General features: G+C 66.2%; 67 protein-coding genes, 1 tRNA gene and 1 riboswitch (2 of these 69 running past the window's edge). Of the genes, 35 read left to right on the forward strand and 33 right to left on the reverse strand.

Annotated features, from left to right (window positions below; genetic code table 11):
- The 18 genes from V6U71_RS21550 to V6U71_RS21635 form a co-directional block, all read right to left on the reverse strand.
- Positions 1-415: the 5' portion of a hypothetical protein gene (locus V6U71_RS21550; protein ID WP_411340321.1), read on the reverse strand. Its footprint begins 62 nt before the window's first position; only the first 415 of its 477 coding nucleotides appear in the window; the start codon lies at positions 413-415; its stop codon lies beyond the left edge, outside the window.
- A 119-nt stretch (positions 416-534) separates the two neighbouring features.
- Positions 535-840, reverse strand: a complete 306-nt coding sequence (locus tag V6U71_RS21555) for an HNH endonuclease (RefSeq protein ID WP_411340322.1) — start codon at positions 838-840, stop codon at positions 535-537.
- Between the two features lie 271 nt (positions 841-1,111).
- Positions 1,112-1,666 (reverse strand): hypothetical protein, encoded by a 555-nt coding sequence (locus V6U71_RS21560; protein WP_411340324.1) that lies wholly within the window; start codon positions 1,664-1,666, stop codon positions 1,112-1,114.
- Between the two features lie 347 nt (positions 1,667-2,013).
- Positions 2,014-5,355 (reverse strand): phage/plasmid primase, P4 family, encoded by a 3,342-nt coding sequence (locus V6U71_RS21565; RefSeq protein WP_411340325.1) that lies wholly within the window; start codon positions 5,353-5,355, stop codon positions 2,014-2,016.
- Positions 5,355-5,555, reverse strand: coding sequence for a hypothetical protein (locus V6U71_RS21570; protein WP_411340326.1), 201 nt, complete (start codon positions 5,553-5,555; stop codon positions 5,355-5,357). Before V6U71_RS21570 ends, V6U71_RS21565 begins: the two co-directional genes overlap by 1 nt.
- Positions 5,555-6,283: a hypothetical protein gene (locus V6U71_RS21575; RefSeq protein WP_411340328.1), complete on the reverse strand. Its 729-nt coding sequence runs from the start codon at positions 6,281-6,283 to the stop codon at positions 5,555-5,557. The genes V6U71_RS21570 and V6U71_RS21575 overlap by 1 nt, the downstream gene beginning before the upstream one ends.
- Positions 6,280-6,465, reverse strand: coding sequence for an HNH endonuclease (locus V6U71_RS21580; RefSeq protein ID WP_411340329.1), 186 nt, complete (start codon positions 6,463-6,465; stop codon positions 6,280-6,282). Before V6U71_RS21580 ends, V6U71_RS21575 begins: the two co-directional genes overlap by 4 nt.
- A gap of 95 nt (positions 6,466-6,560) precedes the next feature.
- Positions 6,561-6,770 (reverse strand): hypothetical protein, encoded by a 210-nt coding sequence (locus V6U71_RS21585; RefSeq protein WP_411340330.1) that lies wholly within the window; start codon positions 6,768-6,770, stop codon positions 6,561-6,563.
- Positions 6,770-7,507, reverse strand: coding sequence for a hypothetical protein (locus tag V6U71_RS21590; RefSeq protein WP_411340331.1), 738 nt, complete (start codon positions 7,505-7,507; stop codon positions 6,770-6,772). Before V6U71_RS21590 ends, V6U71_RS21585 begins: the two co-directional genes overlap by 1 nt.
- Positions 7,504-7,794, reverse strand: coding sequence for a hypothetical protein (locus V6U71_RS21595; RefSeq protein ID WP_411340332.1), 291 nt, complete (start codon positions 7,792-7,794; stop codon positions 7,504-7,506). Before V6U71_RS21595 ends, V6U71_RS21590 begins: the two co-directional genes overlap by 4 nt.
- Entirely contained in the window at positions 7,791-8,570 is a 780-nt protein-coding gene (locus tag V6U71_RS21600; RefSeq protein WP_411340333.1) for a hypothetical protein, read from the reverse strand. Before V6U71_RS21600 ends, V6U71_RS21595 begins: the two co-directional genes overlap by 4 nt.
- Positions 8,567-9,478: a DUF6551 family protein gene (locus V6U71_RS21605; RefSeq protein WP_411340334.1), complete on the reverse strand. Its 912-nt coding sequence runs from the start codon at positions 9,476-9,478 to the stop codon at positions 8,567-8,569. The genes V6U71_RS21600 and V6U71_RS21605 overlap by 4 nt, the downstream gene beginning before the upstream one ends.
- Positions 9,479-9,506: 28 nt before the next feature.
- The gene (locus V6U71_RS21610) at positions 9,507-10,001 is read right to left on the reverse strand and encodes a hypothetical protein (protein WP_411340335.1); all 495 of its coding nucleotides are present in this window, start codon (positions 9,999-10,001) and stop codon (positions 9,507-9,509) included.
- A complete protein-coding gene (locus V6U71_RS21615; RefSeq protein ID WP_411340336.1) occupies positions 9,998-10,573 on the reverse strand; it encodes a hypothetical protein in 576 nt (191 codons plus the stop codon). The genes V6U71_RS21610 and V6U71_RS21615 overlap by 4 nt, the downstream gene beginning before the upstream one ends.
- Entirely contained in the window at positions 10,570-11,052 is a 483-nt protein-coding gene (locus tag V6U71_RS21620; protein ID WP_411340337.1) for a hypothetical protein, read from the reverse strand. Before V6U71_RS21620 ends, V6U71_RS21615 begins: the two co-directional genes overlap by 4 nt.
- Positions 11,049-11,522: a hypothetical protein gene (locus V6U71_RS21625; RefSeq protein ID WP_411340338.1), complete on the reverse strand. Its 474-nt coding sequence runs from the start codon at positions 11,520-11,522 to the stop codon at positions 11,049-11,051. Before V6U71_RS21625 ends, V6U71_RS21620 begins: the two co-directional genes overlap by 4 nt.
- Entirely contained in the window at positions 11,519-12,136 is a 618-nt protein-coding gene (locus V6U71_RS21630; protein WP_411340339.1) for a hypothetical protein, read from the reverse strand. Before V6U71_RS21630 ends, V6U71_RS21625 begins: the two co-directional genes overlap by 4 nt.
- Complete coding sequence (locus V6U71_RS21635; protein WP_411340340.1) at positions 12,133-12,414, reverse strand: helix-turn-helix domain-containing protein; 282 nt, start codon at positions 12,412-12,414, stop codon at positions 12,133-12,135. The genes V6U71_RS21630 and V6U71_RS21635 overlap by 4 nt, the downstream gene beginning before the upstream one ends.
- A gap of 103 nt (positions 12,415-12,517) precedes the next feature.
- On the opposite strand from V6U71_RS21635, the gene V6U71_RS21640 reads away from it, so the two are divergent.
- The 14 genes from V6U71_RS21640 (at position 12,518) to V6U71_RS21705 (ending at position 22,431) form a co-directional block, all read left to right on the forward strand.
- A complete protein-coding gene (locus V6U71_RS21640) occupies positions 12,518-13,150 on the forward strand; it encodes a helix-turn-helix domain-containing protein (RefSeq protein WP_411340341.1) in 633 nt (210 codons plus the stop codon).
- Between the two features lie 93 nt (positions 13,151-13,243).
- Entirely contained in the window at positions 13,244-13,411 is a 168-nt protein-coding gene (locus V6U71_RS21645; protein ID WP_411340342.1) for a hypothetical protein, read from the forward strand.
- Between the two features lie 193 nt (positions 13,412-13,604).
- Positions 13,605-13,769, forward strand: coding sequence for a hypothetical protein (locus tag V6U71_RS21650; protein WP_411340343.1), 165 nt, complete (start codon positions 13,605-13,607; stop codon positions 13,767-13,769).
- Positions 13,766-14,173, forward strand: coding sequence for a hypothetical protein (locus V6U71_RS21655; protein ID WP_411340344.1), 408 nt, complete (start codon positions 13,766-13,768; stop codon positions 14,171-14,173). Before V6U71_RS21650 ends, V6U71_RS21655 begins: the two co-directional genes overlap by 4 nt.
- On the forward strand, positions 14,170-16,056 hold the full coding sequence (locus V6U71_RS21660; RefSeq protein WP_411340345.1) for a PRTRC system ParB family protein: 1,887 nt from the start codon (positions 14,170-14,172) through the stop codon (positions 16,054-16,056). Before V6U71_RS21655 ends, V6U71_RS21660 begins: the two co-directional genes overlap by 4 nt.
- The gene (locus tag V6U71_RS21665; RefSeq protein WP_411340346.1) at positions 16,053-16,619 is read left to right on the forward strand and encodes a hypothetical protein; all 567 of its coding nucleotides are present in this window, start codon (positions 16,053-16,055) and stop codon (positions 16,617-16,619) included. The genes V6U71_RS21660 and V6U71_RS21665 overlap by 4 nt, the downstream gene beginning before the upstream one ends.
- Positions 16,613-17,035 carry a PRTRC system protein E gene (locus V6U71_RS21670; protein WP_411340347.1) on the forward strand — a complete coding sequence of 141 codons (423 nt, stop codon included), beginning with the start codon at positions 16,613-16,615 and terminating at the stop codon, positions 17,033-17,035. The genes V6U71_RS21665 and V6U71_RS21670 overlap by 7 nt, the downstream gene beginning before the upstream one ends.
- Positions 17,036-17,077: 42 nt before the next feature.
- Positions 17,078-17,284 carry a PRTRC system protein C gene (locus V6U71_RS21675; RefSeq protein ID WP_411340348.1) on the forward strand — a complete coding sequence of 69 codons (207 nt, stop codon included), beginning with the start codon at positions 17,078-17,080 and terminating at the stop codon, positions 17,282-17,284.
- Positions 17,285-17,286: 2 nt separating this feature from the next.
- Positions 17,287-17,499, forward strand: a complete 213-nt coding sequence (locus tag V6U71_RS21680) for a hypothetical protein (RefSeq protein ID WP_411340349.1) — start codon at positions 17,287-17,289, stop codon at positions 17,497-17,499.
- Positions 17,500-17,698: 199 nt separating this feature from the next.
- Positions 17,699-18,481, forward strand: a complete 783-nt coding sequence (locus V6U71_RS21685; RefSeq protein ID WP_411340350.1) for a hypothetical protein — start codon at positions 17,699-17,701, stop codon at positions 18,479-18,481.
- Positions 18,478-19,287: a PRTRC system protein B gene (locus V6U71_RS21690; RefSeq protein WP_411340351.1), complete on the forward strand. Its 810-nt coding sequence runs from the start codon at positions 18,478-18,480 to the stop codon at positions 19,285-19,287. The genes V6U71_RS21685 and V6U71_RS21690 overlap by 4 nt, the downstream gene beginning before the upstream one ends.
- On the forward strand, positions 19,284-19,943 hold the full coding sequence (locus tag V6U71_RS21695; RefSeq protein WP_411340352.1) for a PRTRC system protein A: 660 nt from the start codon (positions 19,284-19,286) through the stop codon (positions 19,941-19,943). The genes V6U71_RS21690 and V6U71_RS21695 overlap by 4 nt, the downstream gene beginning before the upstream one ends.
- The gene (locus V6U71_RS21700; protein ID WP_411340353.1) at positions 19,933-20,697 is read left to right on the forward strand and encodes a PRTRC system ThiF family protein; all 765 of its coding nucleotides are present in this window, start codon (positions 19,933-19,935) and stop codon (positions 20,695-20,697) included. Before V6U71_RS21695 ends, V6U71_RS21700 begins: the two co-directional genes overlap by 11 nt.
- A gap of 96 nt (positions 20,698-20,793) precedes the next feature.
- Positions 20,794-22,431, forward strand: coding sequence for a recombinase family protein (locus V6U71_RS21705; RefSeq protein WP_411340354.1), 1,638 nt, complete (start codon positions 20,794-20,796; stop codon positions 22,429-22,431).
- Here V6U71_RS21705 and V6U71_RS21710 read toward each other — a convergent pair.
- A tRNA-Gly gene (locus V6U71_RS21710) sits at positions 22,400-22,470 on the reverse strand. The two genes, V6U71_RS21705 and V6U71_RS21710, sit on opposite strands and share 32 nt — an antisense overlap.
- Positions 22,471-22,607: 137 nt before the next feature.
- Here V6U71_RS21710 and V6U71_RS21715 point away from each other — a divergent pair.
- The 3 genes from V6U71_RS21715 to V6U71_RS21725 all read left to right on the forward strand — a co-directional run bounded on the left by V6U71_RS21715 (position 22,608) and on the right by V6U71_RS21725 (position 24,701).
- Positions 22,608-23,408 (forward strand): hypothetical protein, encoded by an 801-nt coding sequence (locus tag V6U71_RS21715; RefSeq protein ID WP_411340355.1) that lies wholly within the window; start codon positions 22,608-22,610, stop codon positions 23,406-23,408.
- A 46-nt stretch (positions 23,409-23,454) separates the two neighbouring features.
- Positions 23,455-23,868 carry a hypothetical protein gene (locus tag V6U71_RS21720; protein WP_411340356.1) on the forward strand — a complete coding sequence of 138 codons (414 nt, stop codon included), beginning with the start codon at positions 23,455-23,457 and terminating at the stop codon, positions 23,866-23,868.
- 77 nt (positions 23,869-23,945) lie between these two features.
- Positions 23,946-24,701 (forward strand): hypothetical protein, encoded by a 756-nt coding sequence (locus V6U71_RS21725; protein WP_411340357.1) that lies wholly within the window; start codon positions 23,946-23,948, stop codon positions 24,699-24,701.
- Positions 24,702-24,743: 42 nt separating this feature from the next.
- Here V6U71_RS21725 and V6U71_RS21730 read toward each other — a convergent pair whose 3' ends face one another.
- Positions 24,744-25,052: a hypothetical protein gene (locus tag V6U71_RS21730; RefSeq protein ID WP_411340358.1), complete on the reverse strand. Its 309-nt coding sequence runs from the start codon at positions 25,050-25,052 to the stop codon at positions 24,744-24,746.
- 96 nt (positions 25,053-25,148) lie between these two features.
- On the opposite strand from V6U71_RS21730, the gene V6U71_RS21735 reads away from it, so the two are divergent.
- Complete coding sequence (locus tag V6U71_RS21735; protein WP_411340359.1) at positions 25,149-25,799, forward strand: DUF2726 domain-containing protein; 651 nt, start codon at positions 25,149-25,151, stop codon at positions 25,797-25,799.
- 163 nt (positions 25,800-25,962) lie between these two features.
- On the opposite strand, the gene V6U71_RS21740 is transcribed toward V6U71_RS21735, so the two are convergent.
- Entirely contained in the window at positions 25,963-26,463 is a 501-nt protein-coding gene (locus tag V6U71_RS21740; protein ID WP_411340360.1) for a 2'-5' RNA ligase family protein, read from the reverse strand.
- A 178-nt stretch (positions 26,464-26,641) separates the two neighbouring features.
- Between V6U71_RS21740 and V6U71_RS21745 the strand changes: the two genes are divergently transcribed.
- The gene (locus V6U71_RS21745) at positions 26,642-28,405 is read left to right on the forward strand and encodes an ATP-dependent nuclease (protein WP_411340361.1); all 1,764 of its coding nucleotides are present in this window, start codon (positions 26,642-26,644) and stop codon (positions 28,403-28,405) included.
- A 28-nt stretch (positions 28,406-28,433) separates the two neighbouring features.
- Here the strand turns inward: V6U71_RS21745 and thiC are convergent, their stop codons facing one another.
- Positions 28,434-30,326: a phosphomethylpyrimidine synthase ThiC gene (gene thiC, locus V6U71_RS21750; RefSeq protein ID WP_411340362.1), complete on the reverse strand. Its 1,893-nt coding sequence runs from the start codon at positions 30,324-30,326 to the stop codon at positions 28,434-28,436.
- 44 nt (positions 30,327-30,370) lie between these two features.
- Positions 30,371-30,482: riboswitch (TPP riboswitch) on the reverse strand.
- A 176-nt stretch (positions 30,483-30,658) separates the two neighbouring features.
- Between thiC and V6U71_RS21755 the strand changes: the two genes are divergently transcribed.
- From V6U71_RS21755 to V6U71_RS21765, 3 genes are all read left to right on the forward strand, one after another.
- Positions 30,659-33,700: a hypothetical protein gene (locus V6U71_RS21755; protein ID WP_411340363.1), complete on the forward strand. Its 3,042-nt coding sequence runs from the start codon at positions 30,659-30,661 to the stop codon at positions 33,698-33,700.
- A 162-nt stretch (positions 33,701-33,862) separates the two neighbouring features.
- The gene (locus V6U71_RS21760; RefSeq protein WP_411340364.1) at positions 33,863-34,150 is read left to right on the forward strand and encodes a hypothetical protein; all 288 of its coding nucleotides are present in this window, start codon (positions 33,863-33,865) and stop codon (positions 34,148-34,150) included.
- Positions 34,147-34,593 (forward strand): DUF6265 family protein, encoded by a 447-nt coding sequence (locus tag V6U71_RS21765; RefSeq protein ID WP_411340365.1) that lies wholly within the window; start codon positions 34,147-34,149, stop codon positions 34,591-34,593. Before V6U71_RS21760 ends, V6U71_RS21765 begins: the two co-directional genes overlap by 4 nt.
- Here the strand turns inward: V6U71_RS21765 and V6U71_RS21770 are convergent.
- Genes V6U71_RS21770 through V6U71_RS21785 form a run of 4 tightly spaced genes read right to left on the reverse strand, consistent with a single transcriptional unit; the run spans position 34,590 to position 36,497 of the window.
- A complete protein-coding gene (locus V6U71_RS21770; protein WP_411340366.1) occupies positions 34,590-35,045 on the reverse strand; it encodes a DMT family transporter in 456 nt (151 codons plus the stop codon). The two genes, V6U71_RS21765 and V6U71_RS21770, sit on opposite strands and share 4 nt — an antisense overlap.
- Positions 35,042-35,260 carry a tautomerase family protein gene (locus V6U71_RS21775; RefSeq protein ID WP_411340367.1) on the reverse strand — a complete coding sequence of 73 codons (219 nt, stop codon included), beginning with the start codon at positions 35,258-35,260 and terminating at the stop codon, positions 35,042-35,044. Before V6U71_RS21775 ends, V6U71_RS21770 begins: the two co-directional genes overlap by 4 nt.
- Complete coding sequence (locus V6U71_RS21780; protein WP_411340368.1) at positions 35,260-35,868, reverse strand: glutathione S-transferase family protein; 609 nt, start codon at positions 35,866-35,868, stop codon at positions 35,260-35,262. The genes V6U71_RS21775 and V6U71_RS21780 overlap by 1 nt, the downstream gene beginning before the upstream one ends.
- Before the next feature lie 2 nt (positions 35,869-35,870).
- Positions 35,871-36,497: a pyridoxamine 5'-phosphate oxidase family protein gene (locus V6U71_RS21785; RefSeq protein ID WP_411340369.1), complete on the reverse strand. Its 627-nt coding sequence runs from the start codon at positions 36,495-36,497 to the stop codon at positions 35,871-35,873.
- A gap of 98 nt (positions 36,498-36,595) precedes the next feature.
- Here V6U71_RS21785 and V6U71_RS21790 point away from each other — a divergent pair, with 98 nt between their 5' ends.
- The 6 genes from V6U71_RS21790 (at position 36,596) to V6U71_RS21815 (ending at position 40,383) form a co-directional block, all read left to right on the forward strand.
- The gene (locus tag V6U71_RS21790; RefSeq protein ID WP_411340370.1) at positions 36,596-37,486 is read left to right on the forward strand and encodes a LysR substrate-binding domain-containing protein; all 891 of its coding nucleotides are present in this window, start codon (positions 36,596-36,598) and stop codon (positions 37,484-37,486) included.
- Between the two features lie 216 nt (positions 37,487-37,702).
- Entirely contained in the window at positions 37,703-37,900 is a 198-nt protein-coding gene (locus V6U71_RS21795) for a hypothetical protein (RefSeq protein ID WP_411340371.1), read from the forward strand.
- A 41-nt stretch (positions 37,901-37,941) separates the two neighbouring features.
- Positions 37,942-38,730 (forward strand): Crp/Fnr family transcriptional regulator, encoded by a 789-nt coding sequence (locus V6U71_RS21800; RefSeq protein ID WP_411340372.1) that lies wholly within the window; start codon positions 37,942-37,944, stop codon positions 38,728-38,730.
- A 33-nt stretch (positions 38,731-38,763) separates the two neighbouring features.
- Entirely contained in the window at positions 38,764-38,988 is a 225-nt protein-coding gene (locus V6U71_RS21805) for a DUF6894 family protein (protein ID WP_411340373.1), read from the forward strand.
- Between the two features lie 118 nt (positions 38,989-39,106).
- Complete coding sequence (gntA, locus tag V6U71_RS21810) at positions 39,107-39,781, forward strand: guanitoxin biosynthesis heme-dependent pre-guanitoxin N-hydroxylase GntA (RefSeq protein WP_411340374.1); 675 nt, start codon at positions 39,107-39,109, stop codon at positions 39,779-39,781.
- Entirely contained in the window at positions 39,778-40,383 is a 606-nt protein-coding gene (locus V6U71_RS21815; protein ID WP_411340375.1) for a DUF1989 domain-containing protein, read from the forward strand. The genes gntA and V6U71_RS21815 overlap by 4 nt, the downstream gene beginning before the upstream one ends.
- 230 nt (positions 40,384-40,613) lie before the next feature.
- Here the strand turns inward: V6U71_RS21815 and V6U71_RS21820 are convergent, their stop codons facing one another.
- Both V6U71_RS21820 and V6U71_RS21825 read right to left on the reverse strand, forming a co-directional pair.
- Entirely contained in the window at positions 40,614-41,495 is an 882-nt protein-coding gene (locus V6U71_RS21820) for an NAD(P)H-hydrate dehydratase (RefSeq protein WP_411340376.1), read from the reverse strand.
- Complete coding sequence (locus V6U71_RS21825) at positions 41,488-42,249, reverse strand: histidine phosphatase family protein (protein WP_411340377.1); 762 nt, start codon at positions 42,247-42,249, stop codon at positions 41,488-41,490. Before V6U71_RS21825 ends, V6U71_RS21820 begins: the two co-directional genes overlap by 8 nt.
- A gap of 165 nt (positions 42,250-42,414) precedes the next feature.
- Here V6U71_RS21825 and V6U71_RS21830 point away from each other — a divergent pair, with 165 nt between their 5' ends.
- Both V6U71_RS21830 and V6U71_RS21835 read left to right on the forward strand, forming a co-directional pair.
- Positions 42,415-43,188, forward strand: a complete 774-nt coding sequence (locus tag V6U71_RS21830) for a Crp/Fnr family transcriptional regulator (RefSeq protein WP_411340378.1) — start codon at positions 42,415-42,417, stop codon at positions 43,186-43,188.
- A 126-nt stretch (positions 43,189-43,314) separates the two neighbouring features.
- On the forward strand, positions 43,315-45,903 hold the full coding sequence (locus tag V6U71_RS21835; protein WP_411340379.1) for a TonB-dependent receptor domain-containing protein: 2,589 nt from the start codon (positions 43,315-43,317) through the stop codon (positions 45,901-45,903).
- A gap of 183 nt (positions 45,904-46,086) precedes the next feature.
- On the opposite strand, the gene V6U71_RS21840 is transcribed toward V6U71_RS21835, so the two are convergent.
- The 3 genes from V6U71_RS21840 to V6U71_RS21850 all read right to left on the reverse strand — a co-directional run bounded on the left by V6U71_RS21840 (position 46,087) and on the right by V6U71_RS21850 (position 48,488).
- Complete coding sequence (locus V6U71_RS21840) at positions 46,087-46,803, reverse strand: RlmE family RNA methyltransferase (protein WP_411340380.1); 717 nt, start codon at positions 46,801-46,803, stop codon at positions 46,087-46,089.
- A complete protein-coding gene (locus V6U71_RS21845; RefSeq protein WP_411340381.1) occupies positions 46,800-47,891 on the reverse strand; it encodes a Ppx/GppA family phosphatase in 1,092 nt (363 codons plus the stop codon). Before V6U71_RS21845 ends, V6U71_RS21840 begins: the two co-directional genes overlap by 4 nt.
- Before the next feature lie 189 nt (positions 47,892-48,080).
- The gene (locus V6U71_RS21850; RefSeq protein WP_411340382.1) at positions 48,081-48,488 is read right to left on the reverse strand and encodes a glycine zipper 2TM domain-containing protein; all 408 of its coding nucleotides are present in this window, start codon (positions 48,486-48,488) and stop codon (positions 48,081-48,083) included.
- A gap of 165 nt (positions 48,489-48,653) precedes the next feature.
- On the opposite strand from V6U71_RS21850, the gene V6U71_RS21855 reads away from it, so the two are divergent.
- Positions 48,654-49,655, forward strand: coding sequence for an esterase-like activity of phytase family protein (locus V6U71_RS21855; RefSeq protein ID WP_411340383.1), 1,002 nt, complete (start codon positions 48,654-48,656; stop codon positions 49,653-49,655).
- Positions 49,656-49,692: 37 nt separating this feature from the next.
- Here the strand turns inward: V6U71_RS21855 and rpmB are convergent, their stop codons facing one another.
- On the reverse strand, positions 49,693-49,986 hold the full coding sequence (gene rpmB, locus V6U71_RS21860) for a 50S ribosomal protein L28 (protein WP_054589960.1): 294 nt from the start codon (positions 49,984-49,986) through the stop codon (positions 49,693-49,695).
- Between the two features lie 140 nt (positions 49,987-50,126).
- Here rpmB and tadA point away from each other — a divergent pair, with 140 nt between their 5' ends.
- Positions 50,127-50,582 (forward strand): tRNA adenosine(34) deaminase TadA, encoded by a 456-nt coding sequence (gene tadA, locus V6U71_RS21865; protein ID WP_411340384.1) that lies wholly within the window; start codon positions 50,127-50,129, stop codon positions 50,580-50,582.
- Here tadA and V6U71_RS21870 read toward each other — a convergent pair.
- Positions 50,579-51,280, reverse strand: a complete 702-nt coding sequence (locus V6U71_RS21870) for an NAD-dependent deacylase (RefSeq protein ID WP_411340385.1) — start codon at positions 51,278-51,280, stop codon at positions 50,579-50,581. The genes tadA and V6U71_RS21870 overlap by 4 nt on opposite strands.
- Positions 51,281-51,468: 188 nt before the next feature.
- Between V6U71_RS21870 and dapB the strand changes: the two genes are divergently transcribed.
- From dapB to nth, 3 genes are all read left to right on the forward strand, one after another.
- Positions 51,469-52,194, forward strand: coding sequence for a 4-hydroxy-tetrahydrodipicolinate reductase (gene dapB, locus V6U71_RS21875; RefSeq protein ID WP_411340386.1), 726 nt, complete (start codon positions 51,469-51,471; stop codon positions 52,192-52,194).
- Positions 52,195-52,256: 62 nt separating this feature from the next.
- Positions 52,257-53,435, forward strand: a complete 1,179-nt coding sequence (locus V6U71_RS21880) for a M48 family metallopeptidase (protein ID WP_411340387.1) — start codon at positions 52,257-52,259, stop codon at positions 53,433-53,435.
- A protein-coding gene (nth, locus tag V6U71_RS21885) for an endonuclease III (RefSeq protein ID WP_411340388.1) crosses the window boundary here: on the forward strand, positions 53,432-53,482 show its beginning. 627 nt of this gene lie beyond the right edge of the window; the window shows 51 of its 678 coding nt (coding positions 1-51); its start codon is at positions 53,432-53,434; the stop codon falls past the right edge of the window. The genes V6U71_RS21880 and nth overlap by 4 nt, the downstream gene beginning before the upstream one ends.

Consider the following 53,482-nt stretch of genomic DNA (forward strand, 5'->3'; position numbering starts at 1 on the left):
CTTCTTTCCGCTGTTCCTTCAACCCCTTGGCCTTAGCGGGTAGTTCGCTCTTGCCGCGATCCTTCACCCGCTCGCCCAGCGCGCGCAGCTCGCCGCGCTCGATCTCTTTACCCAGTTCCTTGATCGCCGCGACATTGCCCTTTGCGGCCTCGGCCGCGAGCTGGGACAGCCGCTCGCCGGTCAGCATCAGCCGGGCCCGGTCGAACTGCTGAACCGCGGAAAAATAATGTTTCCGGAGCGTTGGAACACTCAGCCCGACGGCGACCGCGCATTCCTTCAATGATTTGCCAGTCGCCGCGAGCAAAAGAATTTTGTTGTGATTTTCGGCACTTGGGACATGAGCCGGGCGGCCCGGTTCAGCGGGCTTGGCGAAATCTATCGGGTTCCCGAACAGATCGACCGGCCCCTCGCTCAATTCACCCTCCAAAAATCACCAATCCAAAAAAAATCTGTCGATGCGAGGCATGGGGTTTCCGGGGCCCAGAGGCTTCCGAACTTTCGACCCGCCCCCTCTCGCCGCCGCGCCGCCGCCTGTCAGGCCAGCCCGGCGCGCTTCGCCCGCGCCGCCGCTGTCTTGCGGTTGTGGCAGGGCTGGCACAGCAGCTCGACGTTCGCAGCGTCGAGCTGCGCCCCGCCATCCTTCACCTCGACGATGTGATCGCCCGCAACCCGATGGCTCGACCCGCAGCGTTCGCAGTATGGACCGCGCGCCGCCTTGATCGCCCTGACCAGCGCCTTCCACTCGGGCGAAGCGTACAGCGTGTCGGCGCGCTTCGCCGGCACCGCGACGCGCGGCGGCAGCGTTGCCACCCGCGATCCCAATGCCGTCAGCTTGCCCATGATGTCCTTCGCGTCCCCCGGAAAGCAGACGGGCGCGGGAGCCTTGCAGCCACCGCGCCCGTCAGTCGGGAGAGGATGCCTCGCCGATGGAGGTGCGCCCCGTCGCCTGGGCGCACCGTCACCACGATGCCTGTCCGATGTAGCATTATCCGCCCATATTCCGACGTAAGAAATTTGAGGGGGCTAAACACCTTTAGCCCTTGACCATGTTTAGGGCTGTTTCTCAGTGCCTTGCCTAATAGGGGAGAGGAATGGCGAAGGCTGCGCATCATCACACCCTACGACCCGACCGTCCTTTTGCCACCTCAGCGGACAGCCAGTCCATCGCCCGACCATATTGCTTTTCGACCGCACCCTTGCCCCGGTCCAGCCCGACGGCCTTGAGCACCCGGCCCCAGTCCACCTGCGACCGCCCCGTCGCATATTGCCGCATCACCGCTGCGACGATCGCCCCGTCGGACACCGCATCGGCGCGCTCGCGCCCGCGCCGCGGACGACGCGCCAGCAGCGACAGCCACCCGCCGAGCCTTTCGATCAGCGCCATGTCGACAACGCTCAGCGTATCGCGCGGCGCCGGTGCATCGTCCATGTCGCCGCCGCGGGCGTCATAGTCGCCCGCCCGCGCATCGCGTGTCATCAGGTGCCACGGCCCATCGCTGGCGAAGGGTGACGACCCGGTGCGGTCCGACAGCATCCACGACAGCCGCACCGCCTCGGCCATCGCCGCCTCCAGTGCTTCGCGCCCGTGCGGCACGTCGAGAGCGACCGGCGCCGCATCGATCCGCACCGCCAACGCGGCCATTCCCGATCGGCGCACGCTCACCATGGCCGTTCTGCCCGTTTGGAAGGATCGCCGGCCACGACGGAACCGTGTGGAACCGAACCACTGGCCACCCCTCCGCCATCATTGCCTTTATAATCAACCATTTATTCTATTCCTTTTCTCTTTTGGAAGGATTGGAAGGGTTATCGTTATATTGTCCTCGCACATGCGCCTGCGCCTGCGCCTGCGCACGCACATGCATGTGAGGAAAACATGCGGCGCACCCCTCCAAACCTTCCAAAGCCGCACAAATCCGCGCCCCGGCCCTTCCGCGAAGCTTCCACGACCATTCCATGTTGGAAGGTTGGCGATGGCGGCGCAGCCGCGCCAAGGGGGCGAGGGAGCGGGCATCAGTCGCGGTCCTGCCACGGCTGCCGCGCGGCGAACCCGTCGTCATAATCATCGTCGTCGGAGCGATCCCGGGCCGCGTGCGCAGCCGCGGCCGCGTCGAGGCTGCCGAAATCGCCCCCGCCATCGCCGGTGACATCGTCGTGCAACTGGATCACCCGCCCGTCGGCATCGATGAAGTCGCTGACATCCTTGATCAGCCTGAGCCCCAGGAACTGCATCCCGTTCGATTGCTTGTTCTTGAAGCCCTTGGCCTTCATCTCCAGAGTGAACCGCTTGTTCTTCCAGTCATATTCGCCCGCGGCCTTGGCCCACGCGCAAAAGACGTTGTGCAGCACCGACGATTGCACGCGGTCGCCTTCCTGCCCGGTCACCTCGACGCACATGCGCAGGAATCGGGCGAGGGGATCGCTGTCGTCGCGATAGTCGGCCGTCGCATCGGTGACCGCCTTCGGCTCGATGAAGCCATTCGCCATCCAGTCGAGCAGCCCCGCGACCAGGCGCGTCAGGATGCCGCTATATTCGGCCTTCAGCTTCGTCGGCATATCCTCGTCGCGCTCATGCTCGGCAAGGAAGCTGTCCCACGGCACCAGCTTGATACGCCGCCAGATTCCTTCGTCGGTTCCCGGCACGTCGGGCTTGTAATTGCCGCCGATCGTCAGCTTGAATTGCGGCCGCAGGTCGAAAAAGCCCTTGTGCAGCGCGCGCACCGCCATCGGCTCGCCGCCCGTCGCCGCCTTCACCAGCGCTTCGTTCAGCTTGGCGCCGCGCTCGGGCTCGCTCGCGCGCAGCATCCGCACGCCGCCGAGGCGGGCAAGATCGGGCGTCGCCGCGTCGCCGCGTTTCTTCAGCCCCTGATCGAGGAAGGTGTCGATCTGGATCGTCCCGGCATAATCGCCGATCGTCCCCGCCCACGCATCGATTACCGTCGATTTGCCGTTCGCGCCGCGGCCGTACCAGAATTGCAGCTTCTGCTCGCCGACATGGCCGCTCGTCGAATATCCGCCCCACTGGTGCAGATATCGGCGCATCGCGGGATCGGGCTGGGCCCATTCCATCATCGCGTCGTAAATCACCGCCGGCGCGTCGGGGTCATAGTCGACCGGCGCCAGTTTCGAAATCAGGTCGGCGCGATTGTGCGGCACCAGCACCGCCTGCGCCCGCATCACGCCGGCGGCGTCGCGCTCGCGCGTCAGCCGCACCGTGCCATTGGCACAGTTGATCGCGAACGGATCGGTATCGAAATCCTCGATCGACACCGTCAGCCAGCGCTTGGCGAGGTTCGCGATGCACGACAGCCGCGACGATCCCTCGCTCGCGCGGCCGTGCTGCGACAGCTTGTCGGACAGCAGCACGACCTCGCCGCTCGACTTGATCTGGATGACCTTGTCGTGCCGCGCCTCGGCATCCAAGACATCGGCGGGCCGCGTCACCAGCCGCGCCTCGCCGTCGTCGTCCAGTTCCTCGCTGATCCACATCAGCTCGCCGGCGACCGTGCGCACCAGCAGCTCGTCGACGCGCGCGTGGTCGAGCGTCCGCTGCAGGGCGATGCGCGACGGCATCGACTCGCGCGGCATCATCCCGCTGGTTCGCACCGCCGCCGCTTCGTCCTGTATTGCCCGCACCGTCGCAAAGACCGCGGCCATCACGACAGCGGGCGTGACGTCATTCTCCTGGTCGAGGATATGCCAGCGCTTTCCGTCCCAGCCCATCCAGCCCTTGGCGGTCGTGAACCGGTAATCGTCGCCGAACCGCGCGACGAATCGTTCGGCATTGCCCATGTCGGTCATCGGCAAAGGCGCGCAGCGCAGGTCGGTCAGCCATTTGCCCGGGTCGGCGGGCCGCTGCATCCCGGCGGCCGCCGCTTCCCAGACCTTGCGCGCGTGCAGCGATGCGCCGCCGAGCTCGTCGGGCCGCGTGACGGGCCAATCGAATGCCTCGCCGCCGAGGCCGTCCGCCAGCACCGCGACCGCGATTGTCGCGACGATCGCCGGTATCAGTCCGCCTGCGGCGCGTCGCCCGATGCTGTACGCCAGCTTTTCGCGCGCCTCGCGCTGCTGGACGCTGTCGTCATAGGCCTCGCGTGCGGCAAGGCGACCGCTGGCCCACGCCATGCCGCGCCGCAGCATCGCCACCCCCTCGCCGCTGCTGGGCGGTTTGACGTCCCTTCCGTCTGGAAGGGTGGGCGAAAATCCAGCGCTCAGCGCGGGGTGCGGGGCGGTGACCGGGGACGGCGAGTGACCAGCGGCTTGCGCCGAGGCGACGGCCGTCGACAAATCATCGCGAACCCAGTCGGGCCGCATCGGCCGCCCGGTCGCGCGCGCACCGATGGCGCTCAGATCCTTTGGATTGGCGTATCCCTTGGTCCACCCGCTGTTCAGCGTCGCCTCGAGCTGCACGGGATCGTCGCGGCCCGGGTTCGCCTTGGCGGCCGCGTCGATCGCCGCGCGCGCCATGCCCTCGTCGAGCACGCCGGCGGCGACGAGGGCCGCCGCGGCATAGGCGCCGGCGTTCAGCGTGTCGTTGCGGCCGAAATTGCCCGCGCCGCCCGGCTGACGGATATCGCGGCAAATGCTGTCGAGCGCCGATAGCGCATATTTACGCTGCGCTTCGAACTGGGCGTCGCTCTGCGCCCGCGGAGGACGCGGGGCGCGCCGGCGATCGGATTCGGCCGCCTTCTTGTCGGTCTGCGGCTTGGTCCGCAGCAGCGCGACCAGCTCCGCCGGCGCTTCGGCGATCGCAATCTCGTGCGGCGCCCGATCCTTCAGCCAGCGGTACCGCCCGCCCGGATTGTCGGCTTTCGACCCCATCGTGCCCGGCGGCACGATGACATATCCGCCCTCGCCGCGCACATCGACATGCTTGGGCAGGCTGCCGCTGTTGCGGATAGGATCGCCGCCGTCGTCGGGCCAGCGCAGCCACAAATGCGTGCCGCCCGACGGCGTGCGCGACGTGACGCTCAGCGGCAGCGCGCACCCCATCATCGCTTCGGTATCGGCCTTCAGCCGGTCGAGCGTCCATTCCTCGCCGGTGTCGTCATCGTGGCGCGGATCGAAATCGACGACGAACACGCGGTCGTCGCCCATCGCGACGCCGATCAGCGCGTGGCGCCATTTCTTCCACCAGCCCGCGACCAGATCGGCGTCGGCCGACGCCTTCGACACGCCGCCGGTCGACTTGATCTTCTTTCCGGTATCCTTGTCGATGTCGGCGGCCAGGAACGGCCGCTTCGTTTCGGGCGAGCAGGGATGCACCCGCCACCCCGCCGCCGCCCACGCCGAGGCCGCTTCGGGCAAGGTCGCCCCTTCCGCGAGACGCGGCAAATTCTGGCGATTTTCCGTCATTATCCCCCCGCCGGCGGTTCGACCGAACCGAAGAGCGCTTTCAGTTTTTCATAGGTTCGGCCCGCACGCAGGTGATCGCCGGTGCCGATGCTGTGCTGCAGGATCTGCACCAGCTGATACGCCTCGTTCGCCGTCGACCGCAGCATGCAAAGCGGCGGCAGCGCGGGACCAAGGTCAGAGGCTGCCGCCGACGTTGCCATCACGCGGCCCCTTCCGCGAACAGCCCGCGGTCGCTCGGCACCGCGACCGGGTAGTCGGGATAGTCGCCCGGCCGCTCCAGCCGCAGGCGGCACGGCGCGATCCAGCGCTTGCGCGTGTCGGCGGGCGCCGCGTCGCGGGTCAGCCACACGAACGCCGAATAGCTTGTCGCGGTCGACGCCTTCTTTCCCGGCACGTCGGCGAACGGATCGACCGCGCCCGACCGGACCAGCCGGCCTTTCAGCATCACGACGCGTTCGCTGAATTGCAGTTCGAAGCTGGGCGGGCGGTCGAGGAACAGCGATGCCGCGCGGTCCTGGCCTTCCGAAAAGGCGCTGCGGGCGATGACGACCACGCCGATCTTGCTCAGCCGCAAGGCGCGCTCGATAAATTCCTGCGCCAGCCGGAACGGCGGATTGATGAAAGTCCAGTCGACCTCGTCTTCATCCGCGTCGGGCCCGAACAGATAATCGCGCACCATAAAGCCGGCGCCATAATCGAAGATATCGCTGGCGAGCACGACGCCGAATTGCTCGAGCAACGGCCTGACCATGTAACCGCGGTTCGCGCAGGGCTCCCGGCAAACCGCCGCCGACAGGTCGAAGCCCTGCTGCCGCAGGAATTCGCACAGCGCCCGCGTCGCCCACGGCGGGGTCGGGAAATCGTCGAGCGAATCATGCGGCTCGCTCCGCTGCTGCATCACCGCCGATGATCGGTTCTGGCCTGTCATCGCGCCTGCTCCGCGGCGATCAGCGCCCGAAATTCCTCGACCGGCATCGTCTGCCGGCGATTGTTGCACGACAGGCAGGCCATCACCCCGTTGCTCGACGGCGCAAACGCGCCGCCGAGCCCGCGGGGGACGACATGATCAAAGGTCGCAAGGTTGCGCGGCGGCACCTTGCCCGGCTTCACCCGCCGAAAAATGCACCAGACGCGGCAGTAAAAGCATCGGCCGTGCTGCTGGCGCCACAAGCGCTTACGCGCCGACTGAAGGCGTCGCGTCGAGCTCACGTCGCGGGGCTCCGCTCGGCGATCGCCGCCATGCCGCTGCGCCAGACGAACTGGACCAGATCGGCCCAGCCCATATCCTCGCGCGTCAACGGCGCCGATCCTTCGCCCGCCATCTTCTCCCAGCGGTCGAAACAGGCAGCGCCGATCGCCTCGGCCTCCGCGAACGACAGCGGCGACACGGCCGCGGGGGTTTCCGCGCCCGCCATCAATGCGGCCTGAACGCGATGCTGCGGTCGCTCTGCCAGCAGAGCGCGCAGGTCGCGCAACAATCGGTGGCGCCCGTCTGCGCCGGGCACAGGATCGCGTCGGGATCGACCGTCCCCGGTTCGACGACGCGCGCGGCCATGAATTCGTTTGGCGCGCCCGAAAAACGGACGTGCCAGCGCTCCGCATAGTCGCGCAGCACGCACATAATCGCGCCGCCGATTGCCGATCCGGGTGGATGCGCGGTAAAGCCGAACACCGCCAGCGCCGGAAAGCGGTCGAGCCACTCTCGCCACGCGCCGACATAGCCGATCGACCAGAAATCGCCGAGGATGTGCAGCCGGATCAGGAAGCCCCCCGGGTGCGCGGCCTGCAGGTCGGCCAGCTCGCGCTCCAGCCGGTGCACCAGCGCGTCGCCGTGCACGATGCGCTCGGCCGCCTGCATATTGTTGCCGTAACAGATCGCCCATGCCGCGCAGGCGCGCGGGCAACTCGCCCGTTCCTCCAGCGTCAGCGTATAGATCGGCCAGCCCTTGCGATGGCCTTTCATCACCGTCTTGCCGATCTTGCGGCTCTGGTGCCCATCCTTCAGCACCCGGTCGACCTCATGCGGATCGAACACGCGCGTCGGGAACAGCGTCCGCGCCGACCGGCTCGCCGGATGCAGCGCCGACACGACGATGCCGCGGCCCTTGGGTATGGCGGTGCCAAAGCGGCGCAGGGTTGAGGCGGTCGTCATCCCTTGCCTCCGCACCAGTCGCACCGCCGCTCGCAAAGGTCGCATCCGCCTTCGGGGTCGACGCACGCATATTCCTCGAAACAATCGTAGACCACGCCCTCGCCGGCACAGTTCGAGCAGCCTTCGTCATCGCCGACATGATAATCGGCGACCGCCTCGGCGTCGGGATATCCGCAGCAACGGCATTCATCGGGTTCGGTGAAATCCTCGTCGAGCTGCCCCGGGGCGATGCATTCGCCGCACGAGGGGCACCAAAGGCCGTGCTCGTTGAGCATGAAATCGCTCACGACGCGGTGCCTCCCTTTTCGAGAGCGGTGGCGAGGTGATGCGGCATCGGCATCCACCCGACCGGCGTCCCTTTCCCCTGCACATAATGGTCGTGCGACCAACACCAACCGGCGAATAGCCAGCCTAGCCTCTCGTCATCGCCGACGTTGTGATCGTTGTTATGGCCGACGGTAATTGCGAAGCGCGCGTCATCGAGCGGGTGGTCGCCATCGCTGTAATCGACGAGCAATAGCACCGTCTCGTCGCGGCGATCCCAAGTGTCCATGCGGCGGAATGCCGAGCTCAACGCGTGGATCGACGCGGGTCCCGTTCGCGCCCGCGCCTCTTCGAAAAGCGCAACGAAATTGTCGAGGCTGACGAGAGCGTGATCGGGCGTATCTTCCGGCGATGTCAGCTCGTCGGGATTGGCGTCGAGAAAGTCGACCCAGACCTCCTTCAGCACCGCGCGTTCGACCTCGTCGACCGCGGGCATGATCATGCCGCAATCGCAACAAGGCTCGCCCGGGCCGCAGCAGCAACAATGCGGCGGGCAGCCGCCTTCGTCCATCGCGTCAATGCGATCGATGCTGGTGGCAAGCCAGCTACGATCATCTTCTTCGGCATCGACGGCAACAAGGTTCGATGGGTCGGTACGGATCGCGCTGCCCGAGGGGCCGTCATGATCATCGGGCAGCCAATCAACCCAGCCCGGGAGGTGAAGTTCGACAATGGTGCCGACCTTGGACGTGCGAACGTGGCGAACCCGGTCGCCGACAGAATGCGGATTCGCGCTCACGCCGTCACCCCCGCGCGCTCGAATGCAGCCTTGTCGTCGTCATCCTCATCATCGCCGGCGAGTGCCGCGATCAGCTCGGCCCAGGCATCGCCGATCACCTTCGCGCTCGCCTGCCCGAAACGCAGCGCCGGATCGTTGCCGCGCGCCACCGCGACCAGCCGCCGCCATTCGACCTGCGTCGTTTCGCCGATCATCTCGGCGACCATGTCGGCCTCGTCGCCGTGCATCCAGATCAGCGGGTCGCGCTTGACCGTCAGCGACACGACCAGCGCCGCGACACCGGGGAAAATCGTGCCGGCATATTGCAGCACCTGGCCCTCCAGGCCGCGCGCCATCACCACCAGCGCCGCGCGCGTCCGCGTCGCGCCATGCTGACGCCACGCCGCCTCGATCCCGCCGATATTGCTGACCTGTCCCGGCTTCCACGCCGTCGGGTTGCTGTGCGGCGCGACCGACAGCCCCGCCTCGGTCAGTGCCGCGACGATCGCCGTCGACTCGCTGTCGCCCGACGCGACTGCGGCCTTGAAAATATCCAGCTTGCTCAGCGCGCGGCGCTGCTGGTTCAGATGGACGAACGCCGCCGCTTCGTCGGCCTTGTCGGCCATGTCCAGCACGACGCACGGCAATTGCGCGATATCGCTGCGCAGCCGCGCCGCCGCCAGCCGGTGCTGGCCGTCGATGACGAAAAGTTCACTTGACCCCGGGCGCCGCGATACGACCAGCGGCAGGCACAGCGACCAGTCCCAATGTTGCGCGATCCGGCGGATCAACGTCTGCGACGGGCTGTTGTCGATCGACCGCTGATAGGCGGGATCGCTGCTCAGCTGCGACGGCAGCGCGAATTGCAGCACGGGCATGATGCCCAGCGGCGGATTGACCTTCAGCCGGTCGGTCGCGGGTCGGCTCATCTCACTCTCCCAATCTGGCGCCGCGCGGTCACGACGCCCTCCGCAGTTCATGGGCGGCCGCCGCCTGCGCATCGCGCCGCTGCATCCGCGTCATCACCCCGTCCCAGCCGTGCGCGCACAGCGCGTGCCCCGGCGGCAATTCGCACCGCGGGCACCGCGTCGAAACCGGCGCGGTCTCGCGCATCGGCGGATCGATCGTGCTGACATAGACGGCGGGCCCGCCGCCCGACCGGTGGCGGCCGATATGGCTCGGATGCACCGCCGCGCAGGCGGCCGCCTCGTCGCGCAAGGCCGCGTCGATCATCCAGATCGACGGGCCATAGGGTCCGCCGCGCCGCACGACGCGGACCGCACCCAGCGGTTTCCACCGCGCCATCAGATGCTCGACGGTCGACGATCCGATCGACAGCGCCTGGGCCATCGTCCGCGTGCTCATTTCCAGCCGCCCGTCGGCGTCGCTCGCCGCAATCAGCCAGTCGAACAGCCGCGGCGCGACCTCGGGTTTGCGATGCGCCGCCGTCACCGGCTCCACTCCGTTTGCTTCAGCACGGTCCCATTGGCGTCGAGGATCCGGTACCGCCGCCGCTCGCCGCCCGCGAACACCTTCGCCTCGACCCCGATCTTGCCGGCGACCTTCAACCGGTCGACATAATATTTCGCGTTCGCCGGCGCCTTCATTCCCGCGCCCTTCGCCAGCACCGCCAGCGAGGGCGCCGGCTGCCCCATGTTCGCCGCCCGCTTGATCGCGCGCAGGATATGATCGCTGACCGGCGTCCCGTCGGGCGCCTGCGGCTCGGCGCTGCGCCCGCCCTTGGCCCCGCGCGCCGGGACTGCCGCAGGCATCGCGCAAAGCTGACGGACCGCGATCCACAGCCACTCGCCCTTACCCGCCGGCTCCGTCACGACGTCGACGAACCCCGCCGCCTTCCACTGGTGCACCAGCACCCACGCCAGCGCCATCTTCGGCGCGACGCGCCCCGTCGCGACCAATATCCGGTCTTCACCGTCGGGATCGCTCAGCCATTCCTCCAGCGCGGCGGGCTCGGCCGTCTGCGCCATCGGCGGCAAGGCATAGGATTCGGCGGCGGATTTCACGCGCGCGGTGCCTCACGCATCGGCGCGGTGTGGCGCAGGTGGCGTTCCCAGCTGCCGGGATCGCTGTCTACGTCGATGCACTTGGAAATCGACGCATTGTCAGAGTCGATGCAATCGAGCGGCGGCTTCGGCGCCAGCGCTTGCACCGTGTCTACGGTGCGCAACGCGCGCCGCACCGCGGCCAGGAACGCGACCAGCCAGTCGCGGCGCAGCGTGATCAGCCCGCGACCGTCGACGTCGTCCAGTTCCAACAGCGCCTTCGCCGGCGCATAATCCTCCATCAGCGCCGCATCGCCCGCCGCGCACAAAGCTCGCGCCTCATCGACCGTGAATTCCTCGGCCGTACTAAAACCCTGCCAGACGCGAATCGTCTGCGTCGTTCCGCGCAGCACCGCTTCGATTTTCGGCGGCGCCGCAATCTGCCCCGCCACCGCGCCCTGTCCGCCATGCGCGCGGATCGATCCCCCGTGATGCATCATTCGCCCTCCTCGATGGCGGCCAGTTCCAGGTCGATTTCGACCGCGATCGCGATCAGGTCGGCGACATCGCGCCGCCGCTTCGTCGCCTCGGCCTTGCTGATTTTCTGGTCGGACAGATCGCGCAGCAGTCCGGTCAGCAGGTCGCCATGCTCCTGCGTCAGCGTCACCGCCTTCGCATGCCAGTTGCCACGGTCGGCGCGCACGTCGGGCAGGGCGATCAGCACTCGCCTTAAATCGCGCGCCATCGCGGCCGTAATCGCGGGCGCCTTGCCCTCGGCGATCGCCGCCTTGTCCAGCGCCACCGCCGCGTCGATCGTCGGCAGGTCGGGATCGTTGACGTTCAGCCACCGCCCCGCGGTCGAGCGGTGACGGCTGGTCGTCGCTGCCGCGCCATCGACCCCGCCGGCCTGCTCGACCGCCGTTTCCGCCGCGAACTTCATCCGGCCATGCATCGGCGTCCCGCGCGTCATTTGCCGCGACCCTTGACCGGCTCGCCATCGGCCTGCTTGATGTTGACGGCGCCGACCTCGGCGTAATCCGCTGGCTCGCTGGCGGGCCGCAGACACATTGTTTCAAAGGGAGAATTATGGCTGGGACCATCTACGACATGGGCGACGGGGCGCCCCTCGTTCAGCAATTCGCCGATGGCATCGCCCTCTGGGGAAACTCCGAGGACGACGGGCAGGTTGGGTTCAAACTGAGCGTCGAGGGTGCGACGACTCTCGCAGTCCGCCTCTTGGCGGAGGTAGGCCGCCTGTGCGGCGATGATATCCCGGTAACGCCAGCGTCGGCCTTCACCATCCAGGACGGCATGTCGCTCAAAGGTGACAGAATCTACCGGGTGGGATTCGCAATCGAAGATGGAATTGTCGCGATTCAACTCGATGCGGACCAGTTCTCCGATGCGGCTGCGGCCTTTGCGGCGGAGGCGCGCCGCGCGGATCGCGTCACCCGGCCGCGCCCGGACGGCGGCTGACTTTTCCAGCACCATCATAAATCCGGGGCGCCAGACAAATTGACCGCGCTGCATGACAGCAGCGAGGCGATTCGCGTTGCCGGGATCGGTCAGCTCAAGCCACGTCATGCCCGGGCCTCCTGACAAGACATTTCGGTCGTCTGTCTCGTGGACGCGTCGGCCAATGCCTCGGTATCCCGCCGGGCATGATATTCCTCATGTTCTGCAAACAGGTCCGCAGATGTGACCTCGCCCTCGGTCTCTTCGAGGATACGCTTGCGCGTGCTGGCGTTGGGCAAGGTCTCGCCGGCGGCGGCACGCGTGATCGTCGAAACGGCCACGCCAACGGCTTCGGCGAGCTTGCTCGCGCTCTTCCCGTCCTGTGCAAGATAGGATTTCAATCGCATGCCGCTTAACTTGCATAATACGCAAATGCGGGTCAACCCCATTTTTGCATATGATGCTATGGCGTTGCTGTCTTCGCGCTCAGATAATTGCACAATGCGCATAATGCTCAGACAGTTACGCGAGGCTCTTGGCCTTTCCCAAGAAGTGATCGCCGACCGGCTCGGCTGTAGCGTCAGCCAAGTCAGCCGCTGGGAGGCCGGTCGCTCGAACATCCCGAGCGAGCGGTTGCCCGAACTTGCTCGCGCCTATGAGGCACGGGTGGCCGACATCTTTCAAGACGACGATGGAAAAATGGTCCCGCTGGGACCGCAGATCCCGATACGAGGAAAGGTGGCGGCGGGCGTCTGGGCCGAAGCGTGGGACATAACGGACCAAGGGCTTACGATGATGGGCAGGGCCGACAGCGATGTGCCGCTGCGGGATCGCTTCGGAGTGATCGTCGAAGGGGACAGCATGAGCGAAAAGTACCCCTCGGGTACGTTCCTCGACTGCGTCGCATTTTACGCGAATATTCAAATCCAGAGCGGGCGAAGGGTGATCGTCCAGCGGCGCAATCTCAGCGGGGAAATCGAGGTCACTGTAAAAGAATATCGTATCGACGACGATGGCATCGAATGGCTGGTACCGCGCTCGCACAACCCATCGTTTCAGGCTTTCCGCGTCGATCAGCCAGGAGACGACATCGAAGAGGTTCAAATCGTCGGCGTAGTGATCGGAGCATATCTCCCGGAATAGCCTGTTTGCACAATACGCAAATAGGCTCTTGATCGATATTGCATGATATGCAAATAACGCCCCTGCCCGATCCCCGGGCAGGGAGTGAACCTCATGCGCCACTGGCTGGCTCTGTTCCCCATCGACGGCCGCGACGCCGATAAGGCTGCGGCCGTCATTTCTTCGATGCCCCGCGCGGTGCTGATCGGCTATTTCGCCTTCGCCGCGATCATCATCGCCGACGTCGTCATCGGCCTGCTCGTCTTGGGCGGTGACCTGTGAGCCTCGCCTACAGCTCCGTAAACCGCTGCGCCTGGGAGAACGGCGAAGGCCAACGGTGCACCGCAATGCGGATACCCTATCAGCTCCATTGCGCTGAGCACCGGCCCCGCGCGGAGCGTCGCGCCGTGCTCGACCCGAAGGGCACCCCCGGCTGGCTCCGTGAACTGCGCCGCGACACGCGGGAGCAGGTGCTGTGAAGATCGCCCTGCGCCTGTTCGGAACCGTGCTCATTCTCGCCGGCTGCCTGACGGTCGGCGTCGACCGCGCAGACTACGATACGGGCCTGTTGCTGATCATCCTCGGCTTTATCGCGGGGCTCGACGCTGCGCTGATCGAAATCCGCGAGCGGCTGCCATGACCGTCCGCGCCCCCTTCCGCGTCGGCCACCTCGACGCCTTCATGGTGACCACCGTCGCGCGCGCCGAATGGTACCGCCGCTTCGAAGTCCGCGAACAGGCGATCGCCCGCGGCGAAACGACGCGACAGGCGGCGGCGCCCGACGAACGGCTGTGGGACGGCATCCTCGCGCTCGCCGAGGAAACGCTGGTCATCGCCGGGCACCGCCGCGTCGCCGCCATCCCCATCACCCCCGAACAGGCCGCCGCCGAACTGCGCGTCGTCGCCGAACGCGCGCGCAAGAACTGGGTCAACGACGGCAGTCCCGCCGGCGCGCGCCGCCACGACGACCTTGCCGAACTCGCCCGCCTGATTGCCGACCTCCCGCGCCGCGTGGCGCTCGAATCCGAAAGGAAATCCGCATGACCGAAGAACCGACCGCTTTCCCCTCGACCCTGCCGCTGTCGCGCATCCAGCCCGGGCCCAACCCGCGCCGCTATTTCGACAAGGTGAAGCATGACGAACTGGTCGCTTCGCTGCTGCTCCACGGCTGGCTCCAGCCGATGCTGGTCCGGCCGTCGGAGGATGGGGAGAATTACACGACGGTCGGCGGCGGGCGCCGGTACCGCGCCGCGCTCGAAGCGTTCGGGCCCGACGCCGACGTGCCCGTCTTCATCCGGCCGCTGACCGATCAGGAAACTCTGCCGGCGGCGATGGCCGAGAATGATATCCGCGACGACGCTTCGGAAACCGAACAGGCGGACGCCGCGGTCCGCGTGCTCGCCGATTGCGGCGGCGACCGGGCCGAGGCAGCGAAGCGGCTGGGCTGGTCGACGACCAAGCTCGACCGCCGCCTCGCGCTCGCCAACCTGTCGGAGGCGGTCAAGGTCGCGCTCGACGAACGCCGGATCAAGGTCGGCCATGCCGAGCTGCTCGCCGCGGTGCCCGGCGACAAACAGGACAAGGCGCTCGATACGATCCTGACTGCCGGGCTCGACGTCGCCAAGACGCGCGAGCTGCTGATGCGCGTGACGCAGAATCTCGCCGCCGCGACGTTCGACAAGAGCGATTGCACCAACTGCGAATATAATTCGGCGCGGCAATGCGCGCTGTTCGAAAGCCATGTCGACGACGGCCATTGCACGAACCCGGGATGCTTCCAGCTCAAGACCGAGGCTGCCGAACAGGCGCGCGCCGCGGCGACAACCGAAAAGCCGGAAACGTCAACCGGATCGGCCGAAACGACAACCCCGCCCGCCGATCCGGCGCCGTCCGACGATCAGGAAACGCCGCCGGCCGAACCCGCCGCGGCGCCGGCAGCCAAGCCCGCGCCCACTCCCGCCGCGCCGAAAAAGACCGCCGTCACCGCCGCATCGATCGCCACCCGCTTCGCCGACGTGCGCGAGACGGCATGGCGCGCCGCGGTCGCGCGGGTGCTGGAAATCAACACCGACCATGCGCGCGTCACCATCATCGCCGCCGCGCTGTCGGGCACGCTCGGCGACATCAAGCCCGACAGCCTGACCGCGCGCGCCTGGCTGCTGGTCAACGAGAAGTTCCCGCGCCTCGATTTCCGCGACCGGATCGACGCCGTTCGCGACCTCGCGCCGACCCGCGAGCGCGAGGCAATGGGCGCGATCGCCACGGCCTACGCCAAACATGCGGTCGATTTCGGCCATGTCGCCGCGATCGCCGAGGCTTTCGACATCGATCTGCGCGACACTTGGAAGATCGACCAGCCGTTCCTCGCCCACTTCGGCAAGGATGAGTTGAAGTTCATCGCGCAGGAATGCGGCCTGATCGCGCATCTGGGCGAAAAGGCGTTCGCCAAGCTGCTGAAGAATACGACCGACCGCCTCGCCGACGGCATGCTCAACGCCACCGGCTTCGACTGGTCGGGGCATCTGCCCAGCGTCATGACCCTCGACGGCGCATACAGCCCGCCGCCCGGCGCACCGGCGGCCGAGCCCGACCCGGCGCCGGAACCGGCTGTCGAACCCGATGCGACGCCGGCCGCGCCCGCCGACGCGCTCGACGCGATGCGCAAGGAAATCCGCGACCTCGACGTCCAGCCCGCCGTCGTCCTCGCCAAGGATCGCTACGCCGACGAGCCCGAAGCGTTCATCCGCGACGACGAAGGCGGTTGGTCGGCCGACGAAGGCGACACCGGGTACAAGGATCTCGCCGAGCTGCTCGACAATTGCGAGATCATCACCGGCCATTGGCCGACCCGCGAAGCCTACGAGGAATTCGCCAATCCCACGCCGGTCCCGGCCGAGCCCGCAACTGCGGAGGGGGAAGGAAGGTGAGCCGCGCCGAAAGGATATGTGCCCGCGCGGAGGCGAGGGTGGAAGAAATCTGCCGCGCTTTTCCGCCCATCAATCCGCCGCCGCAGTATTGGCTCATGAGCGATGCCGGACCTGACTACTGCCGCGAATGCGTCATCATCGCGCGCGGCAAGGAGTTCGAGCTTGGTCCGCTGATCACCGAATCAGAGTACCGATTTTGTCGCAGCGATTGGGAAGATGCCTATTTCGAGGGCATCGATGGCGGCCGAGATATCGAGGGCGAGAGCGCATCGCATTGCTCGCGATGCGGCAAAACCCTGTCGTACATCCTGACTGACTACGGCGCGGAATCAGAGGCGCTCTACTGGCTGGAATGTCCCGCCGATTACATGAACGACGAGACTTCCTATGGCCTCGATCGCCTCGCGCTCAATCTCTACCACGGCATGGAGCGCAAGCGGCTGCTGATGATCTGCGCCGTCGTCGGCCAGACCTATCGACTGTTCAAAGCCCCCGAGGAACGGGCGCAGCTTTGCAGTCCAACGTCTCCCACTCTCACCGAAAAGGAAACCACCCCATGCTGATCACCAGCTTGCTGCCGCTGCTCGCCCGCTACTCGCTCGGCTTCGATCTCGTCGCCGGCGCCGATGGCGTCGTCACCCTGACCGTCATGCCGCGCAAGGCCGAAGGCGCGAAGCACGCGCCCGAGGCGGGCGAGGTGCGGCCGATCTCCATCACTGCGACCGCCGCCGAAATCGACACCGAACTGGCGAAGGGGGAGGGCGGCGCGCTCGGCCAGCTTTTCGCCGCGCGCAAGGAACTGGGCGACCAGATCGCCGAGCAGCGGCAGGCGGCCGAGGATGCGAAGGCGGCCGCCTCGAAAAAGGCCAAGCCCGCGACGCCCGCACCGACGCCGTCGAAGGCCGCGGCCCCGGCCAAGACGCCCGAACCCGCCGCCCCGGCCGACGACAAGCCGGGCGGCCCCGCCAGCCTCTGGTAACGCGCGCGCCCTTCCTCGTCTCGACCCCGAACGGAGCATCCAATGAAAATCACCGAACTCACCCGCGTCTACCGCTACGACGGCATCGATCTGCCGGTACCGACGCACCTCGCCGGCGATCCGCAGGCCCTGCGCCAGTATCACGCGACCCTCTACCCGGCGATCCTCAACGCCGAGGCGGTCGACGCCGGCGTCACCGGCACGACGCACGTCACCGAATATCGCCGCGCCGTCGGCACCAAGGGCTGACGATGGCGCGCCGCCCCCGCGCGGCCGCGACCGTCGCCCCGCGAAAATCGCTTCTCGAATGGATCGACAGCAACGATGACGACACCAGCTTCGCACCCCCGACCTGCAGCGCCAACGTCCGCGCGCTCCACGCCCGTATCCCGCTCGCGACCAGCGACGGCCCGGTCGAGCCGATCCCGCCGCCGCCGGGCCTGCACCTCGCCCCGCTCGGTTGAAATCGCGGGCCGCGCCGTTGCGCTGTCACCCGACGTTCCGGTTGCTTTCGATACCCCGCTCGCCGCCCATCACCGGCTGATCGGCCGTTGGGCTGCAACGCGCCAAGGCGTCGACCGGATCGTGTCCAGGCCTGAGGCGCGGACATGGATCGAATGCGCTTTCGGGCAGGCCGCGCTTGATATCCTGCGCCCGTTCGAATTGACCGGCCTACGCGTGATTGCGCTGCACGGCGGCGACAGCCTGCCCCCGGCGCTGGGCATCGTCTCCGACGGGATCGGCGAGATCGACCTGCGCTGGATCGGCAAGACAAACGCGCTCAAGGACGTGATGCTCGGCCCCGTCGCCCCGACCGGCTGGCGCGCTGCCGCCTATCGCGAGTTGGAGAAGGCATTGTACCGTGCGCTGCCGGTCTTTTCCTACGTCGATCTTTTCTATGAATATTCGAACTATTTCTGGGACGGCGAAATCACCGACGAGGGTGCGCGCAATGCACTGATCGAATGGCATGGCGCCGATGAAGCCGAGATTGAGGTCGACCAACTCCCGTCGGGGATGAACGCGCGCCGCCCCGACTATATGCTCGCGGAGAATGCCGATCCGCTGTCCGCGATGCCCCGCGAGCTTGCCGATAAAATCCGCGACCTTCGCCGCGCCCACAAGGCCCTTATGGAACTGGGGTCCGACGGCAACGCGTGGCACCTCGATCGCGACGATCTCTGCAACTACATCCCGGAGTCCGAAGATTGGTCCTGGCTGCCATCGATGACGCTGGTGCCGTTCGACCATTTCGCGCGCGAGCTCGACGCCATCGGCCAGATGGGCATGGAACAGGGTTTCACCGACATTGCCGGCATATGCCCGCTGAAAGACGTTGCGGCGGTCGACCGCTGGCTCGCCTCGCTCAAGCTCGGCGCCGACCTGCTGGTCGCCGCGCAAGAGCTGATCGACTTCGATCCGATCAAGCGGTCACCGGCACGATGACCGTCCACGGCATCCAGTTCGAAGCGACTGAAGGCGGACTCGTGCTGAAGAACGCAATCCTGCTCTATCGCGAGCATACGCCCTCCGATCGCTATTATTGGCGCGAGGAAGGCGGGAAGGGGCAGACCTTCGCAAGCATCCACGCGGTCGAGCACCATGACGGCCAGCCGGTGATTGCCGCGGGCGTGCCTCTCTCGCGCGCGCACTTGCGTCAATGGACCGAGGCGCTGGGCAGGTCGGCCGCGCCAGAGATTTTGCCCGAAAACGTCCTCGTCGCGCATCCCGACATGCTGGCATGGTGGGTGCCTGAGAAGGTCCGGCCCAGCTATTTCCATCTCAAGCTGCCGCCGAAGGATCTGAAGGCGCTGACGAAGCGCATCATCCTGCCGCTTCCCTATCCGGCGCATCTGTTCGTCGCCACCCGCCGCGGCCTTGGCGTCTATGCCCTGCCGGCGAGCGAGCGGCCGAGCGCCGACACCGTCGTTCTGCATTCGCCGGTCCTCAACGTCTTTCTCAATGGGCAGCTTTGCTGGGGCAACATCCCGCAGCCCAAGGCGCTCGGCATCGCGGCGATGGCCGATTACGAACGCGCGGTATTCGATAGCTGGTCGACGCATCCCAACCCCGGGCAGGATCTGACGGTCACCGGCAAGGGCGGCCTGCTCCGGCTCTGGGACGACCTCGCCGCACGCAAGGCAAAGCGCTTCCCGGCGAAGCGCCTGAAGCCCTTCTACCCGGAACGTCGGCCACCGAACGGCCCCGCTCCGATCACCTTTGGCAAACTCATTGCGGGAGGCACCCGATGACGATTCTCGCCGACGATCCGACCGCCGCGGCCGTGCTCGCCGCCGTTCCCTCCTATCCGGTACCGCCCAGCGGCCGATCGCCCGCCATCGATGCGCTGCGCCAGGCGCGCGCCGGCCACGGCCTTGCCGTCGGGCACGATGGTGTCATGCTGATCCTGCGGCGCCCGTGGCTCGCGCTCGACGTGCCTGTTGCGCCGCCTTTGGACGCGCATCTTCCTTATGGCAGTATCGGCGAACCGCGAGCCGACCTGCGCTGCGGGCTGATCCCCGCCGATTTTCTTGATCGCATCCTAGAGCATTTCGCTGCGGCGCTGCCCAACGAAGCGGCCGCGTTCGTCGTGTGGAACGAAGCGACTGGGGAATTCGCCATCAATTATCCCGAGATCGACGAAGCCACACCTTCGCGCCTTGTCTACCGGACCCCGGCCCTTGCCGCCGACTGGCACGTCATCTGCGATATCCACAGCCACGGCCGCGGCGCTGCCTTTTTCAGCTCAACCGACAACGCCGACGACGCGCACTCGACGAAGATCGCGATAGTCATCGGTCTGATCGATCCGAGCAAGGGACCGAATATCGCCTCCCGACTCTGCGCCGGCGGCATGTTCCTGCCGATGCCGCGCAGCCCCTTTGCGGGAGGCAACGATGCAGCCTGAACCTGACCGGCATTTTCTGCCCCCCGGACTTCACGATCGCGCCCTCAACATCCTCCTGGTCGGCTGCGGCGGTAATGGTGCCCAGATGCTGATGGGGCTCGCGGCGCTCGACACCGCGCTGCGCGCGATCTCGTCGCGATCGCTGCAGGTCACCGTCGTCGACGACGATATCGTCAGCGAAGCCAATCTCGGCCGCCAGCCCTTCTATCGCTGCGACCTCGGCAATTCGAAGGCGCGGACGCTGACCGAGCGGATCAACATCGCCCACGGCCTGAACTGGCGCGCCGTCCACGGCCGCGCGCCGGCGGCGATCGGCGTCGACAAGATCGATATCGTCATCAGCTGCGTCGACACCGCCTCGGCCCGCCGCGCAATTGGCGCCGCGATGCACGACCGGGATTCGCCGCCGCTCTATTGGCTCGACCTCGGCAACCGCGCGACCGACGGCCAGTTTCTGCTCGGCTGCCCCAAGGGCCGCTATCACAAGGACGAAGGGCGCCTGCCGACCGTGCTCGAGTCCTTCCCCGAACTCGCCGACGAAAGCGCCCCCGACGACGACGCGCCCAGCTGCTCGGTTGCCGAGGCGCTCGAACGCCAGTCGCTGTTCGTCAACCGCGTCGTCGCCAGTCACGCCCTCGCGCTGCTCTTCGACCTGCTCGGCCGCGGCTCGATCCGCCACGCCGGCGCCTTCATCAATCTCGCCAGCGGACAGGTCGTCCCGATCGCGCTGCCGAAGGCCGTTCCGAGCAAATGACCCCCGATCCGGCCATCTTCGACATCGCACGCGCCCTTGCGCGCGTCGCGGTTGCGCGCAAGATGGCCGACGCCCGCAACAAAGCGAATCGCGACCATGCGCACCCTGATCTACGCCCGCTTCTCCAGCACCCTTCAAAATAGCCGGTCGATCGACGACCAGGTCGCGGTGTGCCGGGCGCGCTGCGAGGCCGAGGGCTGGGAAATCCTTGGCGTTTATCCCGACTATGCGATCGGCGGCGGCGCCGGTTTCGACGAAAGCCAGCGCCCGCAAATGGCGGCGCTGCTCGCCCGGGTCGATCAGGGCGGCATCGAACAGGTGCTCGCCGACACGACCAGCCGCATCGCGCGCAACCTCGGCGACGCGACGCAGATCCGCGAACGCATCAATTTCGCCGGCGCCCGCCTGTTCACGCTTGCCGATGGTGAGGTCGACGCGCTGCGCGGCGGCATCAAGGGCGTCATCGACGAGCACCAGCGCAAGGAAAACGCCCACAACATCCGCCGCGGTCAGCGCGGCCGCGCGCAACAGGGCTTCGCGCCGGCGGGCAAGGCCTATGGCTATGCCCTCGACAACCGGATCGACGAGGCAACGGGGCGCGCGCTTCGCGGCCGCCGCCGGATCGACCCCGAACAGGCGGCCGTCATCCGTCGCATCTTTGCCGAATATGCCGCGGGCCGATCGGCGCGCCAGATTGCAGAATCGCTGAACGCGGATCGTGTCGCGCCGCCATCGGGTAAATATTGGGCCGTCAACACGATCAACGGCAGCAACAAGCGCGGCGACGGCATCCTGCGCAACCGGCTTTACAAGGGCGAGATGGTCGTCGGCCGCACCCGCAAGGTTGTCGATCCGGTGACCCGCAAGGTCCGTATCCGGGCCCAGCCCGAAAGCGAATGGCAGGTGTCGGCCGTGCCCGACCTGCGGATCGTCGACGAGGATATCTGGCAGGCCGCGCAGGCGCAGCGCATGACGCTTTCGGCCATGCCGGTGCGCGCAACGGTGCGGCCCGTGCGGCTGCTGTCAGGCCGCGTCCGCTGCGGCGCCTGCGGCGGCACGGTGGTCATCATCCAGCGCAATCGCTGGGGCTGCCGCTCGACGCGAGAACATGGCGACAGCGTCTGCACGATGCGCCGCACGGTATCGAATGAAGAGCTCGAGGCGCGGGTGATGACCGGGCTGACCACGAAGCTGCTGCACCCCGACGTCGTCGCCGAACACGTCCGCACCGTGCGCAGCGACTATGCCCGCGCCGCGCGTGAGGCGAGCGACCGCGAGGCTGGGCTACGCAGCCGCGTCGCCGACGCCGAAAAGCGGATCGCGAACCTGATCGCCGCGATCGAGTCGGGGGCAGGGGAATTTGCCGACATCCGGCAGGCGCTCGCCAAGGCGACGGCCGAGCGCGACGACCTGCGCGCCGGCCTCGCCGAAATCGACAGCGAGAATGTGATCGCCCTTCACCCGACGATCGCCGACGATTATCGCCGCATGGTCGCCGACCTGTCGGCCGTGCTGGCCACGCCAGAGGGCGCTATCGATCTCGCCCCGGTCCTGCGCAACCTGATCGACCATGTCACGATTCGCCCGGGAAGCGGTAAGAAAGACGTGGAAATCGAACTGGTCGGCCGCCTCGCCAACCTCGTCGCCATGGCCCGCGGCACCCCGGTCACCGCCAATGCACCCGTTTTTACGATGACGGGCGAGCGGGTGAAGGGAATCGAACCCTCGTCGTAAGCTTGGGAAGCTTCTGCTCTACCATTGAGCTACACCCGCATCGCCGCCGCCTTTGCCGTTTTCGGGCGCCGCGGTCAATGGCTTCCTCCATCGACCCGCCCCCTTCCCCACCGCACCGGTTGCGCTTGCATGGCGCGGCGGGGATGATAGGCAGGCGGCGGGTCGATGGAGGAAGCATGTTCCGATTGACCCTGACGTCCGGCGCCGCGCTCGCCGCGTCGCTTTTCTTTTGCCAGCCCCTTCTTGCCCAGACCGGCGTCACAACGGCAAAGGTCGAGGGGCTGCCCGCGACCGAGTGGGAGGCGGCCTATGCCAAGCCGCTCGACGATGCCGCGGTCGCCTCGCCCGAAATATTCCGCCTGCTGACCGAATGGGCGCCGGTGAAGGACCCGAAGAACCCCGGCCTCTACCGCAAATATGTCGGCGAGGACGAGGCGAAGCTGGTGATCCGCCACCTCCGCCGCGACGGCAAACTCGATGCGGGCGAGATCGACCTGCTCGAGGAATTCGCCTTTCCCAAGGACCGCGTGATCCAGCTCACCCGCCTCGGCGCCGACGGCAAGCCCGACAAGGCGAGCAGGACCGCGGTGACCACCCCGCCGGGAATGATGCAGAGCTTTGCCCGCGAACTCGTCGCGATGTGGCAGAGTGAATGGGAAAAGCCGGACGCCGCCGGCTGGCCGACGCTCGCCGGCATTTACGCGCGCGATCCGAAGCAGGCCGAGCTATTACACAAACGCGTGCGTGCGGCGGGGCAGGCGATGCTGGCCGCGAAGTGGCAGGCGTCGAACGCCGGCAACCGCTGGGCGCCGTTCCGCGATACGATCCGCCTGTACAGCGATGCGACGCTGAAACTGCCACAGCCGCAATGGCCGCGCGGCAAGCAGTTGCTGTACGACGCCGCGGCGGACACCGACCGCCACTATGGCGCTGCGATCCAGGACTTTCTCTACAACTGGCTGAAGCCCGCACCTTGACGCTGGCGGGCCACCGGGGGATGTCGGGGCAAAGGGGGAGGGCATGATGATCGACGATTTGCCGGACAGGTTGTTGCGGCATCGCCGCGCGGTGGGGGCGGCGGCGATCCTGCTGGCGGTTTTGACGTGGACGGTCGACCTGACCGACCTTGTCTATCACTGCCCCTATTGCCGCGTGCAGCGGACGATGATCGGCGCGCTGGGCGTGCTGCTGATGCTGCCCAACCCGGCGCACTGGCTGGTGCGCTATCTGTCGGCGATCTTCGCGCTGTTCGGCCTTTCGGTCGCCGCCGCGCAGCACTTTCGCGGCTGGGCGAAGATCATGGGCGGCGAGTTCAGTTGGGGCGAGCAATGGTATGTCAACGCGTGGATGCTGTCGGGCTATGCGATCTTCATCCTGACCGCGCTGCTGTTGCTGATCTGGCGGTGGCGGCCGGCGGAAGGCCGCGGCGGACCCTAGGCCGGACCGCGGGCGTTTTCGTTTGACCGCGCGGCGCCCTCGTGGTGCGGTGCCCACCGGGTCGGCGAGGGGGATTTATGATCGGCACGCGATCGGGGTTCGCGGCGCGGCATCGCGGCGACCGGCTGTTCTTTCCGGCCTTTATCGCCATGTCGTGGCTCGGCGTTGCGATGGGCTTTGCGCCGCACATCGCGAAACGCTTCGGCGGCACCGCCGACTATCCCGCGCCCGCGATGCTCGAAATCCATGTCTGGGCTTTTTTCGCCTGGATGACGATTCTGACCGTACAGGCGCTGCTGATCGGCGCGCGGCGGCACGACCTGCACCGGTTGCTCGGGCTGAGCCTGCTGGTGTTGGTGCCGGTGATGACGGTGTCGGCGATCGCCGCCGAAATCCACAGCCAGCGCTTCTATGCCCCGCGCGACCCGGACAATGCGCGCTTCTTTGCCCTGCCGCTGACGTCGATGGTCCTGTTCGCGGGCACCGCGACGCTGGCGTTCGTATGGCGCGGCGATGCGGCAGCGCACAAACGGCTGGTGCTGCTCGCGACCGCGGTGATCCTGTCGGCGGCGTTCGGGCGCTGGTGGGGGGAGGGGATCGGGTTGATGCTGGGCGATGGCTTTTGGGGTGTCTTGCTCGGCAACTGGGCGGGGACGATCGCGCTGATCGCGGCCGCGGCGCTCTACGATCGCGCGACGCGCGGGCGGGTGCATCGGGTGCTGATCTGGGGCGCCGCCGTCTATGCGCTGGCGTTCGCGGGCGCGAGCGCCGCCTATCTCAGCGACTGGTGGCCGGCGTGGGTGCGCGGCGCGCTGGGGCTGGCGGCGGGCTGAGCAAGGGCGCCGGGCCCCGCGAAACGGGAGCGCGCGCCGCGGTCATTCGCGGTCGTCGGACGGGTCGAGCCGCACCGTCCACACCGGATGCCCCGCCTCGCTGCGTTCGATATCGTGCGAGGGGACCATGTCGTCGCCGGTCTCGATCCACCCGCGCCCGTCGCATTTGGGGCAGGCGTGGCGGATCGAACGGTGGCTGACGAGGTCGATCTGCGTGTTCCACTGGCCGTAACCGCTGCACAGCGGACACAGCTTGTCGAGATTGCCGCTGCGTTGGCGCCGCGAAATGCCGTCGAGCGCGTGCGGGTCGGTCGGGCCGGTGCAATGGACGATGTTCGAGGGGTGCGACATGGGCGGAGGATATGCGCCGGGGCCGGGATTGGCAACGGGATCGGCGCGACGCCGCCATCTTGCTTTTGAACATCGGCGCTGTTCTATTCCATGCCCATGCCGCCGGAGATTCAAGCGCTGATCGACAAGCCGTTCTTGCTGGCGACGGTGCTGGCGGTTGGCGCGCTGTGCGGGATCGTTGCCGAACGGGTTGGCGAGAATTGGAACAAGGCCGAGCGTCGCCGCCGCTGGCAGGCGCGCAAGGGGAAGGTCTATCGCCCCGCTTTCGGAGCGCAGGCCGATCCGGTGCCGCCCAAGCGGCTGGACCCGATCGCGACCGCCGCCGAGCAGCTTCGCGTCGTGATGGAGGCCAGCTTCACGGCGCGGCCGCTGCTCAATCAGGGCGAACGGCGCCTGCTATCGGTGCTCGACAAGGCGCTCGCCGATGAAAGCCCTGGCTGGCGGGCGATGGGGCAGGTGTCGCTGGGCGAGATACTGGCGAGCCCGAACGAGGCGGCCTTCCTTGCGGTCAATTCGAAGCGTGTCGACCTGCTGATCGTCGATGCCGACTGCCGCCCGCTCCACGCGGTCGAGATGCAGGGAAAGGGCCACCACCAGAGCGACAACACCGCCGCGCGCGATGCGGTGAAACGCGAAGCGCTGCGCCGCGCCGGGATCGGCTATGTCGAAGTGGTCAGCGGCGATACGCCCGCCGAAGTGCGCGCGATGGTGCGCAAGCTGGTGGGGCGGGGTTCGGGCGCCGGGTAAACGGTAGTCGCAATCGAAAAGCGACCCAAATCCTAATCGTCACCCTCTAACGAGACACGTGGCTCGTTTGACTTGATCCGGGGCCTGCCTTGTCTTCGGATGTGGCAAGGAAGGCGGGTCCCGGGTCAAGCCCGGAATGACGGAGGGGGCTGAGGCAATCCCCTCAACCCGCATCCCCGCACAGCCGCCAGCGGCCATGTTCGACATGGGTGGTCTTGCCGACGATGCTTTCGGTCAGGATGATCTCGTCGACCGTCCAGCCGATCGGCGGCAGTTTCAGCGCGCCGAAGGTCTGCGACCCCTGCCGGTCGCCGCGATAGTTGATCGTGATGTGCGGTTCGGGGGTGGTGCCGTCCATGATCGGCGCTTTTCGCGCGAGCAGATGGTCGACCAGCGCCTTCTGGAACGCCCGCGCCTCGGCCAGCGGCTCGCGCGTGCGCAAGGTCACCGCCTTGCGGTTCTCGATCCGGTCGAAACGGAGCGGAAAGGGCGCCGCGGCGAAGCCGTCGAGCGCGGCGATGGTCGCGGGCAGCCACTCGGGCGGCGCATAGTGCAGGTCATAGAGCGAGATGAGCGTGACATGGAGCAGGTCGGGGCCGCGCCCGGGATCGTTGCGCGGCAGCGCGGCGATCGCCGCCTGCACCTCCGGCGGTGGCTTGGCCATGACGTAGAGGGGGTTCCGGGCGCGCATGGGTGGGAGTGTAGCATGGTGTGGGCAATGGGGGCGACCGGCGCTCGCTCTTTGGCTCTGGATGGAGCCATTACTGTCACCGCAGTCGTCAATGCGCTTCGTTGACACGGCCCATTCTTCGAAGAATACTAGTGCGCTGGGGGATGACCGTATGCAGCACTACGTGCGAGTTGAGTTCGAGCGATTCAAAGCGTTCAAAAAATTCTCTCTCAATCTTCGGCAATTCAACATTCTCGTTGGTCCGAATAATGCTGGAAAATCAACCATCCTTTCTGCATTTAGAATCTTGTCGGCAGCTTTTCGACGAGCGGAATCCAAACGAGCAACGCTAGTGCATACATCGCGTGGGACAGTGATGGCGCATGCCGTTGACATGTCCGACATTTCAGTGGCTAGCGAAAATGTTTTTTACAATTACATCGACGATGAACCGGCTACTGTAAAGTTCCACTTGTCCGATGGGAAAAGTCTAAGTCTGTATTTTCCGGAGAGAGAAGTTTGCTATTTGATACCAGATGCAAATGGCGCGACTTGCGAGTCCCCATCACAATTTAGAAATCACTTTGACTGTCCGATCGGATTTGTCCCGATATTAGGCCCAGTCGATCATCATGAGCGCCTTTATGAAAAGGAAGCGGCAAGGCGCGCGCTTTTCAATTACCAAGCTGCTAGGAACTTTCGGAACATATGGCATCATTACCCCGAGCATTTTGACGAATTCCGAGACGCAATCCGCTCAACGTGGCCGGGCATGGATATCCAGCGGCCTGAAATCGATACATCCTATGAGCGCGCAAGAATTAACATGTTCTGTCCAGAAGGGCGCATACCGCGGGAGATATTCTGGTCAGGGTTTGGGTTCCAAGTATGGGCTCAAATGCTTACGCACGTAATTCAGTCACGCAGCTCAAGTATTTTCTTGATAGATGAACCAGATATTTATCTTCATTCGGACCTTCAGAGGCAATTGGTCGGAATGTTGCGCTCTCTCGGTCCAGATGTACTTATCGCTACGCATTCAACAGAAATAATAACCGAAGCGGAGGCGGATGAGATAGTAGTAGTTAATAAGTCAAAAATTAAATCAAACAGGATCAAGAATTCTTCACAACTGGAGGCAGTTTTTCAATCTCTAGGTAGTAACGTAAATCCTATACTGACACAGCTTGGTAAAACAAAAAAGGCGATATTTGTTGAGGGTAAAGACTTTCAAGTGATATCCAAATTTGCAAGGAAAATGGATTCGCTCTCGGTCGCCAATAGATCATCTTTTGCGGTTGTTCCAATTGAAGGTTTCAATCCGGAACGGGCGAAAAACTTGAAAGCGGGAATGGAGCTTACGCTTGGGCTGTCGGTTTCTGCCGCGATAATGTTAGACAGAGACTATCGTTCTGATGCCGAATGTTCCGCAATCAAGGCGCAATGCAAAGATTTCAGCGCCTTCACGCATATACACAAACGCAAAGAAATTGAGAATTTCCTTCTCGTGCCGTCAGCAATTGACCGAGCTGTCGCGAAGCGGATAGCGGACCGTGCGACACGAACAGGTGAAATGGTCGAATATTCACATAGCGCAACAGAAATTTTGTTAAAGTTCTCTAGCGATCAAAAGAGCTATATCGCGGGGCAACATCTTACGCTGTATAGGAAATTTCAGAAGAGTATAAACCCGCTTGCGCATGAAGAAGCTATAACTCAGCAAGCTTATGAGTGGCTCGATAAGCAGTGGGAAGATGAGCAGTCGCGTATCTGCTTACTTCCTGGAAAAGATGCTTTGAGTGCTTTGAATACGGTATTTCAGGAAAATTATAAAGTTAGCGTAACCGCGACGGGAATTATAGATGCGCTAACCAATCAAGAGATTCCGGCAGAAATAAAATCCATCATCCGACAAATAGAGGAATTTGTCGGATGATGGCGGAACAATCTGCGAGCTATCGTCTTTAATCATGCTCCCTACCACCAGCGCCCATATACAGCTCGCGCCCGGTTTCCTCATAAACCTCGCTCATTTTCGCCATGCCCTTTTCGGCCTCTTCGGCGGCGATGAAGCCGGCGCTGTCCTGATTTTGCAGCTTGGCGAACTCGCGGACTTCCTGGCTGATCTTCATCGAGCAGAATTTGGGGCCGCACATGCTGCAGAAATGCGCCGACTTGGCGCCCTCGGCGGGGAGCGTCTGGTCGTGGTACTGCTCGGCGGTGTCGGGGTCGAGCGACAGGTTGAACTGGTCGCGCCAGCGGAATTCGAAGCGCGCTTTCGATAGCGCGTCGTCGCGGACTTGCGCCGCGGGGTGGCCCTTGGCGAGGTCGGCGGCGTGCGCGGCGAGCTTGTAGGTGACGACGCCGACCTTCACATCGTCGCGGTCGGGCAGGCCGAGATGCTCCTTGGGGGTGACGTAGCAAAGCATCGCGGTGCCGTACCAGCCGATCATCGCGGCGCCGATGCCGCTGGTAATATGGTCGTAACCCGGCGCGATGTCGGTGGTGAGCGGCCCGAGCGTGTAGAAGGGCGCCTCGCCGCACGCTTCGAGCTGCTTGTCCATATTCTCCTTGATCTTGTGCATCGGGACGTGGCCCGGCCCCTCGATCATCACCTGCACATCCTGCGCCCAGGCGCGCTTGGTGAGCTCGCCGAGCGTGTAGAGCTCGGCGAACTGCGCCTCGTCGTTGGCGTCGGCGATGCTGCCGGGGCGGAGGCCGTCGCCGAGGCTGTAGGCGATGTCATAGGCCTTCATGATCTCGGTAATCTCGTCGAAGCGTTCGTAGAGGAACGATTCCTTGTGATGCGCGAGGCACCATTTCGCCATGATGCTGCCGCCGCGGCTGACGATGCCGGTGACGCGCTTGGCGGCGAGGGGAACGTAAGGCAGGCGCACGCCCGCATGGATGGTGAAATAGTCGACGCCCTGCTCGGCCTGCTCGATCAGCGTGTCGCGGAAGATTTCCCAGGAGAGCTCCTCGGCGATGCCCCCCACTTTCTCCAGCGCCTGATAGATGGGGACGGTGCCGATCGGGACGGGCGAGTTGCGGAGGATCCATTCGCGCGTGTCGTGGATGTTGCGGCCGGTCGACAGGTCCATGACGGTGTCGGCGCCCCAGCGGATCGACCAGACCATCTTGTCGACTTCGGACGCGACGTCCGATGCGACCGCGCTGTTGCCGATATTGGCGTTGATCTTGACCAGGAAGTTGCGGCCGATCGCCATCGGCTCGCTTTCGGGGTGGTTGATGTTGTTCGGGATGATCGCGCGGCCGCGCGCAACCTCCTCGCGGACGAACTCGGGGGTGACGTAATCGGGGATGCTGGCGCCCCAGTCCTGTCCGTCGCGGACATATTCGGCGAGGCGTTCGCGGCCGAGATTCTCGCGCGTCGCGACATATTCCATCTCGGGCGTGATGATGCCGCGGCGGGCATAGTGCATCTGGCTGACGTTCGCGCCGGGCTTGGCGCGGAGGACCGTCTTGCGGACGTTGGGGAAGGCGGGGACGCCGCCGCTGCGGTCGGGGCCGAGCTGGCCGTTGTCCTCGGGGCGCACCTCGCGCTGGGTCACGTCCTCGACGTCACCGCGGGCGCGGATCCAGCTGGCGCGGAGTTCGGGGAGGCCGGCGGCGATGTCGATCTTCGCATTGGGGTCCGTATAAGGCCCGCTGGTGTCATAGACGCGGACGCTGGGCTCGCCGCTGTGCGGGTCGAGATCGATCTCGCGCATCGCGACGCGGATGCCGCTGCCGGTGGGGCTGGCGATGTGCACCTTGCGGCTGCCGCGAATGGGCCCGGTGGTGACACCGATAGGTTCGGCTTGCGTCTTGTCGAGGCGGGAATCGATGTCGGCCATGTGCAGTCGCTCCAGTTGTTCGGAGCGAGAATGGGAGTCCGGTTTCGCGGAACGCCGACCCTCCCTCCGCCGGTATTACCCGGATCAGGTTCAACGGGTCGCGGTCTATTCCGCTCTCAACCTGCTCTTGCACGACAGGCTCCCCGGGGATGGGGCGTTATAGGCGGCGGGGCGCGGGCTGTCGAGCGCGGAAGCGATGCCGCGGACGTGCGAAGAATCAGTTCGACTAAGCCTGTGATTGCGGACCATTTTATAGTTGACGACGACTTCGGCATTTCCGAATTCCCAAGCAGCGGCGAATCATAGCTGCTTGTTTTGGGGGCATTTTATTTATGAAGCTGACTATTCGCGCCGCGCTTCGCGGCTCGCTTTGTGCTGCCGCTTTGGTGGCGGGATTTTCGGGATCGGCGGGGGCGGCTGAATGCCTGCTCGATACCAATGACGACGGGGTGGTCGATGCCGCCGACACCGACGGCGGGGCGGTATCGGATGGCAGCGGCAGCACGCTGGCGTGCGGGGTGGGCGCCGATGCGACGGGCACCAACAACACCGCGATCGGCGGCAGCGCGAGCGCACCCGGCGATTTGAACACGGCGGTCGGCTATAATGCGCGGGTCCGGGCACAGGTCTCGGGCGTCGCGGTGGGCGCCAATGCGACCGCCGAAACCGATTTTGCCGTGGCGGTCGGCGCAGGCTCCGCAGCGAACGGCGAAGGAGCGGTGGCAATGGGCGCCAGCGCTTCTGCCTATGAACAATCGGTGGCGATCGGCCAGCGCGCTTCTGCCGGTTCGAACGCAATCGCGATCGGTAGCGCTGCGTCGGGCTTTCCGCAGACCGTCGCGAGCGACGTCAATACGATTGCGATCGGCAGCGGTGCTTCCGCGCTGTTTATGCACGGCGTCGCGATCGGCAGCAGTGCGTACAGCAATGGGGCAGGGAGCGTCGCGCTTGGCGACGCGGCGCGCGCGACGAGCGATTATGCACTCGCTCTCGGTGTCGGTGCGGAAGCGACCGAGATGAATGCGCTGGCAATCGGGCTCAACGCCACCGCATCGAATTCGAGCGGCATTGCGATCGGGCGCGAAGCCGGTAGCAGCGGCGAACTCGCCGTCGCTCTGGGGGACAGTGCGGGGGCGAGCGGCGGCTTGTCCATGGCGCTTGGATATGAGGCGCGGGCCGGTCACTATAATTCGGTCGCATTGGGAAGTTTTTCGACCACCGGCGAGGATAATGTGATTTCGGTCGGTTATGTCGGTGGCGAACGGCGGATCACCCATATCGCGGCGGGGGTGAACGACACCGACGCGGTGAATCTGGCGCAGCTCAATGCGGCGCTTGACGGCGAGAACGAATATTTCGCCGTGAGCGGGACAGAGCCGGGCGCCCAGGCAAATGGTCAATATTCTACGGCGGGCGGCGAACAGGCTCGCGCCGAGAGCCAGGGGGCAACCGTAATTGGCTATCACGCACAATCCTTGTCGGACGATTCCTCCGCATTCGGCCGGGAGGCCTATACGAACGGATATCGCGCCGCGTCGTTCGGAGCGTTCGCGCGAGCGGACAATAATTATGCCACGGCGATCGGCGGGGAAGCCATCGCACGCGATCGTCGATCGACGGCGATCGGGCACAATGCCATTGCCGGATCATCGGGCCTCAGCGGATCACTGGGCCAGGTCGCCGTGGGTGCAGGAAGTCGCGCCGAGAATGATTTTTCGACCGCGCTCGGTACGGATGCCGTGGCTTTTTCAAGCGCTTCGGTTGCGGTCGGCGGCGAAGCAAATGTCACGGGCAATGCTGCGGTCGCGGTAGGATATCGCGCCAATGTCACGGGCGACAACAGCGTGGCGCTGGGGAACGGATCACAGGCGACCAGGGCCAACAGCGTTTCCGTAGGCGCGACAGGCAGCGAGCGTCAGATCGTCAGTGTGGCGGCGGGAACCGAGGGCACCGACGCGGTCAACCTCGACCAGCTGAACGCCGTCGGGACGACGGCGAACACCGCGCTGGCCAATGCGGCAACTGCGCAGGGGGTCGCCGATACCGCACTCGCCAACGCCGCCACGGCGCAGTCGACCGCCGATGCCGCGCTCGCGGCGGTGACGTCGGCGCAGGGCGATGCCGGCGCGGCGCTGGCGGCCGCGAACGATGCGCAGGCGACGGCGGGCGAGGCGCTGGCGAATGCCGCCACCGCGCAATCGGCGGCGGCTTCGGCGCAAGGCACCGCCGACACCGCTATCGCTAATGCCGCGACGGCGCAGGCTTCGGCCGATGCGGCGCAGGCGACCGCCGACACCGCGCTCGCCGATGCGGCAACCGCGATCTCGACGGCGAACCAGGCGAACGCCACGGCGGACCTTGCGCTCGCGCGGGTCGACGAGGTGATCGCACAGACGGGCAATGTCGTCGGCAACAACGATGGCGGCGCGGCGCCGAGCGCGACGGGCAATGGCGCGATTGCGGGCGGTTCGGGCACGGTGGCCGAGGGCGAGGGCGCGGTGTCGTTCGGGCTCGACAACCGGGCGACCGGCAATGGTGCGGTGGCGATCGGCGATCCGAATATCGCGACCGGTACCGGTGCGGTGGCGATCGGGGCGAACAACACGGCGACCGGCACCGGTGCGGTGGCGCTGGGCAATGCCAGCACCGCGAGCGGCGCTTCGGCGATTGCGCTGGGCGATGGCGCGACGGCGGCGGGCGCAGGCAATGTCGCGCTCGGCGGCGGCGCCTCGGCGAGCGGCGCGAACAGCGTCGCGCTCGGCAGCGGTTCGGTGGCGGCGGAGGCGAACACCGTCTCGGTCGGCGCGGCGGGGGCCGAACGGCGTCTCGTCAATGTCGCTGCGGGGACGGCGGCGACCGACGCGGTGAACAAGGGCCAGCTCGATAGCGAAGTCGCGGCGCGGCAGACGATGGGGGTCGAACTCGGCGCCGCGATCAGCGCCGAAACCGCGGCGCGCCAGCAGGCCAATCTGCAGATCTCGCAGCGGCTTGCGGTGCAGGAGGCGTCGGTCACCGCGCTGACCACCGGGCTGTCGAACGAAATGTCGGCGCGCATCGCCGCCGACAATGCGCTGTCGCAGCGGATCGACGCGGTGTCGACGCGGCTCGACCAGATCGATTCGCAGATCGCGATCCTCGACGACCGTATCTCGAGCTCGACCGCGGTTGCGTCGGCGCTGTCGGGCAACGCCTTCCTGCCCGACATGAAGTTCAACCTCACCGCGAACGTCGCCACTTACGACGGCGCGCAGGCGGGGTCGATCCAGATGGGCGTGCTGCTCAGCCCGCATGTCGCGCTCAACGCCGGCGTTGCGTCGGGCTTTAACCGCCGCGGCAAGACCGCGGCGCGCGCCGGGGTGACGATCGGCTTCTGATGCCGGTGACGAGAAAGGGGGCGGGCCATGTGGTCCGCCGCCTTTTTGTTGTGGAAAGCCCGTCGGGGATGGTCGCTTTGGGATCACAACGGCAACAACCGGCCGCACGCGGTCGCTGACCGCCTTGCTTGGCCGCGCCGGGATTTTGTGCGAGACTGCGGCATGGCCACGCCCGACCTCAGCGACCGGGAACAATATATCGCCTATCGCCGCGAGTTGCGCGGCGTGGCGCGCTGGTCGCGGCTCGCGGGCTTTGTCCTTGTCGTGATCGCGTTCGCGCTGTTCGTCTGGCCGCAGAGCGGCGGGCCGTGGATGCTCGGGCCGCTGCGCACCGAGACATGGGGCTGGACCGCGCTGGTCGGCGGCTGGCTTATCTGGATTGCGGTCATCGTCCGGCGCACGCGCTATCACAAGGCGCGGCTGGCCGAAGCGGACGAGGCGGCGCGATGAGGCGGCGATGGGCGGCCGCTGCTCTCGCGACGCTGCTGCTCGCCGCGACGCCCCCGGCTGTCAGCGTCGACGATCTGGCTTGGCTGGCGGGCGAGTGGGTGAGCGACGTCGACGGACGCTGGACCGAGGAAAGCTGGACGGCCCCGCGCGGCGGGACGATGATCGGCCACAGCCGGTCGGGGCGCGGCGAGGCGCTTCGCGAATTCGAGTTCCTGCGGATCGCCGTCGTCGACGGCGCCCCGGCCTATATCGCGCAGCCGGGCGGCGGGGCGCCGGTGGCGTTCCGGCTGGCGGCGCATGATGCGGCGAGCGCGACCTTCGAAAATGCCGCGCACGATTATCCGCAGCGCATCCGCTATGTGCTGAGCGGCGACACGCTGACCGCGACCATCTCGGCGATCGACGGGACGAAGGCGCGGAGCTGGAGCTACAGCCGCCGCTAACCCGTCCGCCGCGCGAGCCAGACGCCGGCGACCATCAGCGCGATCCCGGCGATGCGCTTGGTATCGACCGGGAACTGCGCGGCGCCGAACAGACCGAAATGGTCGATCACCGCCGCACTCGCGATCTGGCCGACGAGGACAAAGAAGATCGCGTTGCCGACCCCGAAACGCGGCGCGATGAAGGTCACCGCGATGACGTAGAAGGCGACGAACAGCCCGCCGAAATAGAATATCCACGGGATGTCGCCGGAAAAACGGATGTCGCCGAGCGATCCGGTGACGAGCGCGCCGGTGCCCGCGATCAGCAGCGCGAGACCGAAAAGGATCACCGACGCCGCCATCGGGCTGCCGAGCCGCCCGCCGAGCCCGCCGTTGAGCGCCGCAAGGATCGGGATGCCGACCCCGGTGAGCAGCATGATCGTCGCGAAGGCGGGGGCGTTGCTGCTGGTCATGGCCTGGCTTTCCCCGCTGCCTGGGCGCGATAGTCGAGGACGGGCAAGCCGCCGATGCCCCAGTTTTCGAGCTCGATCTCGTCGATCGTGACGACCGTGGTCGCCGGATTCTTGCCGAGCGTGCGCTGAAGGAGGTCGGTGACTCCCGCGATCAGCTCGCGCTTCTGTTCGGCGGTCGCCCCCTCGCGGGTGATCCTGATATTCACATATGGCATCATATAGCTCCTTTGGCGGGCCACCCCGGCATCGCCGGAAAGTCCGGCAGCGCGGCAATCCGGCGCGTCCAGTCGCCGATCGCCGGCCAAGCTGCGATATCGATCCCCGCGTCGCCCATAAGCGCCAGATAGGGGCTTGCCGCAAGGTCGGCGATCGTCAGCCGCCCGCCGGCGAGCCAGTCGCGGCGTTCGAGATGCGCCTCGACCACCGGCAGGATGCGCGCCGTGACGGCGGCGGCATGGTCTTCGGCGATCGCGGCACCGAACTTGCGCTGGAGGCGGAGGGTCGCGGGGCCGTTCGCGATCTCGTTGGCGGCGTGCGACAGCCAGACATGGATTGCGCCCCGTTCCTCGGGGGTTTCGCCGTCCCAGTCGCCGGGGCGATGCCGCGCGGCGAGGCAGGCGAGGATGGCCTGGCTGTCGCGGAGCATGAGATCGCCGTCGACGAACAGCGGTATCTGCCGCATCGGGGTGAGCGCGGCGAAGGTGTCGGACTGGCGCGCCGCCGCGTCGGTACCGATTTCGTCCCACGGCACGCCGAGAAAGGCGAGCGCCATGCGGACCTTGTGCGTGTTCCCCGACAAGGGCGAGCCGTAAAGGCGGATCATCGTCATTCTCCTGATAGCTGGGCGCGCAGCGCCGTGACTTCGGCGCGCAACTGGTTGAGTTCGGCCGCCATTGGGCGCACCGCGGCGGAAATCTGGTCCTCGGTGAAACGCGGCGTGATATGCTGCGAGCAATTCCATTCCCAGCCGATCACGTCGATGAGGAAGGCGCGCTCGGGCGTCGCCTGATAGCCGGCCGGCATCAGCGAGGTGACGAGCGCGGGATCGTCGGCGAGTTCGACGGTACGCGCATTGCCGAGCAGTTTCAGCCGTGCGCGGTTGGGGTAGTCCATGAGAAACAGCGACACGCGGTCGTCGCCCGCGAGATTGGCGGCGCTGATATATTGGCGGTTGCCGCGATAGTCGGCGAAACCGATGCGATTGCCCTCGATATGGCGGAGGAAACCGGCGGGGCCGCCGCGATGCTGCATATAGGGCCAGCCGTCGGCGGTGACGCTCGCCATATAGAAGCTGTCGCGCGCTGCGATGAATTCCGCTTCGCGCGGCCCGATCGGATCGGGCGTGCCGTCGGCACCGAGTTCCATCCGCGCATAGGCAGCGCGCGACCCCTGCTGTTCCTGCATCGCGCGCGCCGCGTCGGTGAAGATGGTGTGGAGATAGTTGCGGGCCATCGCGGGATTTCCTTCCTTCACGACCGATGTAGGTCGTTGCGTTTGGCGCGATAATCTGTGAAAAATGAACAACTCTATTTCACAAAATGGAATAATCGGTGGACCGGCTGCTTACGCTCGAGATGTTCGTCGCGGTCGCGGGCGAAGGCGGCTTCGCTGCCGCGGCGCGCAAGCTCGGCAGTTCGCCGCCGGCGGTGACGCGCGGGATCGCGGCGCTCGAAGCGCGGTTGGGGACCAGCCTGTTCCATCGCTCGACGCGCGCGGTGGCGCTCACCGATGCCGGCGCGGCGTTCCTTGGCGAGGCGCGGCGCATCCTTGCCGACCTCGCGGGGGCCGAACGCGAGGTGCGCGGGGCGCAGGCCGACCCGCGCGGGCAGCTCTACCTGACCGCGCCGGCGACCTTCGGGCGGCTCCATGTGCTGCCGGTGGTACGCGCGCTGCTCGAACAGCACCGCGATCTCGGCGTGCGGATGATGCTGATCGACCGCAATGTCCGCATCGTCGAGGAGGGGATCGACGTCGCGGTGCGGATCGGGCCGCTCGCCGATTCGAGCCTGAAGGCGGTGCGGATCGGCGCGGTGCGCCAGATGCTCGCGGCGAGTCCCGCCTATCTGGCGCGGCGCGGCGCACCCGCGCGGCTCGCCGAGCTCGCCGACCATGATCTGATCGGCACGATGGGACCGCGCGCGGTGAACGAGTGGCAGTTCGCCAGCGGCCGCTGGCGGCTCGAACCGCGGCCGCGGCTGGTGCTGAGCACCGTCGACGCCGCACTCGCGGCGGCCGAGGCGGGGCTGGGGATCGCCAATCTGCTGAGCTACCAGCTCGCCGATGCGCTTGCCGCTGGGCGGCTGATTTCGCTGCTGTCCGGCGAGCAGCCGCCGGCATTGCCGGTCCACCTGCTGTTCGAACCGTCGCGCGCCGCCCTGCCTGCGGTGCGGCTGTTCGTCGCGGCGATGAAGGCGCGGGCGCGGATGGCGGGGCTGGTTTGAGCGGGGCCGCGCCGCGGGCGCGAACCCGTAAACATGATCCATGTTAGCGCGCCGCCGCGAAACATGGTATAGACAGGGTCGACGACTGCGGTTCCACCCAGATCGGCTTTTCGTGGTTCCGGCTTAATGCCGCAGTCCCTCGTTGCATACGGCCAGCCGATCGTCCCACGCCAAGAGCCAGGTAGCGCTTGCTCGCGACAGTCGAGGAGTATCGCCGTGCGTGCTTTCCATCTCTTGATCGACGAAGCCGAACCGCGGCGCATAGACTTCCACGCCGAAGGCCCTGACCATGCGTTCCAGATCGCGCGCAACGAAAATCAGGGCGTGAACGTTACGCTCTGGGAAGGCGAGAGATTGCTTGCCCGGATGACCAAGACCGAAGCGAATGTCTGGAAACTGCACCCGCTCGGTTGAATGTCGTCCTTCGCCGTCTGTAGGGCCATCGCGAGGATGATATGTCGAGTGATGTTACGCGTCTGTCCCAGTGGATGGACCATCATCGCACCCGGATGGAGCTCGGTCCGCTCAGCATCCTGATCAGGAAATTGCTCAGCCACAGCCCGCTTTCGACCGCCGACCAGCAGGCGATCGCCGCGCTGCCGCACAAGGTCAGGCGCCTGCAGCCGGGCGAATCGATCCTGCGCGAGGGCGATCAGGCCGAAATCTGCCCGGTCCTGCTGAGCGGCTTCGCCTATCGCCAGAAGGTCGCCTCGGACGGCGGGCGCCAGATTGTGGCGCTCAAGCTGCCCGGCGATGCGCTCGACCTGCAGTCGCTCTATCTGCACAAGGCCGATCACGACATCCGCATGCTGACCAATGTCGAAATGGCGCTGTTGCCGCTGGCGGCGATGGAGCAACTGACGATCGCACGCCCGGCGGTGGCGCGCGCGATATTGATCGATATCCTCGTCGAGGCATCGATCGGCCGCGAATGGCTGCTCAACATCGGCCGCCGCAACGCGCTGGCACGGCTCGCGCACCTGCTGTGCGAGTTGCACGACCGGGTGAGCGACATCGCGAGCGAGACGAGCGAATATTTCGAAATACCGTTGACGCAGGAACAGCTCGCCGACCTGCTCGGGCTCACCCCGGTGCATATCAACCGCATGGTCCGCCAGCTCGAAAAAATGGGCGCCATCGGCCGTCCGTCGCGCTCGCTGACGATCCTCAACCTGTCGGAACTGGCAAAAATATCCAATTTCTCGTCGGCTTACCTGCATCGAAACAATATCTCGGGGGTTTGACCGAATAGCCTCATACGGGCCGGGAGTTTTCCGATGCCGCAATATTTCTTCAATACGTCGAACGGATCGCCGCATATCGACGATGCCGGTATGGAGCTTCCCGACATCGGCGCGGCGCGGCGCGAGGCGATCCGCTATGGCGGCAGCCTGCTCAGCGACGATCCCGACATGGTGATGCAGGACAATGGTTTTCGCATCGATGTCGTGGACGCGGCCGGCGGCCATTGTTTTGCGGTGCGGGTGGTGATCGAAGACTAGGCGGGTCGCCGCGCGCCTCTCTTGGGAATCTTGGCAATCTGGGTTAAGTTTCCCGCAAATGCCGGCGTCGGCCGGGCGGCTGCGGGGAGCCAACGCATGCGCCATTCGTTCGTTCGACATGCCTGACCCAAAGACCGACAATCCTTCTGCCTGCTTTGCGGAATTCATTGCCGACCGCGATTTCCCCTGTCTCGGCGCCAAATCGGCGCTCGCGAATGGCGGAATCCGGGTGATCGCGGCACGCGACCTGACGAGTGGTTGGAACGACCTTGCGATCCACCGCGCGCTGATCGACTGGGCGGACGCCTATCGCCACGATCCCGACGGATTTCGCAGCCTTGTCGTCATTTTCGAGGGGCCGGACGATCTCGACGAGAAACAGTTCGAGGCGGCGCTGTGGGACCGGCTCCAGTCGCTCGCCGAAAAGGATGCGTGGAAGGGGATGGACTATGATCCGCGCGTCTGCTCGGACCCGGGCAATCCCCATTTCTCGTTGAGCTTCGCCGGCGAGGCCTATTTCGTCGTCGGCCTGCACCCGCGCGCCTCGCGCCCGGCGCGCCGCTTTGCCCGCCCGGCGCTCGTCTTCAACCTGCATGACCAGTTCGAACGGTTGCGCACCGATGGGCGCTACGAGCGGATGCGCGAACGCATTCTGGCGCGCGACGCCGAACTGGCGGGAAGCGTCAATCCGATGCTCGCGCGCCACGGCGAGGTGAGCGAGGCGGCGCAATATAGCGGCCGTGCGGTTGGTCCCGGCTGGACGCCGCCCTTTCGCGATCCGCGATCGGCATGACGGCCCGCGTCATTCCGCCGCGCAGCGGGGTCGCATTTCCCCTGCGCACCGGCGAGGTGCTGCGCGTCATCGATCCCGAAGGCGGGCAGGTCAGCGACATGCTCGCCTTCATGGCGGCCGATGTCGGCGAGGCGCTGTCGAACGGGCGGACTTTCGATTATGAAGAGACGATCCGGCTCACGACGGGGAACCGGCTGTGGTCGAACCGGTCGCAGCCGATGCTCGAGATCGTCGAGGACAGCGCGGGGACGCACGATTTCCTGCTGACGCCGTGCAGCGAGGCGACCTTCCGGCACTTCTACCCCGACAAGCCGGTTCACCGTGGCTGCTTCGGCAATCTCGCCGAAGCGCTGGCGCCGTTCGGGATCGGGCCCGACGCGATCCCGGTCGCGTTCAACATCTTCATGAACGTGCCGGTCGATGGCGAGGGCAAGCTTCGCGTGATCGCCCCCGCGACGCGGGCGGGCGATTTCATCCGCCTGCGCGCGCTGGCCGATCTGGTGGTCGGGCTGACCGCCTGTTCGGCCTATGATAGCTGCGGCGGCGCCTTCAAGCCGATCCACTATGCGATCGAGCGCGAAGCGCCCGGCGCCGAATCATGATCCAGATCATATATCCGCAAAAAAAGCCCGCTCGGGTGCGGTTTGCCGTGTTGACGCCGGTCCGGGCGCCGATAACATCCGGCGCACTACCTGACCTTCCGTCACCAACCGCGGAAGGACACTGTTGGGCTCGCCTCCCGATCGCGTAGCCATATGCATCAGAGGCCGGAAAGGCTCCGCCGCAAGGCGGGGCCTTTTTGCCAATCGGGAACGCGTCGCGCCAGCACGGGTCAGACGCCGCGCATCAGCCCCGGCACGAGCGGCAGCAGTTCGCGGGCGAGATAGCCGATCGGCCCGACGGTTTCGGCCAGCCGCCGCCCGGCTTCGCCATGCAGCCATATGCCCCACGCGCTGGCGTGCAGCGGCGAGAGCCCCTGCGCGCCGAGCCCGGCGATCAGCCCCGCGAGCACGTCGCCCGACCCGCTGACTGCAAGGCCGAGGCCGCCGCCGGCATAAGAGAGACAGGTGTCCTCGGCCATCAGGTGGCTCGTCGCGCCCTTGACCATGACGGCGGTGCGATAGGTTTCGGCGGCGCGGGCGAGCGCCGCCAGCGGGTCGCGCGCGACCTCGTCCCTTTCGGTGCCGAGCAGCGCCGCGAGTTCGCCCTCGTGCGGAGTGAGCACCGTATGCCGGCCGCGGGCGGCGATGGCATCGGCATGGTCGGTCGCGGCGCGAAGCGCGAAGGCGTCGAGCAGCAGGAACATGTCGTCGGGCAGCGCGGGGAGCAGCGCGGCGAGCAGCGCCCGGACGCCATCCTCGTCGATCATCGCCGGTCCGAAGACGATCGCATCGTGGTTGGCGATTTCCGCAAGCAGCAACTCGGCGCTTTCGGGCGCGATCTCGCCGCCCGGCGTTTCGGGCAGCGCGACGACTGCACACGCCGGAAAGGCGACGCCGATGGCGATCGCGGCGGAGGCGATGGTGGCGATCGTCACCTTGCCGGCGCCGGCGCGGAATGCCGCCTCGGCAGTGAGCAGCATGCCGCCGGGCACGCGGCGGCAGCCGCCGATGACGAGCACCCGCCCGCGGCCGTTCTTGTCGACATTGTCGTGGTGATCGGGAAGCGGGTTCGCCTTGAGCCAGGCGGTGTCGAGCGGGACGGGCTCAGCCACGCGCGGCGACCATCGCATCGGGTTCGCGAGTGACCGGAACCTCGCCCGCCATCGGCGCCGTCACATTGTAGCGCGACAGGACAAGGTTGCCGTCGCGACCGATCTTTGGATCGAAGCGATATTCGGTGATCGCGCAATTGGCGACATCGCCCTTTTTGTCGATGCCGAGGATCTCGCGCTCGCCGAGATTTTCGATGATCGTGCGCAGGCACAGGACGACAACCTGGTGCGCGACGATCATCACGCGGCGGCCGCCATAATGCAGCGACACCGTGTCGAGCAGCGAGCGCAGCCGCAGGATGACGTCGCACCAGCTCTCGCCGCCCGGCGGGCGATGATAGAATTTGCCGAGCGTCGCGCGAAATTCGGCCTGTTCGGGATGCGCCGCCTCGATACCGAGCCGGGTGAGGCCGTCGAGAATGCCGAATTCCTTCTCGCGCAGGCGTTCGTCGATGCAGATTTTCTCGTCGGGCTCGCAACCGCCGGCGGCGCGGAAAATCTCCGCGGTCTGGATTGCGCGGAGATAGGGCGAGGCGAGCATGATTTCGGGGCGCCCGTCTTCCTCGCCGGCGGCGAACCATTCGCCGAGTGCGCGCGATTGCTCTTCGCCGAGCCCCGACAGCGGGACATCGACGTCGCGGTGATCGAGCGCGATGCGCAGGTCGCCGGCGGCGTCGGCGGCGTCGCGCGCGACATTGCCCGCGCTCTGGCCGTGGCGAACGACCCACAGCACCGAGGGCCAGCGAGGTGTCATCGCGATGTTCCGGTCTGTGTCATAGGAAGGGAACGCAGCGACCGCGTCGCGGTTGCGGATCGATGGTCGATCTGCGGCCGCCAGCGCCCGGCAAAAAGATTCGCCTCCGCCGCAAACTTAACCTGTGTGAATGTGAGTCTGTCACATACCGCACATCACGCGCCTATGACGGGGGCGTACAGCGTGACATTCGGCCGCATTCTCAATCGACTGCTCAGCCCCGCCGAACGGATGGTCTGGGAAGCCAGCCTGGCGCGCAACGCGCGCGACCATGCCAAGGGCACCGACATCGCGCGCGAAGGCGAGCGTCCGGCGGCGCTGCGCGTTGTGCTGTCGGGCTGGGCGCAGAAATACAAGCAACTACCCGACGGCCGCCGCCAGATCCTCGCGCTCGTCCTGCCCGGCCAGGCCTGCGATCTCGACCTGTTCACGGTGGCGCGTACCGACCATTCGCTGGCGGCCGTCCGGCGGCTGACCGTCGCCGAAATCGGCCGTCAGGAGGCGGCTTCGCTGCTCCGGCAATGCCCGAACCTCGCGCAGTTGCTGTGCTGGGGCGAGATCGTCACCGCGGCGATCCAGCGCGAATGGACGATCAACATCGGTCAGCGCAATGCGATCGAGCGCGTCGCGCAGCTAATGTGCGAAATCTTCGCGCGGCAGCAGGGTATCCCGGCGGCGGGCGGCGGCGAATGCGATTTCCTGCTCACCCAGTGGCAGCTCGCCGAGGCGACGGGGCTGACGCAGGTGCACGTCAACCGCACGGTGCAGGAATTGCGGCGGCGCTGTTCGGTCGAACTGCGCAACCTCCGGCTGTTCATTCCCGACTTCGCCGAGCTGGCGGATATCGCGGCGTTCAACGCCAATTATCTCCATCTCGACGAGACCGAGCTGGCGGTCGACCGGGCGGTCGCATTGTTCGGTGGCATCGGGCGCGACTGAGCGGACGGCCGCCGTTCGTCATCGTCCTGCAAGATTTCTTGCCCGGCCAGATGTCCCCCGGTCGCTGTCGTGCGTCCTTCCCTTTCGATAGCCCGGCAAAGCGGGCGCCAAGGGGGACGATATTTCATGCGACTGTTCAGACTAGCCCTTCATGCTTCGATCGCGACGAGTGCATTGGCCGCGGCGGCGCTCGCCGTGCCCGCACAGGCGCAGGCGGAAGATCGGACCTATCGCTTCGCCATTCCGGCGCAGGATATGAAGGCCAGCCTCCGCGCGTTGGCGCGGACCTCGGGGCAGCAGATCGGCTTCGACAGCGCGGCGTTGCAGGGCAAGCGGGCGCCGGCGCTTAACGGCACTTTCTCGGTGCGCGACGGCGTGGCGCGGCTGCTCGCCGGCTCGGGTCTTGAGCCGAGCTGGGGGCGTTCGGGCGTGCTCGTCATCCGCCCCGCCCCGCGCAAGCCGGGCGCCGCCTATCAGGCGCCGAACCGGGGCGCGGACGCGGCCATGGCCGGCGCCGACGACGGCGAAATCGTCGTCACGGCGCGCAAGTCAAACGAGCGCATTCAGGATGTCCCGGTGTCGCTGACCGCGGTGACCGCCGACGCGCTGCGCGATCGCGGGGCGGCGGACATCAAGGACGTGCTGCGCAGCGTTCCGGGGCTCGCCAATTACGGCACCGAACGCGGGCTGTCGCGCTACAGCATCCGCGGCCTGTCGACCTATGCCTCCTCGCCGACGGTCGGCATCTATCTCGACGATATCTCGCTGGTGACGGTTTCGACCACCTTCAGCGGCGCCTATGACCCGATGTTCTTCGACATGGAGCGCGTCGAGGTGCTGAAGGGGCCGCAGGGTACGCTCTATGGCGGCAGCGCGATGGGCGGCGCGATCAAATATGTCAGCGCACGTCCCGATCCGACGCGGTTCAGCGTCGATACCGCGATCGGTGCCGCGATCACCGACGGCGGCGGGCCGTCGTACAATGGCGAAGTCGTGGTCAATGCGCCGATCGTCGAGGACAAGCTCGCGGTGCGCGCGGGCTTCTATTACCGCCATGACGGCGGTTTCGTCGACAACCGGCCGGGCGATATCCGCGTCCTGTTGCGGTCGAGCACGCCCTTCCCCGATTATACGCCGGTGGTGCAGGACAGCCTGTCGAACCGGACGAAGAAGAACCGCAACTATGGCGACACCTATGTCGGGCGATTGTCGTTCGAATGGCGCCCCGACGAGAGCTGGACGATCCGGCCGCAGCTTTTCTATCAGGATTACAAGCAGGGCGACACCGGCGACATGTTCATCGGCCGCCCCGACCGGTCGGGCTCCTATCGCATCGCCCAGCCCAATTACGACCGTGCCGGCATCTACAGCCTCAGCGTCGAAAAGGAGCTGGGCGGGGTGAAGGCGACCTCGCTCACCGCCTATTTCGACCGCACCTTCCGCTACGTCCGCGACTACAGCTTTTACATCGGCGGGCTGATCCCGGCGCTATATCCGTTCACCAGCACCAATGTGTCCGACAGCTTCACCAAGACGTTCAGCCAGGAAGTGCGGCTGGCGTCGGACAATGATTCGCCGTTCCAATGGGTGATCGGCGGTTATTATTCGAGCCAGGACGACCGGCTGATCCAGGCGGTCAACACCCCGGGGATGAGCGCCTTCTTCGGTACCGATCTTGCCTATTACGGCAATATCTTCACCAACACGAAGCAATATGCCGGCTTCGGCGAGGCAAGCTATGCGCTGTTCGACGGCTTCGACGTCACCGCCGGGGTGCGCGTGTTCAAGGTCGAACAGCTCGTCAACGCGCGCACCGACGGCGTGTTCGCGGGCGGCCCGAACGCCATCCCCGACCGCCGCAACAAGGAAGACGGGATCAACCCCAAATTCGGCCTGTCGTACAAGGTGACGCGCGACAATCTCCTCTACGCCTCGGCCGCCAAGGGCTTCCGCCCCGGCGGGATCAATCGCGACCGGATCGACCCCGATCTCTGCCGCACCGATCTCGATAATCTCGGCATCGAAAACGCGCCCGACAGCTTCGGATCGGACAATCTGTGGACCTATGAAGCCGGGACCAAGAACATGTTCGGCGGCGGCAAGGTGATGCTCAACGCTTCGGCCTATTACACCGAATGGAAGGAGATCCAGCAGGCGATCGGGCTGCCGAGCTGCGGCTTCGGCTTCACCGACAATGTCGGCAGCGCCGAGGTGAAGGGCTTCGAACTCGAGGCGCGCGTCGAACCGCTCCGCGGGTTCCAGATCGGCGGGACCGCTGCCTATACCAGCAGCAAGATCACCGAAGCCGTTCCGGGTACCTCGGCAAAGAAGGGCGACGCGCTGCCCGACGTGCCGAAGTGGATGGCGACCGCCTATGCCGGTTACCGGACCGAATTGTCGGGGCTGTGGGAACTCGATGTCCGCGGCGAATATCAGTATCAGGGCAAGGCGCCCTATACGTTCGATACCGAGGTGCCGATCACCTTCCCGGGCGGCGAGGTCGACTATATCCCGAACCCGATCCTCGAACGGAAAAGCTATCAGGTGGTCAACGCCTTCGCGTCGCTGAGCCGCGACAATACGACGGTCAGGCTCTACGCCAACAACCTGTTCAACGTCCATCCGCAGCTCGACACCGACCTGTCGATCGGCGCGGACCGTTTCTCGACGATCCGCCCGCGGACCTTCGGCGTCGAATTGCGGCAGGGGTTCTGAGGGCTGTTTCCGGCCGGTTGTTGCCGTTTAGGCCAACTCTTATCCGTTCGCATCGAGCGAAGTCGAGATGCCCCTCGGGCTGGGCACAACCTCGATGGGTGTCTCGACTTCGCTCGGCACGAGCGGAAACGGGACAGTCTGGAAACCACCCGTAAGCGGACCTTCACTTGGACGGTAGGCCGCCTATTCGGGTGCCTCGTCCAGGCGCCCCTTGAACCCCTGTGCAATGACATAGAGTTCGGGCGATCCCTTGCGGCTGGCGGGGGGCTTGGCGTGCTTGACCGTCGTGAAATGGCGCTTGAGCAGAGTCAGGAGGTCGCGGTCGGCGCCGCCGGCGAAGACCTTCGCGACAAAGGCGCCGCCGGGGACGAGATTCTGCACCGCAAAGTCGGCAGCGGTCTCGGCGAGGCCGATAGTGCGCAAATGGTCGGTCTGGGGATGGCCGACGGTGTTCGCGGCCATGTCCGAAATGACGAGGTCGGGGGCGCTGCCCAGCGCCTCGATCAGCGCATCGGGGGCGGCGTCGTCCATGAAGTCCATCTCGAGGATCGCGACCCCCTCGATCGGCTCGCAGGCGAGCAGGTCGATGCCCGCGACGCGGGCGCGCGGGTTGGTCTTGCGCGTCACCTGCGACCAGCCGCCGGGCGTGATGCCGAGGTCGACGACGGCGCGCGCCTTTTTGAGGAAGCCGAATTTCTCGTCGAGCTCGATCAGCTTGTACGCGGCGCGCGAGCGATAACCCTCGGCCTGCGCGCGGCGGACATAGGGGTCGTTGAGCTGGCGTTGCAGCCAGCGCGTCGAGGACACGCTGCGCTTGCGCGCGGTCTTGACGCGCACATGCAGACCGCCCCGGCCCCCCGATCCTTTGGCGCCGCCGCTGCGTCCGCTGCCGCCGCTCATTTGCGAAACTCGCGGCGGGTGACGGGAACGTCGCGCCCCTGCCGCGCCAGCGTGCGGAGGATGCCCTCGCGGATGCCGCGGTCGGCGACCCCGACGCGCGCCGCAGGCCACAGGTCGATGATGCTTTCGAGGATCGCGCAGCCCGCGACCACCAGATCGGCGCGCTCGCGGCCGATGCAGGCGATTTCGGAGCGGTCGGCGATGCTCGCGTCGGCGAGGCGGCGGCTGATCTCGCGCATCGCGTCCGAGGGCACGACCAGCCCGTCGACCGCGCGCCGGTCGTAACGCGGCAGGTCGAGGAAGACGCTCGCGAGCGTCGTTACCGTGCCGCTGGTGCCGAGCAGGCGCAGTGGCTGTCCGGCGAAGCGTTCGGCGCGGCCCGCGAAGGCGGCGAACGCCTCGCGCGTCACCTCGCGCATCTGTGCATAGCAGGCCTGGCGTGCGGCGAGGCTGTCTTCCGCAGCGACCGAATGTTCGGTCAGCGACACGACGCCCCACGGGACGCTGATCCAGTCGCGGATCATGACGTCGTCGTCCGACGCGTCGATGTGCATCAGCTCGGTCGAGCCGCCGCCGATGTCGAAGATCAGCGCCGGGCCGTCGCCCGCCTCCATCAGATTGTGGCAGCCGAGCACCGCGAGCTTCGCCTCTTCGGCGGCCGAGATGATGTCGAGTGCGATGCCGGTCTCGCGCTTCACCCGTTCAGCGAGTTCCTCGCCATTGCTGGCGCGGCGGCACGCTTCGGTCGCAACCGCGCGGGACAGGGTGACGTGGCGGCGGCGCAGCTTGTCGGCGCAGACCGACAGCGCAGCGACGGTGCGGTCCATCGCCGCCTGGCTGATCTTGCCGGTGCCGTGCAGCCCTTCGCCAAGGCGGACGATGCGCGAAAAGGCGTCGATGACGACCAGCTCGCCGCCCTGCGGGCGCGCGATCAGCAGCCGGCAATTGTTGGTACCGAGATCGATGGCGGCATAGGTGCGCGGCCGATGGATCGGCACGGGCCGGGGTTCGGCGCCTGCCTTGCTTTGTCCTTTCGCCGCCGGCACGGGCCGCGGCGATCGCCCCGAAGGCGCTGCCATTTGCCGCATGGCTATTATGACCTGTCCAAATCTCACGCGCCTGCAAGACCGCAGGCGTGCACTTGGGCGCGAGATTAGGCTTCCGGCCGCCTATTGGCAAGTCCGGCCCCCTTTCGGGCGGGCGCAAGCAAAACCCCGCCCGGCGCAGGCCGGACGGGGCAAAGGAGGGAAGAAGGTTATTGGAGCTCGGGTCAGGCCTTAACGGCAGCCGTCATTGCCCTTGTCGATGGCGCGGCCGGCGAGGGCGCCGACGGCACCGCCGATGATCGTTCCGACCGTACGGTCGCCGCGACCGGCGATCTCGTGGCCGGCAAGGCCGCCCGCAACCGCACCGATGATCGTGCCGCCGGTGCCGTTGTCGCACTTGCGATAGCGACGGTTGTCGTAGCGGTTGTTGTAGTAGCGACGATCGTTGCGATAGTCGCGGCGGTCGGCGCGGCGATCGTAACGACGGTCATAGCGGCGGTCGTTCCGGTCATAGCGCACGTCATAGCTCGAATAGCCGTCGCGGTTGTAATAGCCGTTCTGCGCCGCGGCGGGCGTGGCGAGGCCCAGCGTCACGGTGGACATCAGGGCGGCGATCGAGAGAGTCACCATCTTTTTCATCGTCATTCTCCTTCTTTCGTCGTTGGGCCCTTCAGGGCTGTGGTCGATGAAGGGGTTATGGGTGATTCGCATTGAGCGAAGCCTGAACGCGGCTGTTGGCTGGCGTTCAGCTTTGCGGGCGTGCCGCGCTTCCCTTTCGCGGGCAAGCACTCTACGTCGACGCCGATGCGCCGCCTGCTCCCCGCCGCCCTGATCTTCCTTGCCATCGGGCCGGTTCCCGGGACCCACCAGCGCTTCCCGGAGATCGACCTGACCGAACGCGTCGTCGCGCATCCCCTGCATTTTCGGGCGAGCGGAAACGGGACGCTGCGTTTCGTGCGCGGCTGGCACCTCACCAGCCCGCACAGTCATTTCGGCGGCTTTTCGGGAATTGCGCGAATCGGCCCCGATCGCTTCCAGCTTGTCGGCGATAATGGCTATTGGACGCGGCTTACCTTGACCCCCGACGGACGCGTCCGCGATCTTGCCATCGCCAGCCTGCCGACTCCCGAAGGCAGGCCGCGCCGCAAATCGATGATCGATGCCGAAGCGATGATCGTCGATCCCGAAAGTGGCAAGACGTGGATATCCTTCGAGGTTATCAATCAGGTCTGGCGTTTCGATGCCGCGCTGACGCAAGTCGAATCGCGGTACAGTTCGCCGGCATTGCGGCGCTGGCCGGTGACTGCCGGTCCCGAGGCGATGGTGCGCCTCCCCAGCGGGCAAACTATCCTGTTCTCGGAGAATGCCGACGACGATCCGCGCGGCACCGAAGCGCTCCTCTATGACAAGGATCCGGCGGCGCCGGGAAGCGCCCCGGTCCTCTTCTATTACGACGCGGGTGGCAAAGGGCTGGTCAGCGACGCGGCAGTCCTTCCCGATGGCCGCATATTGCTCGTCCACCGCCGGCTCGGCTTCGATCCGGTGTTCACGACGATTCTCGGCCTTGTCGACCCTGCCGATATCGGCGCGGGCAAGGTCGTGCGGTCGCGGACAATCGGCCGCGTGCCGAAACCGCTCGCCGACAATTATGAAGGGGCGGCGGTATCGGTCGAAGGCGGCCGCACCTTCCTCTGGCTGGTATCCGACGACAATTTCAACCTGTGGCAGCGCAGCCTGCTGTTGCAGTTCGAACTCGTCGACCTGCCGCCACGCAAGACGCCGGACAGCAAAAAGGCCGCACGGTAATCCGGCGGCCTGATTGCATCGGCGATGCGGGGAAAGCTTATGCGGCCTTTTCGGCCAGCTTCTTCGCAACTTCCTTCTTCAGCTTGCGCGCCGAAGCCGAAAGCTGGTCGTCGCCGGCCTTGAGCAGCCAGTTGTCGAGACCGCCATTATGCTCGACCGTGCGCAGGCCGTGGGTCGACACGCGCAGCTTCACGCCCTTGCCGAGCGCGTCCGAGAGCAGCGTCACATTCTGCAGGTTGGGCAGGAAGGTGCGCTTGGTCTTGTTGTTGGCGTGGCTGACATTGTGGCCAACCTGGCGGCCCTTGCCGGTCAGTTCGCAGATGCGCGACATGATGCTCTTCCTCGTACAAAAAATTTCGGGTCGGCGTCCGGGCGCTTCCCGCAAAACGGGGAAGGACAGGTCCGGATGGGCCGGGAAAGGCGCGCGCTTATCGGCTTGCCGGGGATTCGTCAAGGGATTAGCGGGGAAGCATGTCCCGTTTCCCGCTGCCCGAACCCATGCGCCGCGCGCTCGATCTCGCCCGGATTGCCGCCGATTGGGGCGAAGTGCCCGTCGGCGCGGTGATCGTCAAGGACGGCGCGATCATCGCCGAAGGGCATAACCGCCCGCGCGAATCGCACGATCCGACCGCGCATGCCGAAATCGTCGCGATTCGCGCCGCCGCAGCAAAGCTCGGCAACGAGCGCCTCGACGGCTGCGACCTGTATGTCACGCTCGAACCCTGCGCCATGTGCGCCGGGGCGATCGCCCACGCGCGCATCGTGCGGCTCTATTATGGCGCCGACGATCCGAAGGGCGGCGCTGTCGTCCACGGCCCGCGTATTTTCGCGCAGCCGACGATCCACCACCGGCCGGAGGTTTATGACGGAATCGGTGAGGCAGAGGCGGCAACGCTACTGCGGGATTTTTTCGCTGCGCGGCGTTAGCCCAGCATCTCCTCGACCCACCCCGGCACCAGCGCGGTCGCCGGTCCGTGGCGGGCTTCGTCGAACCAGTGGCTGCCCTGGCTCGGCTCCATATTGAGTTCGAGCGTCCGGGCGCCCGCCGCGCGTGCTTCGCGGACGAAGCCCGCGGCAGGATAGACGGCGCCCGAGGTGCCGATCGAGACGAACAGGTCGGCGCGGTTGAGGGCGCGATAGATATCCTCCATATGATAGGGCATCTCGCCGAACCACACGACGTCGGGGCGGAGGTGTCCGGCGGTGCCGCACGCCGGGCAGGCGGGGCCGTCGCCGAGCGGGCCCTGCCAGTCGCTGCGCGCATCGCAGGTAGTGCACCACGCCTTCAGATGCTCGCCGTGCATATGGAGCAGCCGCTTCGCGCCCGCGCGCTCGTGGAGGTCGTCAACATTTTGCGTCACGATGAGCAATTCGCCCCGCCATTCGGCATCGAGCCGCGCGAGCGCCGCGTGTGCGGCATTGGGTTCTTTCGTCTGGATAGCGGCGCGGCGCATGTCGTAGAAGCGCTGGACCAGCGCCGGGTCGCGCGCGAACGCCTCGGGCGTCGCGACATCCTCGACGCGGTGCTGCTCCCACAGCCCGCCGCCGTCGCGAAAGGTGTCGATGCCGCTTTCGGCCGACACGCCGGCGCCGGTCAGGATGACGATATTGTGGATGTCGTGCATATGTCCTCTCTATCCAGCCGCGCCGGCGCCTTCACCATTTTTCGTCATCCCGGCGAAGGCCGGGATCTCAACCTTGCCGCTAAACCCACCGGCGAGATCCCGGCCTTCGCCGGGATGACAAGAGTAGAGCGGGATGACAGGAGCAGGGAATCGCGGCTAAGGGGAGCGGGCAGAAGAGGGGACGCATCATGACCAGCATCGGCATTATCGGCAGCGAAGGCCGGATGGGCGTCGCGCTCGCCGCCGCGATCGCCGAAGCGGGGCAGCAGCGGCTGGGCATCGACAAGGGCGGCGATGTCGCGGCGCTTGCTGCCGACGCCGGAGTGCTCGTCGATTTCTCGTCGCCCGCCGCGCTCGAAGCGACGCTCGATGCCTGCATTGCGGCGGGGACGCCGATCGTCATCGGCACGACGGGGCTGGAAGAACGCCATCACTGGCTGATCGACGAGGCGGCAAAGGATGTCGCGGTGCTCCAGACGGGCAACACCTCGCTCGGCGTCACGCTGCTCGCACATCTGGTGCGCGAAGCGGCGGCGCGGCTCGGTGCCGACTGGGATATCGAAGTGCTCGAAATGCATCACCGGATGAAGGTCGACGCGCCGAGCGGCACCGCGCTGCTGCTCGGGCAAGCGGCGGCCGAGGGGCGCGGGATCAGCCTCGACATCTGCTCCGAACGCGGCCGCGACGGCCTCACCGGCGCGCGCGGGCATGGCAAGATCGGCTTCGCGTCTTTGCGCGGCGGCACCGTCGCGGGCGACCATGACGTCATTTTCGCGGGCTCCGAGGAAATGATCACCCTGTCGCACCGCGCCGAAAACCGGATGATCTTCGCGCGCGGGGCGGTGCGCGCGGCGCTGTGGCTGATCCACCAGAAGCCGGGACGCTACACGATGCCCGAAGTGCTGGGACTCTGACTGCCCGCTTGCCTGCACGCTCTCCCCGTGTATTATAAAAACAATACAGTTGGAGGACTGCCATGAGTTTCGACCCCGCCGCCGCGACCAGGGCCTATATCGACGGGCTCGGGCCCGAAGCGCTCGCCAAGGCCGCATCCTACACCGTTGGCAGCGAATGGCTGAGCTTCTGGGGCGTCGTCGTCGCCGGGCTCGTCACCCTGCTCTTCGTGCGCCTGCGCGTCCTCGACCGGCTCGACGCGCGGCTCGCAAAGCGCGGCTGGGCGATGCGCACCTTCCTGCTTTGCGCGGCCTTCATGCTGCTTTCGGCGCTCGTCACGCTGCCGTGGGATATCTATACCGGCTGGTGGCGCGAAACCGCCTATGGCCGGACCAGCCAGCCGCTCGGCGATTATCTGGGGCAAGGGGCGATCGGCAACGCGATCGCCGCGCTGTTCGGGGGGCTGTTCTTCCTCGGCATCTATGCGCTGATTCGCCGCGCCGGAAAGCGCTGGTGGATCTGGTCGGGCGGTCTCGCCGCCTTCGCCATTTCGGCGATGCTGCTCCTGTCGCCGATCGTGATCGAGCCGCTGTTCAACGATTACAAGCCGGTGCCCGCGGGGCCGGTGCGCGACGCGCTTGTCGTGCAGGCGAAGGATGCCGGGATCGAGCCCGATCGCATCTATATGTTCGACGGTTCGCGCCAGTCGAACAATTTCACCGCCAATGTGTCGGGGCTTGGCCATTCGGCGCGCATCGCCATCTCCGACGTCGCGATCAAGGGCGCGTCGCTCGACGAGGTGCGGGCGGTGACGGGGCACGAGATCGGCCATTATGTGCTCGGGCACATCTGGATCATCGTGATCGTCTTTTCGCTGCTCGCGATCCTGCTCTTCTTCCTCGCCGACCGGCTGTTCCCGCGCATCGCGCGCGCCTTCGGCAGCGATGCGGCGATCGGCGACCCGCGCGGTTTTCCGGTGATGATGTTCATCCTCTCGCTCTTCGCCTTCCTCGCGCAGCCCGTACAGAATACGCTGTCGCGCCTCGACGAGAGTTCGGCCGATGCCTATTCGCTGAAGACGGTGAACCTGCCCGACGCGCTCGCGAGCGCGCTCGTCAAGACCGCCGAATATCGCAACCCGCGCCCGAACGCGGTCGAGGAGTTTCTCTTTTATTCGCATCCCTCGGTCGAGCGCCGGGTGCGTGCCGGAATGGACTGGAAAGCCGCGCATCCGGCCGGAGCGGCGACGCCCGCGCCATGAAAAAGGCCGACATCTTCGAATTTTACCGCCGGCTTGCCGAGATCAAC

It is taken from the genome of Sphingopyxis sp. J-6, assembly GCF_046603995.1.
Lineage (GTDB): Bacteria > Pseudomonadota > Alphaproteobacteria > Sphingomonadales > Sphingomonadaceae > Sphingopyxis.

Coding starts and splice junctions, on each gene's coding strand:
- V6U71_RS21620 (WP_411340337.1), bottom strand. CDS start 11,052: ATGATGCATCACGGGGGATCGATCCGCGCGCATGGCGGACAGGGCGCG.
- V6U71_RS21830 (WP_411340378.1), top strand. CDS start 42,415: ATGACGGGGGCGTACAGCGTGACATTCGGCCGCATTCTCAATCGACTG.
- V6U71_RS21835 (WP_411340379.1), top strand. CDS start 43,315: ATGCGACTGTTCAGACTAGCCCTTCATGCTTCGATCGCGACGAGTGCA.
- V6U71_RS21740 (WP_411340360.1), bottom strand. CDS start 26,463: ATGGCCAAGCCACCGCCGGAGGTGCAGGCGGCGATCGCCGCGCTGCCG.
- V6U71_RS21780 (WP_411340368.1), bottom strand. CDS start 35,868: ATGATCCGCCTTTACGGCTCGCCCTTGTCGGGGAACACGCACAAGGTC.
- V6U71_RS21725 (WP_411340357.1), top strand. CDS start 23,946: ATGATCGGCACGCGATCGGGGTTCGCGGCGCGGCATCGCGGCGACCGG.
- V6U71_RS21645 (WP_411340342.1), top strand. CDS start 13,244: ATGCGCCACTGGCTGGCTCTGTTCCCCATCGACGGCCGCGACGCCGAT.
- V6U71_RS21775 (WP_411340367.1), bottom strand. CDS start 35,260: ATGCCATATGTGAATATCAGGATCACCCGCGAGGGGGCGACCGCCGAA.
- V6U71_RS21815 (WP_411340375.1), top strand. CDS start 39,778: ATGACGGCCCGCGTCATTCCGCCGCGCAGCGGGGTCGCATTTCCCCTG.
- V6U71_RS21745 (WP_411340361.1), top strand. CDS start 26,642: ATGCAGCACTACGTGCGAGTTGAGTTCGAGCGATTCAAAGCGTTCAAA.
- V6U71_RS21690 (WP_411340351.1), top strand. CDS start 18,478: ATGACCGTCCACGGCATCCAGTTCGAAGCGACTGAAGGCGGACTCGTG.
- V6U71_RS21660 (WP_411340345.1), top strand. CDS start 14,170: ATGACCGAAGAACCGACCGCTTTCCCCTCGACCCTGCCGCTGTCGCGC.
- V6U71_RS21770 (WP_411340366.1), bottom strand. CDS start 35,045: ATGACCAGCAGCAACGCCCCCGCCTTCGCGACGATCATGCTGCTCACC.
- V6U71_RS21800 (WP_411340372.1), top strand. CDS start 37,942: ATGTCGAGTGATGTTACGCGTCTGTCCCAGTGGATGGACCATCATCGC.
- V6U71_RS21625 (WP_411340338.1), bottom strand. CDS start 11,522: ATGACGCGCGGGACGCCGATGCATGGCCGGATGAAGTTCGCGGCGGAA.
- rpmB (WP_054589960.1), bottom strand. CDS start 49,986: ATGTCGCGCATCTGCGAACTGACCGGCAAGGGCCGCCAGGTTGGCCAC.
- V6U71_RS21555 (WP_411340322.1), bottom strand. CDS start 840: ATGGGCAAGCTGACGGCATTGGGATCGCGGGTGGCAACGCTGCCGCCG.
- V6U71_RS21640 (WP_411340341.1), top strand. CDS start 12,518: ATGCTCAGACAGTTACGCGAGGCTCTTGGCCTTTCCCAAGAAGTGATC.
- V6U71_RS21805 (WP_411340373.1), top strand. CDS start 38,764: ATGCCGCAATATTTCTTCAATACGTCGAACGGATCGCCGCATATCGAC.
- V6U71_RS21695 (WP_411340352.1), top strand. CDS start 19,284: ATGACGATTCTCGCCGACGATCCGACCGCCGCGGCCGTGCTCGCCGCC.
- tadA (WP_411340384.1), top strand. CDS start 50,127: ATGTCCCGTTTCCCGCTGCCCGAACCCATGCGCCGCGCGCTCGATCTC.
- V6U71_RS21785 (WP_411340369.1), bottom strand. CDS start 36,497: ATGGCCCGCAACTATCTCCACACCATCTTCACCGACGCGGCGCGCGCG.
- V6U71_RS21855 (WP_411340383.1), top strand. CDS start 48,654: ATGCGCCGCCTGCTCCCCGCCGCCCTGATCTTCCTTGCCATCGGGCCG.
- V6U71_RS21560 (WP_411340324.1), bottom strand. CDS start 1,666: ATGGTGAGCGTGCGCCGATCGGGAATGGCCGCGTTGGCGGTGCGGATC.
- V6U71_RS21575 (WP_411340328.1), bottom strand. CDS start 6,283: ATGACAGGCCAGAACCGATCATCGGCGGTGATGCAGCAGCGGAGCGAG.
- V6U71_RS21755 (WP_411340363.1), top strand. CDS start 30,659: ATGAAGCTGACTATTCGCGCCGCGCTTCGCGGCTCGCTTTGTGCTGCC.
- V6U71_RS21735 (WP_411340359.1), top strand. CDS start 25,149: ATGCCGCCGGAGATTCAAGCGCTGATCGACAAGCCGTTCTTGCTGGCG.
- V6U71_RS21630 (WP_411340339.1), bottom strand. CDS start 12,136: ATGACGTGGCTTGAGCTGACCGATCCCGGCAACGCGAATCGCCTCGCT.
- V6U71_RS21850 (WP_411340382.1), bottom strand. CDS start 48,488: ATGAAAAAGATGGTGACTCTCTCGATCGCCGCCCTGATGTCCACCGTG.
- V6U71_RS21565 (WP_411340325.1), bottom strand. CDS start 5,355: ATGACGGAAAATCGCCAGAATTTGCCGCGTCTCGCGGAAGGGGCGACC.
- V6U71_RS21655 (WP_411340344.1), top strand. CDS start 13,766: ATGACCGTCCGCGCCCCCTTCCGCGTCGGCCACCTCGACGCCTTCATG.
- V6U71_RS21675 (WP_411340348.1), top strand. CDS start 17,078: ATGAAAATCACCGAACTCACCCGCGTCTACCGCTACGACGGCATCGAT.
- V6U71_RS21700 (WP_411340353.1), top strand. CDS start 19,933: ATGCAGCCTGAACCTGACCGGCATTTTCTGCCCCCCGGACTTCACGAT.
- V6U71_RS21880 (WP_411340387.1), top strand. CDS start 52,257: ATGAGTTTCGACCCCGCCGCCGCGACCAGGGCCTATATCGACGGGCTC.
- V6U71_RS21635 (WP_411340340.1), bottom strand. CDS start 12,414: ATGCGATTGAAATCCTATCTTGCACAGGACGGGAAGAGCGCGAGCAAG.
- V6U71_RS21825 (WP_411340377.1), bottom strand. CDS start 42,249: ATGACACCTCGCTGGCCCTCGGTGCTGTGGGTCGTTCGCCACGGCCAG.
- V6U71_RS21870 (WP_411340385.1), bottom strand. CDS start 51,280: ATGCACGACATCCACAATATCGTCATCCTGACCGGCGCCGGCGTGTCG.
- dapB (WP_411340386.1), top strand. CDS start 51,469: ATGACCAGCATCGGCATTATCGGCAGCGAAGGCCGGATGGGCGTCGCG.
- V6U71_RS21570 (WP_411340326.1), bottom strand. CDS start 5,555: ATGGCAACGTCGGCGGCAGCCTCTGACCTTGGTCCCGCGCTGCCGCCG.
- V6U71_RS21720 (WP_411340356.1), top strand. CDS start 23,455: ATGATCGACGATTTGCCGGACAGGTTGTTGCGGCATCGCCGCGCGGTG.
- thiC (WP_411340362.1), bottom strand. CDS start 30,326: ATGGCCGACATCGATTCCCGCCTCGACAAGACGCAAGCCGAACCTATC.
- V6U71_RS21730 (WP_411340358.1), bottom strand. CDS start 25,052: ATGTCGCACCCCTCGAACATCGTCCATTGCACCGGCCCGACCGACCCG.
- V6U71_RS21705 (WP_411340354.1), top strand. CDS start 20,794: ATGCGCACCCTGATCTACGCCCGCTTCTCCAGCACCCTTCAAAATAGC.
- V6U71_RS21605 (WP_411340334.1), bottom strand. CDS start 9,478: ATGAGCCGACCCGCGACCGACCGGCTGAAGGTCAATCCGCCGCTGGGC.
- V6U71_RS21680 (WP_411340349.1), top strand. CDS start 17,287: ATGGCGCGCCGCCCCCGCGCGGCCGCGACCGTCGCCCCGCGAAAATCG.
- V6U71_RS21765 (WP_411340365.1), top strand. CDS start 34,147: ATGAGGCGGCGATGGGCGGCCGCTGCTCTCGCGACGCTGCTGCTCGCC.
- V6U71_RS21760 (WP_411340364.1), top strand. CDS start 33,863: ATGGCCACGCCCGACCTCAGCGACCGGGAACAATATATCGCCTATCGC.
- V6U71_RS21590 (WP_411340331.1), bottom strand. CDS start 7,507: ATGACGACCGCCTCAACCCTGCGCCGCTTTGGCACCGCCATACCCAAG.
- V6U71_RS21845 (WP_411340381.1), bottom strand. CDS start 47,891: ATGCGGCAAATGGCAGCGCCTTCGGGGCGATCGCCGCGGCCCGTGCCG.
- V6U71_RS21670 (WP_411340347.1), top strand. CDS start 16,613: ATGCTGATCACCAGCTTGCTGCCGCTGCTCGCCCGCTACTCGCTCGGC.
- gntA (WP_411340374.1), top strand. CDS start 39,107: ATGCCTGACCCAAAGACCGACAATCCTTCTGCCTGCTTTGCGGAATTC.
- V6U71_RS21585 (WP_411340330.1), bottom strand. CDS start 6,770: ATGGCGGGCGCGGAAACCCCCGCGGCCGTGTCGCCGCTGTCGTTCGCG.
- V6U71_RS21840 (WP_411340380.1), bottom strand. CDS start 46,803: ATGAGCGGCGGCAGCGGACGCAGCGGCGGCGCCAAAGGATCGGGGGGC.
- V6U71_RS21715 (WP_411340355.1), top strand. CDS start 22,608: ATGTTCCGATTGACCCTGACGTCCGGCGCCGCGCTCGCCGCGTCGCTT.